Genomic DNA, 57,671 nt, shown 5'->3' with positions numbered 1-57,671 from the left:
GTAGCCCGACACACGTGCTTTGAAATCGCCCAGACGCAAGTTGTACGAAGCATCTACACCAAATACCTTCTCGGCAGAAACACCCGGAGTTGCAGAGTTGCGTGTACGCGGTGATACAAATGCGTATTGGAAAGAAGGAGCGTCTTGCATATAAGTAATATTGGCCTCGAAGAACTGTGCTGCCGACAGCTTGTAGTTGAAGTTGGCCTTCAGTTTATAGGTCAGATAGTCTTGTTTCTCAGAGTCGCCTTTCGAGTTATCGAGGAACAATCCTTTTTGCCACAAACCATGACGCCACAAGCTGGCATAACCGATTTCACCTCCCAAATTGACTTCCAGTTGATTGACCTTCATACCATACTGCAACCATCCGCGTGTATTAAGCACGTTTCCGTAGTAGTTATAGCTGTATTTATCGCCTACCTTAGCAGCGCGAGCGTGTCCGTATTGATTGTAATAACTCATATCGTTCTGATAAGGTATGGGGTTAAGACCACCCATATCGCGTTCGGCAAACTTATCCACATCTACCCAGTAGTCGCCACCCAGCAAGTCTTTCACCTCGCTGTAATAGCTGGTACGGTTGCGACGTAGGTTCACACCTCCTTTGATACTGCTGTTATTGAGGAAAAGATGGGAGAATTGAGCATCCAGGTTCCAGTCCAACTGATCTGAGTGGCGTTCTTCAATCATGTTGATAGAACGACGTCCGGGGCCGTAAGTCGCATTTTCGGGTTGTCGGCGGTTGATATCATATAACTGCCCCCAATCTAAATGGCGAATATTGTCGGTATTGCTGCGCCAAGCCTCATACAACCATGCACCTGTACTGGTTCCTTCATAGAAGCTGGGCAGGTAACGGTAGTAATCGGGACGCGGATCCGGACCGGCATACCAAGACAATGCCGAATAACCATTCTGACCAAAGCGGAAAGAAGAGGCTACGTCCAGTTTCGAGCGATCACTGATATCATAAGTATAGTTCAACATCGTAATAGGTTCGTGGTAAGTACGTACACGCGCATTGCGACGTTTTCCATCTTGCCATCCCCAGTTGGGGTTGTAGTAGTTATTGCCCACCAGGTCGTACGCCTCTTGGGTAGCAGCTTGCTGTGTACCACGCTCTGTAGGTGCTCCCATTACTGTAAGGCTAAGGCGATGCATCGGGTTAAACTGTTTTTCGATGGCAGCAAAGTAGCCGAATGCATTGTAATAAACACCATTTACGTACGAGTTTCCTCCCTGACGAGTCGATACGGATAGTGCGTATGACCAACCGTTGTCTTGCAAACCGGAAGCATAAGTTACCATTCCACGGAAACGATACATCGAGTTGCCGTTTACTACGCTTGCACGGAACCCTTTACGCATTTGCGAGGGACGCGTGTTGATGTTGGTTGTTCCACCGATACCACCAATACCGAAATCGCCCATATTCATGCCCGAGGTAACCTCTTGGTTGCGGGTAGCATCGTTCAATCCGCTCCACAAAGACCACGGAGTGTAGCCTGTCATGGCATCATTGAACTGAATGCCATTGAGGTAAACATCCGAGAACTGCGAGTCGTATCCACGTACATTGAAACGCATTTCACTGAATTTATACGATGCAATGTTGTTGAACACATCCTTCGATGCAGAAAGCGAAGAAGGCAATGACTGTGCATCTTCAATCGTTTCGGTATCGAACTCGGCAAAGATGGCATCATCTACCATCTGAACATTGCTTTCGGGAATCATGATGGCCTTAATCTCACGCATCATTTTGTCGACACGCACTGCCAGCGTAAGAGGTTCGAACTCTACAGCCTCGAAGGTCAACGTATATTCGCCCTTGGCCAGATTCTCAATAGAAAAGTGACCTGTTACATCTGTTTTCGTTATCACATCTCCGGGTGTTAAAGTAACCTTTACACCCTGTATCGCTGCACGCGTTGTGCGAGAAACGACCGTACCTTTCACACCGCCACTTTGCGCAAAGGCCGTAAGCGACATGATCGACAGTATGGTGAATAATAATGTTTTTAGTTTCATAAATAGTAACTTTTTTATTTGCCAATATAGATATATACAGGAAGATGATCGCTAAACCCACCCTGGAAGTTATCGCCTACATAGGTACGCAACGGATATCCTTTGTACTGCCCCTCCTTTTGTATCATATAGGGTTGTTTGAAGATATTTCCGTAATATTTCGATCCGGGTGCTTTTTGTAACTTCAAACTGCCGTTCGATCCTTTGGCAAGATTCTCTGACACGATGATGTTATCGAAGATGTTCCACGCATCACCATAGGCCAATGTTCCGTAACCGGCCTTAAGCATTTCGGCATAAGGGGCAAAGAAATCACCGGCAGAGAGATCGCCCATTTTGGGTTTCGCACCTATGCCTTTGGCAATACTCTTATCGATAGGATCGTCATTAAAATCGCCCATGAGTACTACTTTCGTAGCGGGATTGGCTCTCAACACCGAGTCGGCAATGCTGCGCATTTGTTCGCCTACGGCAATTCGTTTAAACTCCGAAGCCTCTTTTCCTCCCAAACGCGAAGGCCAGTGCGCTACCATAAAGAAGAATGGTTCATGCTCAATCGTTCCCCACATGGTTAAGATATCACGGGTTTTGAAGTCGGGTAGCGAGGGGATGACTGTTCGCACAGCGCGTTCGCCTTCCAGCTTAAACACATCGGGACGATAGAGAAAGGCAACGTCTACACCTCTTGCTTCGGGCGAATCGAAATGAACAATCCGATAATGAGCCGGAGTCAGTTTAGGGGTAGAAACAATGTCTTCGAGTACATTACGGTTCTCTAGCTCGCAGAGTCCGATTACTGCCGGATAGTTTTTATCTATGGCAGCCATATCAAAGAACACACGTTCTATATTACCTAATTTCTTCTGATACTTGGCTTCATTCCACTTCTTGGATCCTTCGGGTGTGAATTCATCATCCAACACTTCGGGATCGTTCGTTGTATCGAAGAAGTTTTCGATATTATAGAAAGCTACCTTATAGGGTTTCTGCGCTACACCTGCCGTAACCAGCAGCAGCAGACACAGAGTCAAAAATAATTGTTTCTTCATAAGTCAGCATATTAATTAATGCCCCATGCAGTGGGGTTATTCTGTTGTTTTACCGCAGCAGGTACTTGTGGAAAGAAGGTGAATCCGGTCTTTGCCTCAATATCGGCCACCGACGTACAAATGCTTCGTGGAGGTTCGATATTGCCATACGACTTTTGTTCTACCCACACACCCATTGAGATTAGTTCGCTTTCATTGCAATCCTTAATCTGCTTGCCCGTTGTACCACTCTTGGTGCGCAACAGCACCTTGAAGTAGTTGGTCGGAATAGGAACCACATTGCCTGCACCGTCTGTTGTAGTCGTTGCACCCGATCCGAAGTAGGCTCCGGTTACCACATACAAGGTATCCGAACATCTGTTGGCACGAACTTTACTCTCTAATTTGGCCCACATATCTTGATTAAGCCGGTCAAGTTGAGGAGTCATGTTCGTCATATAGAATGTTTGCGCATTCATCTCATTGGTTGCCAAACGATCTGCCGAAGGTAATTGATGACCACGGTCATAGTTTCCTTTATAAGATCGTTCTATGCAGTTAGGCTGGTAGATGAAAGGAATAATCGGATCAAAAGCCCATGCGTCGGTGCGTCCCACACCTCCCAAATAAGCATTGTGTATGGGATATGCCACCCACAATGCAGCCTTTTTGGTTTTATCGAAACAGATCGAATAGTTTCTGGCAGTTCGGTTGTTCAAAGGCGTATAATGCGTTGCATATTGATAGTTTTCGTTTACTTTCGAGGCAGGCAGTTCGGGCCATATCTTAAAGTTCGGTAAGTTTTCCTGGTTTTGAGCTAACTGAGTTAGGTCAAAAACCTGTTCAACTTCTCCTGCAAACTGAAAAGCGATCTTGGCTTGCCGTTCTTGATTACCTGCATTGCCTTTGTAATAAACGTACAGTACGTTGAGTCCGTCTTTCACCGTTCCTATTTTAGCAGCGCCATTTGCATAGTCGGTACTGCTGAAAGAGCACCATGTGCTACCTTCGGTAATCTTGGCACTCCACTCAGTACCGGTAGCACCGGTAATAATGATAGCCGATGAGCCTTCTGCAAAACTAACAGTCGAAGAGATTTTCCAGAACGCCTCGTTAGGTTGCGAGGGACCATTGGAATCGTCGTTGCTACATGAGACTGCACACAGCGTCAGCACTGTGAGTAGTAACACCTTTATTGATGTTACATATTTTTCTTGAATTGATTTCATTTAATCAATATAAAATTAGATGATCAAGCTCTTGAGGAAATATTTCCTCAAGAGCCTTTTATTGACTACTGTATGATATTACTTCTTATAAGTAATTGCAATCGAATCAATATATAATGCACCGGCTAAATCATTAATAATGCTGAAATAGCTATAGTTACCATTTGTAAAATCAAATGTTTGAGTATATACCTTATAGTCACCGACGGTTTCGACAGTAGAAACCCTATTAATAGTTGCATCTGACTTCGAAGGATTTACAGAGGTTCCTGCATATACGTTATATGCCGGTTCATACTGATTAGCAACAGCTACGCGCAATACAATTACCATTGATTGAATAGCTGGCAAAGCTGTCGCATTGGCAATTATACCTTGTTTGGCCACATCACTGGCATTACCTTGCACTTGAATTCCGCCGCCATTATTAGCTGGTGCTATACAAACTTTTGTACCGGTAAAATTGATATTATTAGAAGCCCATGTATACCAAGTACTCAGATCGGCAACGGTTTGTGAGCCATAAGTATTAGTACCTAACTCAACCGTTCCTGTTTTTCCATCGATAATATTCTGAGATGTCATTGATAAAGTGGTCGTATTGCCTGTACTTTTGGCCGCTTGTGCTACCGGAACAGTTACCGTATTTCCGTTTTGAAGCGTAATAGAAAGGGTCTGACTAACAGCAGCTCCAGTATTTTCTGCTGCCGTAACCGTAACAACCGAATTATTCACAGAGGCAGATAGTGTACCACTCAGTCCACTTACAGAAAGGGTATTACTGCCTTGATTAGAGATAGTCACTTGAATGGTCTTAGTACCACCTGCTGCATCAAAGCTAAGCGATGTAGGATCGACTGCAGTAATAAGCGGACTAGTTGAATTAAACGCCTTCACATCATTCAGATCTCTCGGCACAAGCTGTCCAATGTTTCTATTTACTGCAGCAAGTCCACTGATCGCTCCTGTTGCGGCATTGAAAGGTGCATCGACAAAAACACCGGCTCCCTTTTTACAGAACACCACGAACGGAGTCGTTTGAACAGTAAAGTTATGAGAAGAAAGGTCTGTATTCGTAGCCCAAACACCCGCTGTTGCAGTGGTTGCATTCTGAATGGTAACAGGCATTCCTTGATAGTCGACTAATTTGTCGACTGTTATCACGATAGGTGTTACGGTAGCAGTACCAATCTTTTCGACCTTGGCCCATGTATCTTCCTTGGCTCCGGTTACTTCGTACATACCATTATAGTTTACGAGTTTGGCCAGACCTTTATACAAGGTTACTTTCACCTTATCGCCTTTGTTCACTTTGATAGCGGTCGGTTCTACCTGGCTACCATAGAGGGTAATACCGTTGCCGGCTGTTGTAGCCCCTACAGTTGTTAGAATAAGGTTGTTGAATGAATAGTTTCCACCCACTGTATCGTTCTGTACGATGGCTTCAAAGAATCTGTCGGCAGTAGCATCAAGTACTGTCTGGGCAGCTGTCATTGCCTGAATCATCTCGGGGATGGTAATCACTTTCTCTTCGCCCGGTTGAGGGGTATTGTCGAATACCACTTCCTGACCACCAGGACCTGTTACCAGTGTTGGGTCGTCCATAGAGAATACAGAAGCCTCGTCTGCTACATATTTAATATAACCTCATCCGCAGCTAATTTATAACTGATTCAAATAGCGATTTAATTCACCTAATAGTTCCTACTCGTAGCTTTTCCCCCTGCTTTTCTCCTTGATTTCAGGTTATAGGGCATAGCTTCCCCTTTCCCCAGTTAGCTGAAGGCATAAGTAATCCCACGAAAAGTTGTTTTTACGGACTCCAAAGCAACTTGTATGGTTTGTCGGAATAAATATTGAGTACCCATTGTCTGCCTGTCTTTACCCATTTCGCAGGAACTGTAATGAATCGAAAGATAAATCGTTTGACTCGGCTTACCGGTTCAATATCTTCAAACACGGCTGCAACCTTCTCAATAAGGTAAGCATAAAAGTTTTTAGCCATGGCTGTAAGTAGCAGGAATACTGTATTCTCTTTGAGGAATGAACAGGGAAGATGACTCCACCCGAAATCGTTATTCATCATGTCGAATGTTCTTTCACAGGCTCCACGAGCATTGTAGAAGAGTACAATGTCTTTTTCAGAACTTTCATGGTCATTGGTTAAGATGCACCGATAGGTGTATTCACCATCAAATAGGTCCAATTGGTTGTCCTTACGCTTTTGCCTTTGAATAACAAGTCGGTAGTTTTCTTCTTGCAAAAAGGAAGTAAAAGGTATGGAGGTCACTTCATAATTCTCGAAGTTGATTTCTTCTTTTTTCCAATCTGTGATTTTCGTCATTTCTTCATACAGAGACTGACATTTGCCGGCTCGTATGTAGAACTTGTTGCAGTAGCCATGTGTCATACGGATAATCTCTTCCGAATAAGAACCACAGTCCATCCGGCAACGGTCTATGAATATTCCCCTATCGGCCAAACGACGAAAAGTCCGTTGGAGCGTATCCGCTTGACGAAAACGGACATTTGCGTTTGCGGCCCGATTTTCCACACCAACAATGTTACCACCAATAGTTGCCGTGCCGGGGAAATAACCACGTTTTTTCTTGTAAGAATACTGAGTGTCATACTTTTCTGTGGGAATAAACTGGTGGTCGAAGTCCAAGTTATAAAGCGTGTTTGGCTTGAGTTGTTCTGTTTGAAGGAGCATATCGAGCATCAAACTATTAAGCTGTTCCGCCTTATTGAAAGCATAGCTTGCTCCTTTTTGGGAAGTATAGTGGATATCCAATTCTGCGAGTTCTTTTATGCCTCTCAATAAAGTATCCGGACTGGGGATTTCAGTATCCGGGCGTAATTCAAGATGTTTGCCAAGGTGTTTGCCGATATCTTCGATGTGGTCACCGCCGCAATAGTAGATCCAAAATAGGCTCGAAATAATTTCGCTATATTGGTAACCGGCGTAGGAAGAACGTAATCCTAAAGATTTATCGATCACGGAATTCAGTCCTAAACGAGAAAATTCATCCATTGCGTAAAATATACCCCCAAAAGGAGTGATATTATCTGATTTTATGGCTATTTTTGTTGTCATATGCACAAGTACCTTTATGGTTTGTTTGGTAGCACTAATTTAGGTGAATCTTGTGACATAACCAAACCTTGAGGATGTTATTCATCCTCAAGTGTTTGGATTCTCTGAAAATAATATGACTGCGGATTTAAGGTATAAAGAGTAGTCGTTGGATTCTTCAAAGTAAAGTGAGAGGTTGCAAGCACCCAATACTCATCAGCTTGCTTGGTTTCGTAGGTCAACGCATTGCTCCATGTAGTACCGTCGGCACTTAAATAGACGTGGAACAGCTCGGGTTTGAATACGTTGTCATAAACACCGTTTGTATTTTTCGAGTAACTTCCGCCGAACGTTAACTTCAGATTGGTCTGGGCTTCTTGCAACGTAATCTTATTGATTACAAAGTTAGCACCTGAACCAAAGAAAAGTTTCGCTCCGCCCGAAGCACCTTCGTATCCGGCACTTAGCTTGCCCGATTGACGAACCGAAGCAGCCACACCTGTATATTCGGTTGTTGAAGAGCCTTCGCCCGACTTATCCCAGCCGGTATAAGCGTCAACAAACGGATAAGGACTCGATGATGGAGCAGCTGTACCAAACGTTTCGCGATAGATTGTAGTAGCAGGCAATACGCTTCCACTCACAATCGTTACGGTTTGAGACATTAAAGCACCTACTTTATTGGATATGGCAATCGTTACCGTTGCCTGATCGTTGATACCTTCAGGAATACTTACCTGAATATCGGCAGAGCCCTCTCCTTCGGTAGCCGAAAGTGTGATCCATGATTTTTCACTTTGAACAGTTGCCGTCCAGTGTCGATTGGTCGATATCTGAAAAAATGCCTGACTTCCTGCAACCGGCACTCCATTGGCATCAAATGATAATGTACTGGGCGATACCTCCAGATAAGGAGCCTCAGTGTCATCATTATCATCGACACAACTTACGTTAAGTGTACAGGCCAATACAGCCATTGTTACAGACACGAACTTAAAAAAATTAAACTTCTTCATAAGGTTTTAATTAAATTAAAATTGAGAATATATAACATTATGTTTATTACTTTATCGACGCGGTCATTAATTAAACAAAGATATTAATTAAAAATTGAGCAAACAAATTTTAAGATGTTAATTCTACGTTACAAATGCTTGCCTCCGGAGAATCAATAAAATCAATTGTTTTAAAAATAACAACCCTCTTTTTTATTAATATAGGTGAGATTTCGCAAAGCCGGAAACAAAGTAAAAAAATCCGGCGGGCTTTTTGAAAAAGACGGTGGGAAAATAAAAAAAGACGGCGAGGTTTTAGAAAAAAGCCGCCACCTTTTTTTAGGCAGAAGCAAGCATCATTCCGCCAACATACAGAGATTAAGCAAGTTCACAACGGTACATTCGACACATGATATGGATCATAATAAAAATAAAAAGGCTAATGTAACAACTGTTACACCTCCCAATTTGTTATTTATAGATATTTGCATCGTAATACTAACCCCTAAAAAACAAAAGCTATGTTCTGTTATCAATGTCAAGAAACCGCTCTGGGAAAGGGCTGTACAGTAAAAGGTGTTTGCGGCAAAACCGCTGATGTAGCCGGTCTACAGGATCTGCTGATTTATCTTCTCAAAGGAATTTCGAAACTAACTGTTGCACTGCGCGCAGAAGGAAAAGAGCTACCCGAGGCCAATAAGTTTATTATTGATGGCTTGTTTATGACCATCACCAATGCCAACTTCGATAAAGAACGTTTTGTGACTAAGATTCGCGAGGCTTACACCATTCGCGAACGTGTGCGTCAATCGCTCGGCAAAGAGTATACCTGCTCATGCGACTGCTTGAGCTTTGCCGGACAAACCCTCGAAGAGATGGAGGCAAAAGCTGCCACAGTAGGCATCTTGAATACACAAAACGAAGACATCCGTTCGCTTCGCGAACTGCTCATTTACGGTGTGAAAGGTATTGCCGCTTATGCCGAACACGCCTATAACTTAGGATTCGAGGATCCATCAATCAGTGCCTTCATACAAGAAGCTTTGGTGGCTACCACCAACGATGCACTCACTGCCGACGAGCTGACAGGCTTGGTGCTAACCTGTGGCGAAAACGGTGTAAAGGTAATGGCACTGCTCGATACAGCCAATACATCGACCTATGGCCACCCCGAAATCACGAAGGTAAACCTCGGCGTACGCAACCGTCCGGCTATCCTGATCAGTGGTCACGACCTGCGCGATATGCAAGACCTGCTCGAACAGACCGAAGGAACAGGTGTCGATGTCTATACGCATAGCGAAATGCTACCGGCTCACTACTACCCTGCTTTCAAAAAGTACAGCCACTTTGTGGGCAACTACGGTAGCTCGTGGTGGAAACAAACGTCTGATTTCGAAAGCTTCAACGGAGTCATCCTCTTCACGACCAACTGTATCGTTCCGCCTCGTCCGAATGCAACCTATGCCGACCGCGTATACACTACCGGATCATCAGGTTTTGGCGCATTCAAGCACATTGCCGACCGCCCCGCAGGTGGTTCAAAGGATTTCTCTGCGCTCATTGAGCACGCCAAACGCTGCGCTCCTCCTACCGAAATAGAAACAGGAGAGATTGTCGGTGGTTTTGCCCACAATCAGGTATTCGCCTTGGCCGATAAGGTGGTAGATGCTGTAAAGAGCGGTGCTATCCGCAAGTTCTTCGTGATGGCAGGTTGCGACGGACGCATGAAAGACCGCAATTACTATACCGAGTTTGCCGAACAACTACCCAAAGATACAGTGATACTAACAGCCGGTTGCGCCAAATACCGCTACAATAAATTGCCATTGGGCGATATCGGCGGCATTCCCCGTGTACTCGATGCCGGACAGTGCAACGATAGCTATTCTTTGGTCGTTATTGCCCTGAAACTGAAAGAGATTTTTGAGCTGAACGACGTAAATGAGCTACCCATTGCCTACAACATTGCATGGTACGAGCAAAAAGCGGTGATTGTATTGCTGGCTCTGCTTTCGTTGGGAGTTAAGAACATTCACTTAGGCCCAACACTCCCGGGATTCTTATCGCCCAATGTAGCCAAGGTGCTTGTCGATAACTTCGGAATAGCCGGCATTGGTACGGTAGATGAAGATATGAAGCTATTTTTGAGCTAAGTAAAAAGAGAGATATAACGCATTTCCTTGTTCCTCCGTCCGGAACAAGGAAATTGGAATCCGAATCAAAGACAGCATTTTTCAAGTGTTTCACTGAAAGATGCTGTTTTTTGGTTCGGATTCTTTATAGGAAACAGCTGTCGGGAGAGATTCCCTGCCAATAACCCGGCTGTTTTTTGGTTCGGATTCTTTATAGGAAACAGCCTTATCAACCATTATTTTTCTTAAGTTTGTAGGCAAAACAATTGATATGAAAAACATTAAAACAATCTTAGCAGTCATTCTGTTGGTAGTATTGGCAGGATGTGGAGGAGAGAAACAATCAAACGATAATCTCATCATTGTCGACGTTTCGAAAAGTTATCCCTTAAATCCGCAGTCATATTATTTTCAGAGAATCCAAACACTTGAGGATGAATAACATCCTCAAGGTTTGGTTATGTCACAAGATTCACCTAAATTAGTGCTACCAAACAAACCATAAAGGTACTTGTGCATATGACAACAAAAATAGCCATAAAATCAGATAATATCACTCCTTTTGGGGGTATATTTTACGCAATGGATGAATTTTCTCGTTTAGGACTGAATTCCGTGATCGATAAATCTTTAGGATTACGTTCTTCCTACGCCGGTTACCAATATAGCGAAATTATTTCGAGCCTATTTTGGATCTACTATTGCGGCGGTGACCACATCGAAGATATCGGCAAACACCTTGGCAAACATCTTGAATTACGCCCGGATACTGAAATCCCCAGTCCGGATACTTTATTGAGAGGCATAAAAGAACTCGCAGAATTGGATATCCACTATACTTCCCAAAAAGGAGCAAGCTATGCTTTCAATAAGGCGGAACAGCTTAATAGTTTGATGCTCGATATGCTCCTTCAAACAGAACAACTCAAGCCAAACACGCTTTATAACTTGGACTTCGACCACCAGTTTATTCCCACAGAAAAGTATGACACTCAGTATTCTTACAAGAAAAAACGTGGTTATTTCCCCGGCACGGCAACTATTGGTGGTAACATTGTTGGTGTGGAAAATCGGGCCGCAAACGCAAATGTCCGTTTTCGTCAAGCGGATACGCTCCAACGGACTTTTCGTCGTTTGGCCGATAGGGGAATATTCATAGACCGTTGCCGGATGGACTGTGGTTCTTATTCGGAAGAGATTATCCGTATGACACATGGCTACTGCAACAAGTTCTACATACGAGCCGGCAAATGTCAGTCTCTGTATGAAGAAATGACGAAAATCACAGATTGGAAAAAAGAAGAAATCAACTTCGAGAATTATGAAGTGACCTCCATACCTTTTACTTCCTTTTTGCAAGAAGAAAACTACCGACTTGTTATTCAAAGGCAAAAGCGTAAGGACAACCAATTGGACCTATTTGATGGTGAATACACCTATCGGTGCATCTTAACCAATGACCATGAAAGTTCTGAAAAAGACATTGTACTCTTCTACAATGCTCGTGGAGCCTGTGAAAGAACATTCGACATGATGAATAACGATTTCGGGTGGAGTCATCTTCCCTGTTCATTCCTCAAAGAGAATACAGTATTCCTGCTACTTACAGCCATGGCTAAAAACTTTTATGCTTACCTTATTGAGAAGGTTGCAGCCGTGTTTGAAGATATTGAACCGGTAAGCCGAGTCAAACGATTTATCTTTCGATTCATTACAGTTCCTGCGAAATGGGTAAAGACAGGCAGACAATGGGTACTCAATATTTATTCCGACAAACCATACAAGTTGCTTTGGAGTCCGTAAAAACAACTTTTCGTGGGATTACTTATGCCTTCAGCTAACTGGGGAAAGGGGAAGCTATGCCCTATAACCTGAAATCAAGGAGAAAAGCAGGGGGAAAAGCTACGAGTAGGAACTATTAGGTGAATTAAATCGCTATTTGAATCAGTTATAAATTAGCTGCGGATTTGAGGATCCTAAAAAAGAACTGATTCTTCAGGATTTTATGGATGTGGAATATATTGCACTCGAAACTACCGACGAGTTTCTTACACAAGGTTCGGTACAGGATGTAGGAAAAGAATACTTATTGGTGAAAAACAGAAACAATGATGGGGATATTTTTATTTTTGACAGACAAACTGGTAAGGGAGTAAGAAAGATAAACCGGCAAGGGCAAGGAGCGGAAGAATATGCAAGGATTAATGGGATGATTCTTGATGAAAATAATGGTGAAGTATTCATAAAGTCGCCGGGAAATAAAATCTTGGTGTACGATCTTTATGGAAGTTTCAAGCGATGTTTGAATATTGATCGCGAAGTTTCGTCTGTTTTTGATTATGATAAGTCTAATTTGATTGGCTATGATATGTCGGATTATCATAGTAAAGGAAAGGATAGAACCAAATCATACCATGTTATTATATCAAAACAGGATGGGAGTATCACCCGTGAAATATTTATCCCTTTTCAAACGATTAACACACCGATTGTGACGGATAGAGATAACTTCGTTACAAATTACGTAGACCAGATACGCTTAAGCCAAGGCAAATACACACTGATGGACACCTCGGCCGATACATTGTACAACTATGCATCGGATGGAACATTAAGCCCCTTCATAGTAAGAATTCCCTCAGCACAGACCATGGAACCGGCAGTATTTCTTTATATGGGTATTTCTACTGACCGTTATTATTTTATGCAAGCCGTTAAGAATGTATTCAACTTTGAGAAGGGCAACGGATTCTATGCCGATGAACTGATGTACGACAAGGAAGAAAAAGCCATATTTCAAGCTACCGTATACAATGGAGACTATACAGAAAAAAGACCTGTAGCCATGACAGCAAAATCAATTAATCGCGAAATCGAAAATATAGCTAGTTTAAATGCATTCGAACTTGTTGAAGTTTACAAGAAAAACCAACTGCAAGATGGTAAGTTGAAAGAAATCGCCTCGAAGTTGGATGAAGAAGACAATCCGGTGGTAATGTTGGTCAAGCAAAAGAAATAGTAGTGAGTGGATAATCATAAAAGAATACGGTTTCTTTCTGTTAATAGCTTTTTCTCTGCACGCGTGTCTTGAATACAAGAGTATATAGTCTTGGTATGAAACAGTACGTACTCTTATGCACCAAAACTAGTATATTAACACACCCTTAAAATACTAGTTTTGCAAACAAAGAAAAGCATCATTCTACGGACTTAAATACGCCAATATAGACCACTACTAATCAATTACTTACCAAACTTCAATCCACGTTCGGCCAAGTAAACTCCTCCGAGAATCAGCACGGAACCAATCAAAGAAACAACAGTAATGGTTTCGTCGATAATTAACGAGGAGGTAAGTACAGTAACCAGCGGAACCACATAGATATAATTGGCCGTGCGCACGGCACCGAGCTGCTTCACCGCCGTATTCCACATGATATAGCACAGCATCGAAGCCACGACTCCCAGAAACAAAAGATTGACTACAACCAAGGGGCGGAAAAGAACGGTGGCATCCAGTTGCAAAGGGTGAAAGGCGAAGAGAGGAAGCACGGTAAGCAGTCCGTAGAAGAACACCTTGCGGGTAATAAACAGCGTATCGTAATGCGGATTCATGCGCCGCAACAGCAAACAATAACAGGCCCACATGAGTGCGGCAAGAAGCGTGAGCAGATCGCCCAGCGGATTGAGGTGCAAAATAAAGCTCCCGTTGAACACGACCAGCACCACACCCAGAAGAGCCAATAACGATCCGCTTATCAAACGAGGGCGCAACCGCTCGCCTTTGTAGATAAGCAGAGAGAGAAAAGCGGTCAGGATGGGAGTGGTACAGATGATCAAAGAGACATTCGAGGCGAACGTAAGCCCGAGTGCGGTGTTCTCTGCAATGAAGTAGAGCGACCCGCCCGAGAGCCCCAGTCCGAGAAACCGCAACTCATCGCGCCACGAACGGGATAAGAGCTTGCACGGAGACACAAACCAAATACAGACATAAGCCAACAGAAAGCGGTAGAAGAAAATATCGGCCGGGGTAAGACCATTATTTATCAATACTTTGGTAGAAACGAAAGTGGTTCCCCAGATAATTACGGTCACAGCCGCCAGCAGATGAAACCATCCCGGAGATTTTGTAGTTGTTGCCATAGGTTACGATGTCGAATAAAAAATCGAGCAAAGATAACCATAATCGCAGACAGTTTTTCGTATATTTGTGCCCCATTTTAAAAAAGAATATGCAAGGAACAAAGAACCTTACTCAGGGCCCCATCAAACAACAGTTATTTAATTTGGCTATGCCCATTATGGCTACCTCATTTATTCAAATGGCATACAGCCTCACGGATATGGCTTGGGTAGGACGCATTGGAAGCGAAGCCGTAGCTGCTGTGGGTGCAGTGGGCATTCTGACGTGGCTCTCGGGGTCGATTGCTTTATTAAACAAAGTGGGTGCCGAGGTAAGTGTGGCGCAGTCAATCGGTGCACAGTCGCCCGAAGATGCACGCCAGTTTTCGTCGCACAACATCACGATCGCACTCATTATCTCGATCTGCTGGGGCGGATTGCTCTTTCTGCTGGCTCACCCGCTCATTGGTGTGTACGAGCTCAAAGCGTCCATCACAGCCAATGCCATTGCGTACCTGCGCATTGTCTCTACCGGCTTGCCTTTCGTATTTCTGTCGGCTGCCTTTACAGGCATTTACAACGCAGCCGGACGAAGCAAAATACCTTTCTACATCAGTGGGGCGGGCTTGTTGCTCAACATCATGCTCGATCCCCTGTTTATCTTCGGCTTTGGACTGGGAACCAATGGTGCAGCCTACGCTACGTGGATATCTCAAGCCATCGTATTCAGTATTTTCGTCTATCAGCTACGCTGCCGCGATGCCTTGCTGGGACGTTTTCCTTTCTTCACCCGCCTAAGACGAAAATATACGTTACGCATCTTAAAGCTGGGATTGCCGGTGGCTGCACTCAACAGCTTGTTTGCGCTGGTTAATATGTTCATGTGTCGCATTGCCTCCGGGCAAGGGGGACATATTGGACTGATGACCTTTACTACGGGCGGACAAATTGAGGGTATCACTTGGAATACATCGCAAGGATTCTCGACCGGCCTGAGTGCTTTTATTGCCCAAAACTATGCCGGAGGACGCAACGACCGGGTTATAAAAGCCTGGCACACCACCCTATGGATGACCGGTATATTCGGGGCACTCTGCACCTTGTTGTTCGTTCTGTTCGGCAATGAGGTATTTGCCTTGTTTGTGCCCGAAGCAGAGGCCTACGAAGCAGGGGGTGTTTTTCTGCGAATCGACGGATATTCGCAATTATTCATGATGCTCGAAATTACCATGCAGGGAGTTTTTTACGGATTGGGGCGTACGGTACCACCTGCCATTATCAGCATTACGCTTAATTATATCCGCATCCCGTTGGCTATCTGTCTCATACAGTTGGGCATGGGAGTCGAAGGTATCTGGTGGGCAGTCTCCATAACGACCATTGCCAAAGGCATTATATTATTAACGTGGTTTCTTATTATTCGCAAAAAAACACTTTCTCTCAACAAAATGAATTCATAGTTGTTTTTTCGAATATAGACAGCTAATTAATAGATGAATATTTTTTATCTTTGCAGCGATATTTTCTTAATTCTATAATTCATTAAAAGAAACTTTATGAGAAAGATTAAATTTATGGCTTTATTTCTCTCTGTAGCAATCGTTTTCGGAGGTTGCAGTACCATGAATAATACAGCCAAAGGCGGTGTTGTAGGTGGTGGAGCAGGTGCTACACTGGGAGCAATTATCGGTGGTATTGCCGGTAAAGGAAAAGGTGCAGCTATTGGTGCAGCGATCGGTGCAGCAGTAGGCGGTGGTGCAGGCGTGCTCATCGGCCACAAAATGGATAAAAAAGCAGCCGAAGCCGCGAAAATAGAAGGTGCACAGGTGCAGGAAGTAACGGATGCTAACGGATTGAAAGCCGTACAGGTTACCTTCAACTCGGGTATTCTTTTTGGTTTCAATTCTTCGACATTGAGCAACACAGCCAAGCAATCGCTTGCCGATTTTGCCAAAATTCTAAAAAGTGACCCAACGATCGATATCGCCATCGTAGGTCATACCGATAAAGTAGGTACCTATGAGGCCAATCAAAAGGTATCAGGCCAACGCGCTTATGCAGTTGAAAACTACCTGCAATCATGTGGTGTATCTCCAGCACAATTTAAATCAGTGCAAGGAGTAGGCTATTCGCAATACAATGAGGCGCAAACTGCCGAGCAGAACAGACGCGTAGATATCTTTATGTACGCCAGCGAACAAATGATTAAGAATGCGGAAGCCGGTTTCTAAAATAATACGTATCATACGCAACCTCGTACTTTTCTTCTTTATATCATCCATATTGGCAGTGTTGATATATCGGTTTCTACCGGTTTATGTTACGCCACTGATGGTTATTCGAAGTGTGCAACAGGTTGTATCAGGAGAAATGCCCACGTGTAAACACACGTGGGTTTCTTTCGATAAAATATCGCCTAATCTGCCCATGGCTGTTATTGCCTCGGAAGATAATCGGTTTGCCGAACACAACGGATTCGACATGATCGAGATAAAAAAGGCAATGAAAGAGAACGAAAAACGCAAACGTAAAAGAGGAGCCAGCACCATCAGCCAGCAAACAGCCAAAAACGTATTCCTTTGGCCACAATCATCGTGGGTGCGCAAAGGATTCGAGGTTTACTTTACTTTTCTCATAGAGCTTTGCTGGTCGAAAGAGCGAATCATGACAGTATACTTAAACTCCATTGAGATGGGGAAAGGTATTTATGGTGCAGAGGCCACAGCAAAATACAAGTTTGGTACCACAGCGGCCAAACTAACAAAGGGAGAGTGCGCATTGATTGCAGCAACCTTGCCAAACCCAATACGCTTCGACTCGGCTCACCCCTCGCAGTATATAAAGAGAAGACAGTCGCAAATACTACGATTGATGCGTCTGGTTCCTAAATTTCCGCCGGTAGATAAAGAGCAACCGACGAAAAAGAAAAAAAGATAACCGATATTACAAAGAACCCCGTGTACAGCTATTGCACACGGGGCTCTTTTTAAATATCGAGTCGGAGCATCAAACAGTCTCTTCTACTCTTTCAATGTAAGCCAATACATCTCCTTTATTAACCAATGCACCTTGTTGTGCACATACTTCGATAATGCGTCCTTTGAAATTGGCAGGTACCTTATCGTAAGTACTCCATGGTGTGGCAATGTAACAGAAGGTATCGTCAGCGTGGTACATATGTCCTACTTCGGGAGCCATTGAAGGCGATTTCACATCGATCTCCCATACCACTTGACCTTTCTCCATAGCGGTGATCGGTTCTGCTTTGGCACGTTTAAACTTCTTAACCTCTTCCAATGAGAAGCCTTTATTGCTTAATTCGGCATCTTTGGCACGTTGCAACTCTTCTTCAAAGCGTTTTTTAGCAACACCCGATTTGTAATCGCGATATTGGCGATCGTGTTGTGCCAACTCGAAGAGCTCTTCTTCATCAGGACCCACGTCCCAACCGTTATCCTGCATCTCTTTGCGGAATTCATCCAATTGATCGGGATAATTCGATTGAGGATCTTCGTCGGTGAACTCAAAGTTGTTCGCTTTGGCCAGTTCAATGATTTCAGGATCGAGTGCACCGGGCAGTCGACCACTCTTACCCAAGATCATACCCCAGGTATTGTTATCGATCATCGTCCAGCGACCTTCGCCTTTAACCAATGACATCACGTTCATTAATGCCACATTCTTCACATATTGACTAAATGGCGTTACCAAAGGAGGATATCCCAGTTTAGGCCATACATATTCAACTTCGTCGAAGAGCATTACAAGCAGATCATCGATACTCAACTCAGGTTCATTTTTGCTGCGAAGTATCATATTGATACCGGCATGCACACCTTTCAAGTCGGCCATCATCGATCCCATCATACCACCGGGCAAACCACATTTAAGCAAAAGCGAAGAGGTGTGTTTGTTGGTAGGGTCCATGAAGTAACCCAGGAAGTCGTCAATAAACTCTTGCGTCATCGCACGGGCTTTCATGTAAGCCTTCATATCTATTTCGGCTACTTGGAAACCAGCATCTTTCAGCATGGCTTGCACGGAGATTACGTCCGGATGCACCTTACCCCACGAGATAGGTTCCATAGCCACATCGATAATATCGGCACCATTCTCGCAGACTTCAAGAATAGAGGCCATCGACAACCCCGGTCCACTATGTCCGTGATACTGAATAATCACTTCGGGGTGTTTGTCTTTGATCGCTTTTGTTAATTTCCCCAACATAGCCGGACGTCCGATACCTGCCATATCTTTCAAACAGATTTCGGGTGCTCCTGCTTCAATCAGCTGATCAGCAATAGCAGCGTAATATTCGACCGTATGCACGGGCGAAAAAGTGATACATAAGGTTGCTTGAGGAATCATGCCTGCCTCGAGCGCGTAGTGAATAGAAGGGATGATATTGCGCACCTCGTTCAATCCGCAGAAGATACGGGTGATATCAACACCTTGTGCATGCTTTACCTTATACATTAACCTTCGCACATCTGCTGGAACGGGATACATACGCAGGCCGTTCAAACCACGGTCGAGCATGTGTGTCTTGATTCCGGCATCATTAAAAGGTTTGGTGAAAGCCCGCACTGCTTTGTTGGGGTTTTCGCCATACAACAGGTTGACCTGTTCAAAAGCACCGCCATTGGTTTCGACCCGGGCAAAACAGCCCATTTCTACAATCAATGGAGCGATACGTACCAACTGATCGATACGAGGTTGATACTTACCGGATGACTGCCACATGTCTCGATAAACGAGACTAAATTTAATTTCCTTTTTCATTGCCGTAAACTATCTAAAAATGATTCCACATTGGGGTTAACTTGTACGATACAAATATAGTGAGTAATTTGACATAAAGACAAAAAACAGGTATAAATATCTTAATAGAAATGAGGTTATATACCATATTGTAAAGTCAACATTCCAAAACGAACAATTGGCAACTAATAATCCGTTCTTTTTCTATTCGAACACTCGATTATTAATTGCCAATTGTCAGTTACACAATTGTTCATAACATCATCAAACAAAATCCTTTAGCTCTTCTTGAAGTCTCTGTCTAGTGAAAAAAATACGACTTTTTACTGTTCCAAGGGGTAAGTCAAGTTTTTCGGCTATCTCGCGATATTTAAATCCCGACACATGCATCGAAAAAGGCACTTTGTACTCTTTAGGCAGTGAGTTAACAACACGATGCATCTCTTTTAGATCATATGCTCCTTCGGTACTTTCGAAACCCGAATCCTGGGGCAGGCTTAGGTGATACAAATTGTCGGTCTGATCTACATAAGTTTGATCACGGATAACTTTGCGATAGTTATTAATAAAGATGTTACGCATAATCGTATACATCCATCCTTTGAAGTTAGTATCGGGAATGTACTTTTCTTCATTATCTAACGCCTTAAGCGACGCTTCCTGAAGTAAATCATTTGCTTCCTCGCGGTTAGCAGTTAATTTGTAAGCAAAACGCAGTAACTCCTCTTGTACTCCGATTAAATCCTTTCTAAAGCTTAAACTTTTCATACCTAATGGTTTTAACGGTTAATATTCGTTTCTTTCTCGATGTTGCAAGTTTAGGCGTTTTTTTAAAGTAAGATAGGGGAAATTTCACTTTTCTTCAGGGTACAAACTATCATATGATAGTTTTAGGGTGGTTTTTGATAATTTAAAGGTGTTTTTTTGAATAAAAGTATAGTATATTTTGTGATTTCTAACTCTTTTTATCTACTAACAAACAAAAAAAGCTTTATTTATTTTTTAATCTATGAAACTACTTAAGTTATTTACTCTTTTAATTATGAGTGCCCTGGCGCTTCCCTCTTTTGGACAAGGCCTTAAAGCATTCAAATTAAAAAACGGTCTTTCAGTATATATATGGGAAGACAACACAAAGTCGGACGTATTCGGCATTGTCGGAGTACGAACCGGAGCAGTAAATGATCCTGCATCGTATACCGGACTAGCTCATTATTTAGAGCATGTTATGTTTAAAGGTACTGATAAGATTGGAGCACTTGATTGGGCTACCGAAGAGCCGTTGTATAAACAGATCATCACCAAATACGATGAAATGGCCGAAGAGACCGATCCAGGGAAGAAAGAGGCCATTGCCAAAGAGATTAATGACCTGACGGTTCAAGCGGGAAAGATAAGTGTTTCGAGCGAATTCTCGAATCTGATGGAGAGCATGGGAGGCAAAGGAGTTAATGCCGGAACAGGTTACGACTTGACCTTTTACCATAATTCATTCCCGCCTTATCAAATTAATAAGTGGCTCGAAATCTCATCACAGCGTTTCATGCATCCTGTATTCAGGACATTTCAAACAGAACTAGAAACCGTATATGAAGAGTTCAATCGATCGAAAGACAACCCCGGACGTATACAGAATGATTTCATTATGGGGAAAGCCTTCGAGGGGCATCCCTACTCCCGTTCTATTATTGGTCTACCCGACCACTTGAAGAATCCGCGTTTAAGTAAACTTATCCAATTTTACGAGGATTGGTACACACCTGAGAATATGGTTTTAATTTTAGTTGGAAACATCAATGCCAACCAAATCAGCGGACGCATAGCAGGTACATTCGGGCGTTTAGCAAACAAGCCCACCCCCGATCGTATTAAATATCCAAATTTGGAGATCAAAGGGCGTACACAGTATACGGCCAAGATAGGAAACTACCCATCAATAAACCTTGTTTATCAAGGTGTACCTGCCGGGCACCCGGATAAGAAGGCATTGGAGATTGCTCTTTCTTTATTAAGTAACAACAACCGAACCGGCGTGCTTGACAAATTGACAATAGATGGTGAGTTGACACAGGGATATGCATACCCGGCCTTTATGCGGGAGCAGGGACGTTGCATCATTAGCTGTATTCCGCTCTACGATGAGAACCAACGTCGGTTCGAGTCAACTAAGACTGCCGAAAAAAAGGCACTGAAAGCCATTGAGCAAATTGCTAACGGAAATATTGAAGACTGGGTGATCAATGCGATCAAAGCAAATATGTGCCGTGACTTCGACCTGATGATGGAATCGAACGAACGAAAAGGAGAAACCTTGTTAGAGGCATTCGTCAATGAACAGGACCTAAACAAAGTTCTCAATTACAAAGATGAGGTAATGGGTGTGACTATCGATGATATAAAACGAGTAGCCAAGCAATACCTGAATAATGATTATCTAGCCATCTTTATCGAAAAAGGGAAGCTAGATAAAAAGGAAAAAATTAAAAAGCCTGGTTATAAACCGGTAGAACCTCCTGTGGGAAAGCAATCGCTCTATTCGCAGCAATTCAAAACAATGCCTATTGGCAAAGTCGATGAAACATTCTTGAATTTTGCTGATGTAAAAAGTAAGAAAATCAATGAACGATCACAGTTCTTCTATACTCCTAACTCGGAGAATAATGTATTTAATCTGACATTAAAATATGGTGTAGGTCAACGTGAGTTTCCCCAATTAAATATTGCTGCCAACCTAATGAACAATGCTGGCGTCATGGGATCGTACGAACCACAGGATCTAAAAAAAGAATTAAGCAAATTGAATGCAACATGTGAAGTGTTTGCCACCGACGACTATCTTTATATTACCATGCGGGGTTATGAAGAAAATCTGCAGGCTGCTTGCCAACTGCTTTCAAGACAAATTTTAATGCCCAAATTAGATGATAAACAATTGGCACGAATCAAGGGTTCGCTACTCGGTGAACGTCAGCAGCGTAAAGAAAACGTCCAAATATTAGCAGACGCTTTGAATCAATATCTCTTCTACCAAGACAAATCAAACTATATTGATGAGCTAACCGATAAGCAGATCATCGAACTTAAGATTTCTGAACTGACAGGAGACATAAACCGTGCTTCAAATTATGAAGCTCAAATATACTATACAGGTACATTGCCAATGGAAAATGTATTTGAGGTTCTCAGTAAGAATCTACCACTAGTAGCCAATGAAAAAGAAAGCAATTCGCCACAAGTTAAACAGATGGCAGCTGTGAAAGAGAATACAATTTACTTCTTGCCTAACTCGGATGTAGAGCAGGCACAACTATTCTTCTACATGCCTACCACTAACTTCGATAAAAAAGATGACGTATTACGCGATGCCTTTTATCAATACTTCTCAGGAAGTTTTAACGGATTGGTTTTGAGCGAACTTCGCGAAAAACGATCAATGGTATATACTGCCTATGGTGTGGTTAGAACACCTGTACTTCCAGGGTTTCCAACATATTTCAGCGGACAAATCGGTACACAAAATGACAAAGCGGTCGAAGCACTGACTGTGTACATGGATTTGCTAAACAATATGCCTAAAAATCCGGATCGTATGGATAACATTAAAAGCTATTTACGCCAAGAAGCTCTAACCACGCAACCCGACTTCAGAGACAAAGCAGCTTATGTTGAAATGTGTAAACGAAGAGGTTATACGCAAGACCCATCAATTGAAAATGTTCCTAAAATCGATGCATTGACCTTCGAAGATATCGTGAAGTATTACGAAGAGAACATCAAAGGAAGACCAATAGCTATCGGAATTATGGGAAATCCGAAAGAGATTAGTTTAGAACAACTTGGAAAATTCGGGAAAGTAGTAAAGTTGACCGAAAAGAAGCTGTTTAACACGAAGGATGCTATGTTTTAAAGAAAACATAATAATTTTTATTAAATAATATGCCAGCTATCTGTACTTTAAGGTAGCTGGCGTGTTATTTTATAATAAACCTATTGGCAATGAAAACAAATAAAAGATTATTTCTATTGCTACTGAGCTTAGTAGTAAGTGTATCCGCTCTTTATGCGCAAAGCAAAAAAGAGAAGAAAGAAGAAAAAGAGAAAGCTGTAAAAGAGGTAGTCGAATCGGGAAATTTTAAGATTGATGTTTCGAGAGCTTATCCGCAAGGCGGGCGATCGGTGCAACTGTCTCCCTCCTACTCTCTTGAGTTGAGAAATGATTCGGTCTTTTCGAATTTGCCTTATTACGGACGTGCATATAGCATCCCGTATGGAGGTGGTGATGGACTAAGATTCAATGCACCGCTTGAAACCTATAAGATGGAAACGAAAAAAAACAAAGCCATAAAGATAACATTCATTACCCGAAGTAAAGAGGATAGATTTGACTTTTTCATTCAAATCTTTCCAAATGGGACGGCTGCGATTGATGTATCGATGCAACAACGACAATCGATCAGCTTCTCAGGGGAGTTAATCCTCCCCCTTTAAGATAGGTAGGCAAATTTGGTACTTAACTGCCAGGGCACGAACCAGAAAGATACTGCATCCACTGATTATTTGTATCAGTGAAGAATCGAGCCCCAAACGATACAGTAACCAATAGATGAGACCACCAATGACACAGGCCATGGCGTAAATCTCTTTGCGAAAGATAAGCGGAATTTCGTTTATAAATACGTCACGGATGACGCCGCCTGCAGCACCTGTCATAGTACCCATAATAATGGCTACCCAGAAAGGATATTCAAGATCGATTGTCTTACTGAGCCCTACTACCGTAAAAAGAGCCAGTCCGATACTATCGAACAGGAAAAAGGTATTGTGCATGTGGATGAGGTGTTTCCGAAAAAGAATAACCCATAACAACGCTAATCCGGAACAAATTAAGTAAATTGGATTGGTCATCCAGAAAGGAGTAACTCCTAATAATAAATCGCGAATGGTACCACCACCGATAGCTACGGCCACACCGGCCACATAGGCGCCGAACCAATCGAACTGTTTAGCGGAAGCTAAACGAATACCACTAATAGCAAAAGCAAATGTACCGATAAACTCCAGAATCTGGATAAATGTTGGAATTTGAAAGAATGTTGGCATTATCTTCGTTTTTTGCCTGCAAAGAAACAAATAATTCCGCAAGAAAGCGTACTTTTGTTTATTGAAAATAGATTTGAAGAGCGAATATGAAAATAACTATTGTTGCTGGGGCACGCCCCAACTTTATGAAAATAGCTCCCATCACGCATGCTATCGATGCCGCACGGGCGCAGGGTAAAAGAATCTCTTACCGTTTGGTATATACAGGTAAACGAGATGACACCAGTTTAGACCCATCGTTATTTGCCGATCTCAATATGAAGAAACCGGATGCATACTTGGGTATTAGTGGTTTAAACCCTACCGAACTGACAGTCGGCATCATGTTGGCATTTGAACATGAGTTAACTGAAAACCCAACGCACTTGGTTCTTGTTGTCGATGACCTCACAGCAACGATGAGTTGTGCCATTGTAGCCAAGAAGCAGGGTATTAAAGTTGCTCATTTGGTGGCGGGTACCCGCTCATTCGATATGAACATGCCTAAAGAGGTGAACCGTATGATCACCGATGGGCTTTCGGACTATCTATTCACGGCCGGCATGGTAGCCAATCGCAACCTAAATCAAACCGGAACGGAAAATGAAACAGTATATTATGTAGGCAACATCCTGATTGATACAATCCGTTATAACCGCAACCGCTTGATTAAACCTCTTTGGTTTCCGGTATTGGGCCTCAAAGAGCAGGAGTATATCCTATTCACAATGAATCGACATGCTCTGTTGCGCAATAAAGAGAATTTGCGAAAACTCTTGGAAACATTGATTCAAAAAGCAGCCGGCACACCTATCGTTGCCCCTTTGCATACGTATGTTCGCGATGCAATTAAAGGATTGGGGATTGAAGCTCCCAACCTCCATATCATGCCACCGCAAAGCTATCTTGCTTTTGGGTATTTGATGAACAAAGCCAAGGCAATTATAACCGACTCGGGCAATGTGGCCGAAGAAGCTACCTTCTTGGGAATACCTTGCATTACACTAAACACGTATGCCGAGCACCCAGAAACCTGGCGTATGGGAACCAATGAATTGGTAGGCGAAGACCCTCTTGCATTAGAGAAAGCGATGGATGTACTGATGCAAGGCAAATGGAAACAAGGACAATTGCCGGAGCGTTGGGACGGAAGAACTGCCGAAAGAATTGTGCAGATTCTGCTATCGTAAACGATCTGTACCCGATATCGCTTCCAGACTTAAAGCAAACAAGCACATTGAGTCAGTGAAAATTAAGGCAGAGAGTGGTAGTGACAGTATTTAGATGGACAAAAGTAATACAAAAAAGGTTATAGTATCTGCGTTTTTAAGAGTTATTTGCTAACTTTGCAGTCACTTGTTTATGAACATTATGAAACGACTATATAGCAAACGCATTATTTTACTTCTTCTCCTGTTCACTGCTCCACAACTCTTTGCACAGATAAGAGGAGTTATTACTGACTCTTTGACGCATGAACCCTTAATGTACATCTCGGTCTTTTACGAAGGAAAGGGTGTCGGTGGTATCTCCAATGCGAAAGGTGAATATCAAATTGAAACCCGTAAGAATTGGAATGAGATCACCTTTTCATCCGTGGGCTATATTACAAAAATCGTAAAAATAGCTCCCGGAACTAAAGAGCTGAATGTACAATTAAGAAGTAGCGATGTACTTCTCGAAGAGGTTGTAGTCAAACCAAAGAAAGAGAAATATTCGCGTAAAAACAATCCGGCCGTTGAGTTTATGCGCAAAGTTATTGCGCATAAGAAAGCTCAAAAGCTCGAAGAGAACGACTATTATCAGTACAATAAGTACCAAAAGATGAAGATGTCGCTCAACGATGTCACTCCCGAAAGTCTTGAGAAAGGAATTTATAAAAAGTTCTCCTTTCTGAAGGATCAGGTGGAGGTTTCGCCCGAAACCAATAAGATGATCTTGCCTATATCGGTACAGGAAACATCTTCGAAAACCATTTTCCGAAAATCACCCGAAAGCAAGAAAACCATTATAGAAGGAATGAACTCAAATGGTATTGAGGAATTCTTTTCGACAGGCGAAATGCTCGGAACAATCTTAAATGATGTGTTCTCTGATATCAATATCTACGATGACGATATCCGTTTATTACAGCGCCGCTTCGTAAGCCCTATCAGCGATGGAGGTATCTCATTCTATAAGTATTATTTAATGGATACACTCACTGTAGACAAGGATACTTGTGTACACCTCACATTCGTACCTCAAAACTCTCAAGACTTTGGATTTACCGGCCATTTGTATGTACTAAAAGATTCTACCTATGCCGTAAAAAAAGCCACCATGAATCTGCCGAAGAAAACCGGAGTAAATTTTGTGGAGAACCTTGATATCGTACAGCAGTACGAGCAATTACCTAATGGCAATTGGGTCTTGATTGATGATGATATGACAGTCGATCTTTCACTCATGAAAGCTATTCAGGGATTACAAGTAAAGCGTACGACTAAATATTCCGACTATACATTCGAGTCTATCGAGCAACGGTTGTTTCGCCTGAAAGGAAACATTGTGAAGGAGGCCGATATGCTGAATAAAAGCGATGAGTATTGGGCGAGTGTGCGGCAAGTACCATTGACCAAGACCGAGAGTACCATGGATGTATTCATGAACAGGATCGAGCAAATACCCGGGTTTAAATATGTCATTTTCGGGGCAAAAGCATTGATCGAGAACCATGTAGAAACGGGAAATAAAGAACATCCGAGTAAATTCGATATTGGCCCTATCAATACAATGATTTCCAGTAATTATGTAGATGGTACACGCTTCCGTCTTAGCGGTATGACAACCGCCAAACTGAATCCGCATTGGTTCTTTAGCGGATATGGTGCGTATGGACTCAAGGATAAGAAGTGGAAATATGAAGCCAATGCAACCTACTCTTTCCGCAAATGTGATTATTTCCCTTGGGAGTTTCCGAAACATTTCATCACGGCAAGTTATCGTTATGATGTAATGTCGCCGATGGATAAGTTTTTGGCAACAGATAAGGATAACGTCTTCGTAGCATGGAAAACAACAACTGTTGACCAAATGTCATATGTACGTGATGCATCACTATCCTATGAAATGGAACTTCCATCGGGATTCTCAGTAGCTGCTTCTGCACGCCATCGCGAGGATACTCCTACCGGAAATCTACAATATATCCGTAACAGTCCCAATAAGTATGCCATCCCTGGTGCCGAAGATATAGTTAAAAGCATCACCACCTCAGAGCTTGGGTTAACGCTACGTTATGCACCGGGAGAAACATTTATCAACACCAAGCAACGTCGCCGACCGGTATCATTGGATGCTCCGATCTTTACGTTGACTCATACAGCCGGATTTAAAGGGGTACTGGGGGGAGAATACAACTTCAACCTGACAGACATAAGTGTATGGAAACGCTTCTGGCTTTCGTCGTGGGGTAAGATCGATGTAACACTAAATGCAGGAGCACAATGGAATACTGTTCCTTTCCCATTATTAATTTTGCCGGCAGCTAACTTATCATACATAACACAGCGAGAAACATTCAACTTGATTAATAACATGGAGTTTCTCAATGACCGTTATGCATCGATGAGTATGACTTACGATATGAACGGAAAACTATTTAACCGCATTCCACTTATTAAGAAACTCAAATGGAGAGAGGTTTTCCGCTTTCGTGCATTATATGGTAACTTGACGGATAAAAACAATCCGTTCAAGAATGATAATCCCGATCTGTTTCTCTTTCCAAAGCGTGATGGTAGTTATACCAGCTACGTAATGGATCCAAAAATCCCTTATATGGAAGCCAGTGTTGGGATCTATAATATATTCAAATTACTCCATATTGAATATGTACACCGCTTAACTTACCTGGATCATCCCGGTATCAACAAGCACGGCGTACGATTCATGATTCAAATGGTGTTTTAATCCGAACCATTATGCAACCATTAGCTGAGCGGCTCAGGCCGAAAACATTAGATGATTATATAGGCCAAAAACACCTGGTTGGGCCGGGTGCTATCTTGCGCAAAATGATCGACGCAGGTCGTATTTCCTCCTTCATCCTCTGGGGACCTCCGGGAGTGGGAAAAACAACCTTGGCTCAGATTATTGCCAACAAACTCGAAACTCCATTTTATACACTGAGTGCTGTAACATCAGGTGTAAAAGATGTTAGAGACGTGATAGACCGTGCCAAAAGCAACCGCTTCTTCGCTTCGGCTAGTCCGATATTGTTTATTGATGAAATTCATCGATTTAGTAAATCTCAACAAGATTCATTGCTCGGCGCAGTAGAACACGGTACGGTAACATTGATCGGTGCAACCACCGAGAATCCATCCTTTGAGGTGATACGTCCACTCTTATCACGCTGTCAGCTCTATGTTCTTAAATCGCTTGAACAAGATGATTTATTGGAGCTACTGCAGCGCGCTATCACCACAGACGTCATACTGAAAGAACGACGCATTGAATTAAAAGAGACGAATGCCATGCTCCGATTCTCGGGAGGTGATGCACGAAAGCTGTTGAACATACTCGAGTTGGTAGTCGATTCGGATACGGAAGAGACCGTGATCATCACAGACGCAATGGTAACCGACCGCTTGCAACAAAACCCATTGGCTTACGACAAAGATGGAGAGATGCATTACGATATCATCTCCGCTTTCATTAAATCGATTAGAGGTAGTGATCCGGATGGTGCTATTTATTGGTTGGCACGTATGGTAGAGGGAGGTGAAGACCCTGCATTTATTGCTCGACGATTGGTTATATCGGCCGCAGAAGACATTGGCTTAGCCAACCCCAATGCGATGCTGATTGCCAACGCTTGTTTCGATACACTGATGAAGATCGGATGGCCCGAAGGGCGAATTCCACTGGCAGAGGCAACCATCTATTTAGCTACGAGCCCTAAAAGTAATTCGGCTTATTGCGCCATCAATGATGCGTTGGCTCTGGTTCGGGAAACCGGAAACTTACCTGTTCCGTTGCACTTACGCAATGCCCCGACCAAGCTAATGAAACAATTAGGCTATGGAGATAATTATAAGTATGCCCACGACTACGAAAATCATTTTGTGAAGCAACAGTTCTTGCCCGATGAAATAAAATCGAAACGAATATGGAAGCCTCAACTGAATGCTGCCGAACAAAAGCATACAGAATGGATGAAACTGTTATGGGGAGAGAAGTATACGAAATAACCATAAAAACTAATAGAAATGAAGATTGTAGTATTAGATGGCTATGCCACCAACCCCGGTGATTTAAGCTGGGATCAATTAACAGCTATGGGCGAATGTATTATATACGATCGCACCAGCCCCGAAGAGTTACTTGAACGTGCATCAGCAGCCGAAGTACTCTTTACAAACAAGGTAAGTATCACTGCAGCCCATATGGCAGCATTACCCGAATTGAAATACATTGGTGTAATGGCTACCGGGTATAATGTGGTCGATATTGAAGCAGCACGAGAGCGAGGCATTGTTGTCACAAACATCCCTGCATACAGCACACCGTCTGTAGGGCAAATGGTGTTTGCACACATTCTCAATATTGCGCAACGCGTGCAACACTACTCGGATGAAGTTCATCAAGGAGCCTGGGTGAACAGTACTGATTTTTGCTTTCGGGATACCCCGCTTATTGAACTATTGGGAAAGAAAATTGGTATTGTAGGATTAGGCCAAACAGGATATAACACTGCACGTATTGCTATCGGCTTTGGTATGAAAATCTGGGCACATACATCTAAATCTCGTTTGCAACTACCGCCGGAAATAAAAAAGATGGAGCTCGATCAGCTTTTCCATGAGTGCGATATCATTAGTTTGCACTGTCCACTCACAGAGCAAACATACGAAATGGTTAATGCACGCCGACTGGCATTAATGAAACCATCGGCTATTTTGATTAATACCGGTCGCGGACAGCTTATTAATGAACAAGACTTAGCCGACGCATTAAATAATGAAAAAATATACGCTGCCGGACTCGATGTGCTTTCGTCCGAACCTCCTCGTGCAGACAATCCGTTGCTCACTGCTCGCAATTGCTACATTACCCCCCACATTGCTTGGGCTACAACAGCAGCTCGCGAACGACTGATGACCATCTTAGTGGAAAACCTACAAGCATTTAAAGCAGGAAAGCCCATCAACAATGTGGCCAAATAAAGCTAAACAAAAGAGATATTACTCAAATTAAAAAAGGCACGGGGATTAATACCTCCGTGCCTTTTTTCTATCGGGTGATGAAATCAATAAGCGTGTCCACCTTCGTTCATCTCTTTAGCATCAATCTTCTTCTTGCTAATACTACGCCATGCATAAAAAATATACGCAATAACAAACGGAACAAGAATGGAGACATAGGCCATTGTTTCGAGCGTAAAGAGGCTCGAACAACTATTCGACAAAGTCAATGAGCTTTGCAAATTAGTAAATGAAGGGTAATAAGCCGTATTATTATAACCGGCTGTAAGCAGTAATGCCAGCACGGTAAATACCGTACCTAAACCTGCAAACCAAATACCTTTGTCAAAGCCTCTCTTCCAGATAGTCTTACCAATACCAAACAGAACAAGAACCACACCCACTAAGAATAATGCCAATACAGCAGGCATCTGAATAAAGTTCAACAGATATTTATAAGGCTCCATATAGACCTCTTGCGTCTGCGGATTTACTGCATAGCCTTCGGTTAATAAGGTGCGAATGACAAAAGCAAGAAAGAAAACAAGAAAGAGAACCGTATTTCGTACAAGTGCGCGTCGGCATCGTGTTATTAATTCGTCGCAGTCAATGCTATTAATATAATACAATACACCCAGTACACGCGACAAAAAGAAAACAGCCAAGCCAAGCACTACGTTCCAAGGGTTGGTCAATGCATCGAGCCCATGCCATCCATTGCCCCAACTACTAATGACAGGCATAATTGTATCGGTCATGTTTCCCTTATTTATATAAAAATCAGATCCGGTAAAGAAGGTAGCAACAGCCCCTCCCAGAAGAACAGGAGCGATTACTCCATTTATCACCAAGAAAGTTTGATAGGTACGCTTTCCTAATAAATTACCGGCTTTACTTTGAAACTCATAGCTAACAGCCTGAAGCACGAAGCTAAATAAAATAATCATCCAAAGCCAATAGGCTCCACCAAAACTGGTACTATAGAAAAGTGGAAACGAAGCAAAAAAAGCACCTCCAAACGTAACTAACGTCGTAAAAGTAAACTCCCATTTGCGACCGGTCGAATTAATCATCATTTTGCGATGCTCTTCCGTCTTACCCAGACAAAACAATAAAGAATTCCCTCCTTGCACAAAAAGTAAAAACACAAGAATGGCACCTAATAAAGATACGACTAGCCACCAATAATGTTGCAATAATATATAATCCATAACAGTTTAGTATTAAAAATGATAAATGATAATTGAGGAGGAGCCTCTTATTCTCCCGGTCCTTTTTTGATTTCTCTAAGCATGATTCTTATTTCAGCAATCAGCATGATAGTGAATAGTATCAAGAAGATGAAGAAAGTGGTTTGAACCGAACCTACATCAAGCTTAGAAATAGAAACCGACGTAGGCAGCATATCACGAATAGCCCAAGGTTGGCGTCCACACTCTGCAACAACCCATCCTGCTTGTCCGGCAATATATCCGAAAGGAATGGTCCATAGAGCAACCCAATGCAACCACCGCATTTGAGTTAAATCTTTTTTAAATACAACAATTGAGATGAATAAGAAGAAAAGAATAAAATACCCTCCCAGCAGCACCATCACTCTGAAGGCATAGAAGTTTAATGGAACGTTCGGCACCAGCTCATTCACATCTTTAATATATCCGTAACCGAAATAAGGCACATTTGCTTGCAGAATAGAGTAGGCCAATTGAGCATCTTCCGAATTACCCGCTTTCTTAGCTTCGCGATAAGCGGCCAAAGCAGCAATAGCAGTCTTGCCACGTTCTATTTTTTCTGCAGCAGAAAGAGCCACAGTACCGTCGTTCTGCATATATCCGCCCTCAATAATATTACGGATACCCGGAACAAAAGCATTGGTCTGACGCTCGGCTAATAAAGAAAGCAACGAAGGTATTTCAACTCGAAAAAGGAAAGGTTCTTTTCCGTCATCATGACTTTCTTTCGCCGGGTCTAATACACCAAAAGCAACCAATCCCGCAGCTTCTTGACCTTCGTATAATCCTTCAACTGCGGCGAGCTTCATCGGCTGTGTTTGGGCAACTTGATAAGCAGATCCGTCGCCCGTCCAAGCAACAAGAAGCGAAGAAACGAGCCCAAAAACAGCACCTATCTTAATGCTTGCAAGGGCAAAACGTGTATTACGCTTTTTCAACAGGAACCAACAACTCACGCCGACCACAAATATGGCACCCAATACCCATCCGCTAAGCACTGTGTGAAAAAACTTATTAACTGCAACGGGAGATAGAGCAACAGCCCAAAAGTCGACCATTTCATTACGTACGGTATCGGGATTAAATTGCATACCTACCGGATGCTGCATCCAAGCATTAGCGACCAAAATCCACCAAGCAGAAATAGTAGCACCCAGACCTGTAAGCCACGTAGAAACTAAATGGAAGCGCTTACTCACCTTATTCCAGCCAAAAAACATTACGGCTATAAAAGTAGCTTCCATAAAGAAAGCGAGAATGCCTTCAATAGCCAATGGAGCACCAAAGATATCTCCAACAAACCAAGAATAGTTGCTCCAATTGGTACCAAACTCAAATTCAAGAATAAGTCCCGTAGCTACACCGATGGCGAAATTAATACCAAAAAGTTTCATCCAAAACTGAGCAGTACGCTTCCAGAACTCATTACCGGTCTTGTAGTATACGGTCTCCATAATGGCCATAACCACAGCCAACCCCAATGTAAGCGGAACAAAAAGCCAATGATACATGGCAGTCATTGCAAACTGGGCCCTTGACCAGTCGATTAACGAAGTGTCAATACTTTCAATCATAATATTATAGTAGTTTAAGAGTTAAACATCATGGTTTTGAATTAGTAGCCGGAGTTGCCCGCTGAATCAGTTCGTTGCTCACGTACTCTCCTTTAGCGGCATCTGTTGGCTGACTACTTAGAAAATTTGGAAAGAAGAAAACACGAAGAATGGCAAACATAATGAATAGTTTAATTAATATGATAAGCCATAATGTACGCCCAAGCGTCATATTGCGAAATCCTTCGAGATAAAAAGTCCAGATGCTAAAGAATGCATTTTTCATAAGCAGAGGAAATATATATAATTATAAATTCAAATATACGTATTATCTTTAAACTAACAAATGAAACTGAAAAAAAGTTGTTTCACCGATTCTCCCTATTTAACCTATTGGTCTATGACAAATGAGTTCCAATCGACAAAAACATAATCTAAGACTATCCTAGAACGGGGACACATCGTCTTTGGCAAGACCAACATCCCCGTTAGTGAGAGCTATAAACTAAACTTTCAGCAATTCCTTGATGAGACAAAGTAACCGAAAGAACGCTAAGCAGCCGAACTTAAGAAATCAATTTGGCAGCCGATCCGTCAAGGAATAGCTCTACATTTGCAGCATGATGAGCAATATACGAAGCGGGACCAGTATCTCCGAAACGATAAATCTCTTCCACTACATTGGCTTTTGCTTTACCGGTAATCAAAAAAATAACTTTGGAGGCAGATAAAATAGGAACTCCTGTCATCGCAATGCGCTTTTGTCCGTTATCAGGATTAAACGTTGCTTCATATACCTGACTCGAAGTAAGCAAGTATTCTTGTCCCGGAAAAATAGAAGAAGTGTGTCCATCCTCTCCCGCACCTAAAAGTACAATATCAAATACAGGCCACTCTTTTGGCATAGGCACCTGACTCTCTACAAGTTTAGAGTATCGTTCTGCTTCTTTCTCCGGCTTTCCCTGACCTCGAATCGGATACACATGACTATAAGAGACAGGTACTACACTTAACAATAACGAACGCATAACACCATAATTACTTTCAGAGTTCTCGGGCGGAACACAACGCTCGTCTACAAAATAGATTCGCATCCGCTCCCAAGGCGTAGCATCTTTATACTCATTAGCCCATAAATCATACATCAGAAACGGTGTATTTCCTCCGCTAAAAGCGATGTTAAAGATTTTATCAGGTGCATTGACCATCTGAGTGATCAGATGGAGAATGAGCGCACGCGCTGTTTCAATAGCCGATGGGTAAATAAAAGTTTTCATAAATCACAATATTGATCTGTATTTATCAGATTCTTGCATGGATTGGTCCATTCGGCGCCATGCTCGTGCATCATAGCTTCACTCTCCAAAGGTCCCCATGTACCTGCCGGATAACCAAACAAGGGTGTATCGGGATGATCTTTCCAATATTGAAGGATCGGATTAAAGAAACGCCACGAAGACTCAACAGCATCGCTACGCGTAAAAAGAGTAGGATCTCCATGAATACAATCCTCTATTAGTCTGGCATACGCATCTCCAGGCGGTAGGCCACCTAGCTGATCATAGCTAAAATCCATCGTCACTTGTTTTACTTCAAAACCGGTACCAGGTACTTTAAGCCCTATCTTAAGCACAATCCCTTCATTAGGTTGCAAACGAAGAATCAACTTATTGGCGCGCGGACAAGTACCTTCGGCGCAATGAAACATTTGGTGAGGTGTTTCGCGGAAGTGCACAACGATCTCGGTAACCTTGGTGGGCATTTGCTTTCCTGTCCGGATATAAAAAGGAACCCCGCTCCAACGCCAATTGCTAATACCTAGCTTCATGGCAATATACGTTTCCGTCCGCGAATCAGGAGCAACACTCTTCTCTTGACGATATCCCCTCTTTATACCATTCTCGGTATATTGTCCACGAACGATATGCTCATTCAAATCTTCCTCAGTTAGTGGAGTAAGCGATTCGTAGACCTTGACCACTTCGTTCCGGAAGCTATCGGCATTAAATACAGTAGGTGGTTCCATGGCGGCAAGAGCAACCAATTGTATGAGGTGGTTTTGCACCATATCCCTCAACGCACCGGTTGTTTCATAAAAGCCACCACGCTCTTCTATGCCAAGATTCTCTACAGCAGTAATTTCTATGTAATCTACATAATTACGATTCCACAGAGGCTCAAAAATACCATTTGCAAAGCGAAAAGCGAGCAGGTTCTGCGCAGTCTCTTTCCCTAAAAAGTGATCAATCCGATAAATCTGATGCTCTTCAAAGACCGAAGCATATATATGGTTCAGTTCTTCGGCTGATTGTAGATCGTAGCCAAAAGGTTTTTCTACAATAATACGAGAACCGGCAACATTCAGTCCCACCGATTTGAGGTGAAGGGGAATGACTCCATAAAGTGATGGAGGAGTAGCCAGGTAAAACAACAAATCATTGAAGTTTCTCTTATCAGAGAGTTCTAATAATCTTTCTTTGAGTGATGCATAGCCACTTTCAAGAGCAGGGTCCATGGATATATAATGAAGATGAGCTACAAATCGGGGCATTAATTCGATGTCTTGCTCTTCTACTTTCATAAACTCTTGGAGCTCTTGGAGGATATAAGCCCTGTATTCATCATCAGAATAACTCGTACGGCTTACTCCCAATATAGCAAACTCATCGTCGAGCCGCTTTTCTTTGTATAAAGAGTACAAAGCAGGCATCAGTTTACGCTTGGTCAAATCGCCAGACGCACCGAAAATCACTATCGAAAATTTATTCATATATTTGTTGTGTTGTTGTATTTGCTATTAGACATTATATGTCCCTGATTTTGTATTACCACCGCGTCCTGTCCAGTTTTCATGATAGAATTGCCCACGCAACTCATCGACTCTCTCGAAGGTGTGTGCTCCAAAATAATCGCGCTGTGCTTGGATCATATTGGCTGGTAGATTGGCTGAAGTCAATGAATAAAAATAGTTGAGTGCCGACGAGAAAGCCGGTACAGGCAACTCCTCACGCATGGCTTCTGCCACCAGATTTTTCCACCCGGGTAATAAGGTACTTATTTCGTTTTTAAAATAAGGAGCCAATAATAGATGCTGCGGCTTTTGCGTTGCTTCAAAAGCTGCGGCTATATCATTTAAAAAGATACTGCGAATAATGCATCCCCCCCGCCACATACGAGCTATCGAAGATAGATCGAGATTCCAGCCAAAAGAGTCGGAGGCACGCTGCAATACGGCAAATCCTTGAGCATAAGAGACCAACTTAGAGGCATACAATGCGGAAAAGATCTGTTGTATCAACTCTTTTTTATTATAAACAGGTTGTGAGTGGGTATGTGGAAATTGCCGCATCGCCTTTTCACGCAACTCTTTCTGTGCAGAAAGGCTACGTTCAAATACCGCCGTGGCAATTAATCCCAATGGCATACCTAGCTCCATGGCATTAATAACCGACCACTTGCCGGTTCCTTTTTGCCCCGCAGCATCGACTATCTTATCAATTAAGTAACCACCCGATTTATCTTTATGCCGCAATATATTGGCAGTAATTTCAATCAGATAGCTACGAAGCTTTCCTTCATTCCAAGAAGCAAAGACATCAGCCATTTCTTCATTTTTCAGGTCAAGTAAGTTTTTCATTACCCAATACGCTTCCGATATAAGTTGCATATCGCCATACTCAATGCCGTTATGTATCATCTTCACGAAATGGCCGGATCCGGCAGGACCTACCCATTGGCAACACGGAGTACCATCTGCTGCCTTGGCAGCTATACTTTGCAGAATAGGCTGTATCTGAGGCCAGGCAGCTATCGAGCCACCGGGCATAATCGACGCACCGGTAAGTGCACCTTCTTCGCCACCCGATACGCCACTCCCTACAAAGAGAAATCCTTTTGATTCGGCCAAGGCTACCCGACGATTCGTATCTTCATAATTTGAGTTTCCTCCATCAATCAATATGTCGCCCGGAGAGAGCAACGGAAACAGTTGATCCATCAATTGATCGACTGCATTGCCTGCACGAACCATCATCATGATTTTGCGAGGGGTTGAAATGGACTGAACAAAAGATACGATATCGGAGAAACCTTGAATATTCTTGCCTTTAGCTCTGCCGTTAATAAAACGATCAACAATTCCTTCTTCAACTCCCGGAACAGTACGATTATAAACAGAAACACTCCATCCCTTACTTTCCATGTTGAGAGCTAAATTTTCTCCCATTACAGCTAAACCAATTAAACCGATATTCGTTTTATTCTGAGTTGTCATAGTTGTACTAATTACAATTTTCGTTTATGAATATAACATTTATGTAATACAATTGTTCGTAGCTTATATAAAAAGAACTACTTTTGCTATATTATAATTATTGCCATGAGAAAAATACATATCGGCCTTTTGCCCCGCATTATTATAGCGATTATCTTAGGAATTGCTATTGGAAATTTGCTTCCTACACCGTTGGTTCGGTTGTTTATCACATTTAATTCTATTTTTAGCGAATTCCTTAATTTCTCTATTCCACTCATCATTGTCGGGTTGGTTACCGTAGCCATAGCCGATATAGGCAAAGGAGCCGGACGCATGTTATTAGTCACCGCCCTCATTGCGTATGGAGCAACTCTTTTTTCGGGATTCCTCTCCTATCTGACGGGGGCAGCCATCTTCCCTTCGCTCATCACGCCGGGTGCTGCACTTAGTGAGGTGAGCGAAGCACAAGGAGTTTTTCCGTTCTTCACGATTGTTATTCCTCCCTTGATGAATGTAATGACAGCCCTTATTCTGGCTTTCACCCTTGGTTTAGGCCTGGCGGCTCTTCACAGCGATGCATTAAAAAACGTAGCACGTGACTTTCAAGACATCATCGTACGTATGATCCGGGTAGTTATCTTGCCACTGCTCCCTATCTACATTTTCGGTATCTTTCTGAATATGACTCACTCCGGACAGGTCTTTCATGTCCTGATGGTTTTCATCAAGATCATTGGTGTTATCTTCCTGCTTCATATTTTCTTGTTGATTTTCCAATATTCTATCGCTGCCCTATTTGTACGTCGCAACCCGTTTCGTTTATTAGTCAGAATGCTGCCTGCTTACTTTACGGCGTTGGGCACACAATCATCGGCTGCTACCATCCCCGTTACACTCGAACAAACGAAGAAAAACGGTGTATCGGCAGATATTGCGGGCTTTGTCATTCCGCTTTGTGCAACTATCCATCTGTCGGGCAGTACCTTAAAGATTGTAGCCTGCGCACTTGCGCTAATGATTATGCAGGGTATGCCCCACAGCTTCGAACTCTTTGCCGGGTTTATCTTCATGTTGGGCATTACGATGATAGCTGCTCCGGGTGTTCCGGGAGGGGCAATCATGGCTTCGTTAGGTATCTTGCAGTCGATGCTTGGATTCGACGAGTCGGCACAAGCGCTTATGATCGCTCTTTACATCGCCATGGATAGTTTCGGAACAGCATGCAATGTAACCGGAGACGGAGCGATCGCTCTGATTGTAGACAAGCTTATGGGAAAAGGGGTGTCCAAATAAAAAAAACAGACGCACTACCTTGCGCTCTAACGATAAAGCACTATTTTTGCAAACTAAATTAATAATAATCGTATGAAAATAGCTCTTATTTCAGGAATCACCGGACAAGACGGTTCATTTCTTGCCGAATTTCTTCTTCAAAAAGGTTACGAAGTACACGGTATTCTACGCCGTTCATCTTCTTTCAATACCGGCCGTATCGAACATCTATATTTTGATGAATGGGTACGCGACATGAAGCAGAAGAGAACGATTAACCTGCATTACGGTGATATGACCGATTCAAGCTCGCTCATCCGTATCATTCAGCAAGTACAACCCGACGAAATATATAATCTGGCTGCACAGAGCCATGTAAAGGTAAGTTTCGACGTACCCGAATATACTGCCGAAGCCGATGCCGTAGGAACATTGCGTATGCTCGAAGCCGTACGTATTTTAGGTTTAGAGAAGAAAACCCGTATTTATCAAGCCTCTACTTCGGAGCTTTACGGTAAGGTACAAGAAGTGCCCCAAAGCGAAACAACTCCCTTCTACCCTCGTTCGCCCTATGGTGTTGCCAAACAGTATGGCTTTTGGATTACTAAAAACTATCGCGAAAGCTACAATATGTTTGCCGTAAACGGAATCTTGTTCAACCACGAGAGCGAACGCCGAGGCGAAACATTTGTTACGCGTAAAATCACATTGGCAGCCGCACGCATTCGTCAGGCAGAGCAGGACAAACTTTACTTAGGAAACCTGGATGCCCGCCGTGACTGGGGCTATGCCAAAGATTATGTAGAATGTATGTGGCTGATGCTGCAACACCATACGCCCGAAGACTTTGTGATTGCAACCGGCGAGATGCATACCGTACGCGAGTTCTGTACACTGGCTTTTGCCGAGACAGGTATTACCTTGCGTTGGGAAGGCGAGGGAGTAAACGAAAAAGGAATCGATGTGGCTACCGGAAAGGTTCTTGTCGAGATTGATCCCAAATACTTCCGCCCTGCCGAAGTTGAGCAATTACTGGGCAACCCCACCAAAGCTAAAACAATACTTGGTTGGAATCCATGCGCAACTCCATTCGAAGAACTCGTACGCATCATGGTACGCCATGACATGGAAAAGGTAAAACGAATGATGTCAGACAAACAAGAATAATCATGGAAAAACAAGCAAAAATATACATTGCAGGACACAACGGATTGGTAGGATCTGCTATCTGGAAGAATTTGCAGGCCAAAGGATACACAAACCTGATCGGACGCTCGCACCGCGAACTCGATCTATTAGACGGTGTTGCTGTGCGTCAATTCTTCGATGAAGAGCAACCCGAATACGTATTTCTTGCAGCCGCTTTCGTTGGCGGTATTATGGCGAACAGCATTTACCGTGCCGACTTCATTTATAAGAATCTTCAGATACAGCAAAACGTCATTGGCGAAAGCTTCAAGCACAACGTGAAAAAGCTATTATTCCTTGGCAGTACCTGTATTTATCCACGAGATGCCGAACAGCCGATGAACGAAGAGGTGCTTCTTACCTCTGCGCTCGAATATACCAATGAGCCCTACGCCATTGCCAAGATTGCCGGATTAAAGATGTGCGAAAGCTTCAACCTGCAATATGGCACCAACTATATCGCAGTAATGCCCACCAACCTATATGGTCCAAACGATAACTTCGATTTGGAGCGAAGCCATGTACTGCCTGCCATGATACGCAAAGTACATCTGGCCCATTGTCTGAAAGAGAACAATTGGGAAGCCTTACGCGCGGATATGAACCGCCGCCCGGTAGAAGGAGTCGACGGCAATGCTTCTGATGAAGCAATACTTGCTACCTTAAAAAAATACGGGATCAGTGCAACCGGAGTGACTCTTTGGGGCACCGGAACCCCACTACGCGAGTTCCTTTGGAGCGAAGAGATGGCAGACGCCAGCGTATTTGTGATGGAGCATGTTGACTTCAAAGACACCTACCGGCCTGGCGCAAAAGATATACGCAACTGCCACATCAACATCGGAACCGGCAAGGAGATCAGTATTCAAGCATTGGCCAATCTGATTATACGCACCGTAGGATACCAAGGTACGCTCACCTTCGACAGCACAAAACCCGATGGAACCATGCGCAAGCTGACCGATCCTTCGAAACTACACAGTTTAGGCTGGCATCATCAGATAGAAATTGAAGAAGGTGTGCAACGTATGTACGACTGGTATTTGAGTTAACTCAACGCTCTTTATAAAAAGCGGTAAACACTCGGCACACAGTGAAACGAGCAAGAGCAATAACCTATTGTTATATACCTACTCGTTCTTCGAAAAAAGCTGGCGGCTTTTCATAGAAAGCTCGCCAGCTTTTTTTAATTTCCCGCGGGCTTTTTCAAAAAGGTCGCCAAGTTTTTCTACTTCATTCCCAGACTTACCCAATCACGCTAAAACGGCTTAAAATCTTCTCCAAATATAACTGAAATCTTCTTGAAATAAAGTTACCATATCAGGCGATGTATGACTTTCAACTCTAAAAACTTTGCGTAATCATTGGAAAGCACTATATTTGCACAATTTAATATCAAATGTGCATAAACAATGGAACAAAGTTTTATCGCTTACATTGAAAATAGTATCAAGAACAATTGGGATCTAGACGCTCTTACCGATTACAAAGGAGCTACCCTACAGTATAAAGACGTGGCTCGTAAGATAGAGAAGATCCACATTATTTTCGAAGAAAGTGGCATTCAGAAAGGAGATAAAATCGCCGTTTGCGGACGTAACAGTTCTCACTGGGGAGTTACCTTTCTCGCTACACTTACTTATGGAGCGGTAATCGTTCCCATTCTGCACGAATTTAAGGCAGATAACGTTCATAACATCGTCAACCACTCCGAAGCAAAGTTGCTGTTCGTAGGCGACATGGTTTGGGAAAACTTGAACGAAGCAGCTATGCCACTGCTCGAAGGTATCTTGATGATGACCGATTTTTCGCTGCTGGTATCGCGAAGTGAAAGGTTAACTCATGCACGCGAGCACCTGAATGAGATGTTCGGCAAAAAGTTTCCGAAGAATTTCCGTCAGGAGCACATCGCTTACCATCAAGACAAACCCGAGGAACTGGCGGTTATCAACTACACTTCCGGAACAACCAGTTATTCAAAAGGCGTCATGCTACCCTATCGCAGTTTGTGGTCAAATACCCGTTTTGCCTTCGAAGTACTCGACTTAAAACCGGGCAATCGCATTGTGTCCATGCTACCCATGGCACATATGTATGGACTTGCCTTCGAATTCCTTTATGAATTTGCTGTGGGTTGCCAGATTTTCTTCTTAACCCGTATGCCCAGTCCGAAGATCATCTTCCAGGCATTCGATGAAGTTAAACCCAACCTGGTAGTAGCCGTACCGCTGATTATCGAGAAGATTATCAAAAAGAATATTTTGCCGAAGCTGGAAACCCCTGCCATGAAGTTGCTGTTGAAGGTACCCATCATCAATGATAAAATACGTGCCAGTGTTCGCGAGAAGATGGTTCAGGCCTTTGGTGGAAACTTCGAAACAGTCATTATTGGCGGTGCAGGTTTCAATCAAGAGGTAGAACAATTTCTACGCATGATCGAATTCCCTTATACCGTAGGTTATGGTATGACCGAATGCGGTCCGATTATCTGCTACGAAGACTGGAAAACCTTTAAGGGAGGTTCGTGCGGAAAACCTGCTCCACGCATGGAGGTGAAGATACTTTCGCCCGACCCCGAAAATCAAGTAGGAGAAATTGTATGCCGTGGCGATAATGTCATGCTAGGATATTATAAGAACGAAGAAGCTTCGCGGGAAGTGATCGATAAAGACGGATGGTTGCACACAGGCGATTTGGCTTTGATGGATGCCGAAGGCAATGTCACAATCAAAGGCCGTAGCAAAAATATGTTGCTCAGTGCAAGCGGACAGAACATCTATCCCGAAGAGATTGAGGATAAGTTGAACAACCTTCCTTATGTGGCCGAAAGCATTATCGTACAACAGAACGACAAACTCGTCGGACTGGTGTATCCCGACTTCGACGAAGCCTTTGCCCAAGGGCTTAAGCACGAAGATATGGAAGGAGTCATGGAAGAGAATCGCATAACGCTCAATGCCATGCTGCCGGCTTATTGCCAGATTTCAAAAATGAAGATCTATCCCGAAGAGTTCGAAAAGACTCCGAAGAAGAGTATCAAGCGTTTCTTATATCAAGAAGCAAAAGGATAATGAAAAAATTATGGATAACGGCAGCCCTCATTGTGGCTGCCGTTGGCTTATCAGCCCAGAACAAGAGTGCAGGCATCAACCTCTCTCTTTGGAAGAAAATAGCGACACAACCGATCGACAGCCTGCAAACCACGTATTTCAATATCGGTTTTCAGTCTACCATGAATCGGTTGAATGGCGTAAGCATCAACTTACTGCCCGGAGTGGTACATCAAGATATGAATGGTGTGCAACTATCTGCCATCAGCAACTTGGTAGGTAGAAGCATGCGGGGAGTACAGATTTCGGGTATCAGCAACATCAACGGCAATAATATGGCAGGGCTTTCGGCTACGGGCTTGGTCAATATTGCCGGGCATCAAGCACAAGGCGTACTAGTATCGGGGCTGACCAACATTGCAGGCGATCATCTATGTGGGGTAATGGCCAGCGGACTCGTAAATATATCCGGCAATCAGGGCATAGGGGTGCAGATAGCCGGATTAGCAAACATTGCCGGCTCGTCGTTTACGGGAGTTACCACATCGGGCTTACTCAATGTAGTGGGCGGCAGCATGAAGGGACTTCAGCTTTCGGGCTTAGGCAATATCACTGCCGATCGGCTAACTGGTGCGCAAGTAGGACTCTTAAACTATACAACCTCCGCAAAGGGGTTGCAAATTGGATTGGTCAATTATTATAAAGACGACATGAAAGGTCTTCAATTAGGTCTTGTCAATGCCAATCCGGATACGAAAGTGCAAATGATGCTCTTTGGCGGCAATGCAACGAAGCTCAACGTAGCGGCACGCTTCAAGAACAAACTCTTTTACACCCTTGTGGGTGGAGGCACACACTACCTGGACTTTAACGATAAGTTTTCGGCAGCCGTGTTTTATCGGGGCGGACTCTGGCTACCGTTATACAAAACACTGAGCATTAGCGGCGACTTGGGCTATCAGCACATGGAGACGTTCGGCAATAAGCACAACGGCATTCCGGCCCGCTTGTATGCCCTACAAGGACGCATCAACCTCGAAATGCAGCTGACTCAAAAGCTGGGTATCTTTGCCACAGGCGGATACGGTATCGATAAGCAATATGGAAAAAGCCGGACATACGACAAGGGATTGATTGTCGAAGCCGGCATTATACTCTTTTAAGATCGATTACGAGTAAGGAGATGGATTACGGATAAGGAGAAGTACTACACCTTCTCCTTAATCAAACCGGTGCGATAGGCTACCAGCAATTTCTTTAAGTCGTGAATCTGAGTCACCAGTTCCTGTCCTTTATCCGTATCTTTCACCATCATGCGCTGCGAATTAAATTCGATAACAAAGGTGGTCGACTTAATATCCTGTCCCTCCTCTATCGCCTCCTGAGCGGACTGAAAAGGTTCGTGTTGCACCAACTGCATTCCGTGCGAATGATACACCAACGTGTATCCGGCAATGCCTGTTTCGGGTTGGTAAGCCTTCGAGAAGCCACCATCGATTACCAACAGTTTGCCACCCGCTTTCATCGGTTGCTCTCCTTTGATGGTTTTGACCGGCACGTGTCCGTTGATAATATGGGTATGAAGCCCACTTACCTCAAACTCTTTCAGAATCCGGTCGCAAACCTCTTCTTCATCGCGTAGCGTATAGTAATAGCCTTTCGTCTCTTTATGCAACGACTTGTCGGCAATAAAGTAACGCTCGAACGTTGCCATCTTATCTTTATCGAACGAAGGAGCGTCGGGGCCGCACCACATATACCAGATGTAGTCCATGGCAAATTGCTGTTCCTCTTCTCCCCCCTCATCGAAATAGGCGGTACGTATGAGTTGATCGATCTTATCCAACAGTTTCTTGCCCCAATATTCTTTGCCCCGAATGGTTACATGCTTGAAGCTGCCATCGGCATTCAACGGCATCGACGCGTGATACAGCAGGTTCGAGTTGCAAACCAGATACATTCCGCCATAGGTAAACAGACAGCGCATGTGCTTCTTCAGCTTCTCACTGTTCATAAACGAATACTGAATCTTATCGACTAGCTCGCGCTCCTCTTCTGTGAGCCGATACGGGTCGGCAGGATCAATCGTTGGGAAGTAAGTATCGCGCATCTCGTACTCCTTGCCTTCGTACACAAAAACACCTCGCTCAAAATCAATCTTCTCGAGCAGCTTACGGTTGCCCATATTAAATTCCGGCCGACGGTTGATGATATCTGCCTCCAGCTTGAACTGAATCACCGTAATGGCTTTGTGCATCTGCATGATTAAACGGAGTGTTTTCTCATTGTACGTTGCATCGGCAAAGTTCATCTTCGGCGCAAAGATCGTACAGGGATCATCGGCATACGTATCCATGGCGAAAGTAGCCAACGGCAACAGGTTGATACCGTAGCCATCTTCGAGAGTGGCCAGATTGCCGTAACGCATCGACATACGGATGACATTGGCCATACAGCTCGTATTGCCCGATGCTGCGCCCATCCAAAGAATATCATGATTGCCCCACTGAATATCAAAGTTATGATAGTTGCAGAGTGTATCCATTATAATATGTGCACCCGGCCCACGGTCGAAGATATCGCCTACAATGTGCAGCGAGTCGATGGTGAGGCGCTGAATGAGGTTACACATGGCAATGATGAAATCGTCGGCACGCTTGGTCGAGATAATGGTACTGATAACCACGTTGATGTAAGCATGTTTATTCGGTTCTACAGTCGACTCGTGCAATAATTCCTGAATGATGTACGAGAACTCGGCCGGTAACGATTTGCGCACTTTAGAGCGAGTGTATTTGGAAGAGACATTCTGGCACACTTTTACCAACTGGTTCAGGGTAATGAGGTACCAATCATCAAGGTCTTTCTCGCGCGCCTTGACCAATTGTAGCTTCTCTTCGGGATAATAAATCAGTGTGCATATTTCTTTCTTTTCGGATTCGCGCAACGTATTGCCGAAAATTTCGTTCACTTTGCGCTTTACTGCGCCCGAAGCATTCTTCAGCACATGCTGAAAAGCCTCGTACTCCCCATGAATATCGGTAAGAAAGTGCTCTGTACCTTTGGGCAGGTTCAAGATGGCTTCGAGGTTAATTATTTCGGTACTGGCATCGGCAATCGTAGGAAAGCTACGGGATAATAACTGCAAGTATCGCAGGTCGCCGGCAATGGCTTCAAGAGATATAGGATTCATTATATATTTAGGTTTATCAATAAAGAACTCAAAAACGTGTCTCTTTGTTCTTCGGTCATAATAAAAACATTAAAAGGAGCTGCGCAATAATAACGCGTAGAAACATACTAAGAGGATAAACCGTAGCATAAGCTACGGAAGGATTATCTCCGGGTATAGTGTCGTTGGCATAGTTGAGTGCCATCGGATTGGCCATGCTTCCGCACAACATACCCGATACCGTACCAAAATCGATCTTCATCAGTTTGAATGCAATAAAACCGATAATCAGAGTGGGTATCAAGGTCAGTCCCGCTCCCAAAGCAATCCAGAGGAGCCCTTCGGGACGAAAGACCGTTGCAAAGAAATGCGTACCTGCATCAAGTCCCAAACACGCCAGATACATGGAGAGCCCAAGCGCACGAAGCATCAGGTTGGCACTGCGGGTGGTATAAGTTACCATATGCAGACGAGGGCCGAAGGTACCGATCAAAATACCGACTACAATAGGGCCGCCAGCCAAACCTAATTTCACAGGCGTACTGATACCGGGAATTGTAAGCGGTATCGCACCCAATGCCAAGCCGAGAACAATACCCACAAAGACAGCTACCAGGTTAGGTTCTTTCAAACTCTTAACGGCATTGCCCAAAACCTTCTCTACATTTTGGAGGGCAGCGGCCTCTCCTACTACAGTTAAGCGATCGCCCAACTGCAAACGTAGTTCGGAGGTTGCCAGCAACTGCACGCCCGAACGATACACTCTACTGATGTTAATGCCGTAATGATTTCGCAAACGCAACGCACCCAACTTTTTACCATTCAGCTCGGGACGAGTAATTACGATACGCTGCGAAACAAGCTGACTATCAATCGCATTCCAGTCGATATCTTCTTTATTCCAGTCCGTATTCTCCTGTTCGCCAAACAAGATGGTTAGTACCACTGCATCCTTCTCGGCAGTAACAACCAGCAAGCGATCATTTTCCTTGATTACTTTTTCGGAAGTAGGAATACTCACATTGCCCTCTCTCCATAAACGGGAGATGACAAATTTAGAACGGCTCATATGAGCAATTTCCTTAACACTTTTATTAAACACAGCGGGATTATGCACCTGAAAGGCACCAATATAGGTCTGGTTCGTTTCATCTTTCTCGGGTAGTTCGAGGTTTACCTTTCGAGCCAATGTTTTACGAATAATCAATACAGCCAGAATCACTCCGATCACTCCCAACGGATAGGCCACAGCACAACCCAATGCGGGTGTGTTGCTCTCAAGTCCCATCTGTTTCAGCGTTTGTTGAGCAGCACCCAGTGCCGGTGTATTGGTTGTGGCCCCACAAAGAATACCCACCATATCGGGTAGTGAAACATTGGTGCATATACTGGCTATGACCGTAAACAGTGTGCCCAGCATAACCACACCAATGGCAAGCATATTGAGCGTAAACCCTCCTGTGCGAAAGGAACTAAAAAAGCCGGGACCAACTTGCAGTCCCAATGCATATACAAAGATAATAAGCCCGAAACTCTCGGCATAGTTCAACATCTGTGGATCGATAGAGAGTCCGAAGTGCCCTGCCAGAATACCGGCAAAAAAGACAAAAGTAACACCCAGCGATATACCGCAAATATGAATCTTCCCCAACCCTAATCCGATAGCTGAAATAAGCGAAAGGATAATGACAGCCTGCAAGGCCGAATGTTCTATGAACAAACTAGATAACCACTCCATTTAAAATATTGTGCCAATATGAGGCTGCAAAGATAGAAACTATTTACCCTCGGACAAAACTTTTACGTATCCATTTCATCCCGTACCAGCGACGTACGAAGATAAAACCGCGTATATTTTCGTCAAGCAGGAAGGCAACCCACATGCCGCAAATGCCCCATCCCCAATGAATACCAAACAGATAGCCACCGCCAACTGCCACGCTCCACATCACAATAAGTCCTACATAAAAAGGATAATTTACATCACCCGCCGCCCTTAGTGCATTGGTAGCAAAAATATTGATCGGACGACCTATTTCGAGCACCACATCAATCATCAGTATAATCATACCCATGTGAATGATTTCGGGGTTCTGGGTTAATGCCCCCAATATGGTACGCCCGAAGACAGCCAGCAAACAAGATAGAAGAACGGTTATCATGACCGACTTTTTCATCACATATTTACCCAATAAGAAAGCGGCATGCGGTTTGTTCTCTCCAATCAGATGGCCGATACAAATAGCTCCACCTTGTGCCATAGCAATACTGAAGAGGTAAACAAACATAATAATATTAACACAATACGTACGCGTAGCCAATGCCTCGACACCCAACATATTGATGAAGAACGTAAGAACCACCTGCGATGAACTATACGAAAGTTGCTCACCCGCCGATGGCAACCCTATCCGCATCAGATTCTTAAGCTCACCCCAGGGAAAAGGACGGAAATAGGCTAACGGGAAACGAGGAATATATTTGCGAAACAAAATAATAAAAAGAAGCACCATAGCTACACCACGACTGACTGCCGTAGAAATAGCAGCTCCCTCTACTCCCAGCTCGGGAAAACCGAATTTACCAAAAATCAACGAATAGTTACCAATGATATTAATCACGTTTACCACCACCGTTACCAACATCGGGTAAATGGCTTTGTTGGCACTGCGCAAAGCTGCCGAAAGCGTAAGCGAAATTGCTTGGAAGAAGGCAAAGCTACCGACAATACGCATATAGTCTGCTCCGTCGGTCATCAATTCGGGACCCAGCCCCATCCAACCAAGAATAGTCGTGTTTAATAAATAAAGAAGCAAACTGATCAGCCCTCCTATCAACATATTCACCAATAAGGAAACGCCCACTACCTGTACTACTTTCTCTTGCATGCGTGCACCCAGATACAGTGAGCAGAGCACCGAAGTGCCTAAATTGATTACTTCAAAAACCAAAAAGGTAAGCATGATGATTTGGTTGACAACCCCTACGGCTGCCACACTATTGTCCGAATGGCGACTTAACATCAATGTGTCTACCGCCCCCAACATCATAATCAATAATGTTTCAATAAAAATAGGTGCCGCCAACTTAGCAAGCCTCCTTTTAACACTTTCTTGTTTTATTCTTTGTGCCACGCTGACTCCTCTTCTTTTATCGGTGCGCAAAGGTATTTAAAATCAACGATAAAGGTAATTGATCTAGATCAAGAAACGCAACAAAACAGTTAACAGAATAACCATTTTTATTAAAGAATGCTATAAACGATGCTTTTATTTTTTCAGTGTTTGCAAATAACTCAAAAGATCGTATCTTTGCACTGTGTTTTTCATAGTATTAGATTTAAGGTTAACAAAAAAGATTGGCTGTCTGGGATAGATAGCCTTTTTTTATGCCCGTATATTCCCTCTCTTTTTCTGAACAAAATCCCATTTGAAGTGTATATAGGTAATCATTTATTATAAATCAATTTTAATATGAATACCTTTTTATCAAAAACAAATGTAGGGATGATTATCTTGTCTTCCCTACTGTGCTTTTCGGGATGTACCAAAAGTATTATCAATATTGACCTAGGCGATACCCCCAATAACGGCACATCCGACAACAATAATGGTAGCGGCAACAACAAAACATCGTTAGTAACTTTTCATGCCACTGTTGAGAGCCGCAATTTGACTCGCTCACTTTCGCCCATGCAGAAAGGAATAGCAAGCCTAATCTTTGCCTATAAATCGCCGATCGGTTCAATGAATGACATAGCAGAGCATGGACTATACGTAACCTCCAGCGCAGGCGTATTAACTGGTGCCAACGACTATAGAATGTATCTTCCAACCGGTGTGTATTCATTTTATGCTGTTTCAAATAATTCATATAGCACGCCTCCCCAATTTACCAATGGTATATCGCATACCTTAGTCAATGGTGTGGACTACCTTTGGGCTAATAATAAATTGCAAGATATCAATACAGAGCAGGTTAGTCAACCAATCATTTTCTTACATTCTGCTACACAAGTTGTGTTTGAGATTTCCACCGATCCTAGTTTAAAATTAAACCAACTGGTTTCAGCAACAATTACCCCTTCTGCTCCTGGTGCAACAATGAATTTGAGTAATGGAACTATCACGCCGGCCAATAGCTATGCAGCACCGGTTCAAATGGGTATTAACGGAACTTTAGCACAATACATTATGCTTCCCTTAAGCACTACCACTCCGATGAAACTTGTACTCAACGTATTGGTCAATAACGAAACAGTTGCTCGTACTTATAGTGTAGACGTTCCCATTCCCAATGGGGAACTTAAGTCCGGAGACTCCTATCGATTCAGTGCTGTGATCGGCACAAGTTCCGTTTCTTTCTCTGATGTGAATGTAATGTCATGGACCGATGTTGACGAAACAGGCAACCCTCTTTACCCTAAGCAACAACAGTAAAAAAAACTTTTACCGTTTATTATTTGGAACATAGATGGTTAAGCATTATACGAGAAAATAGTTCAAAAAAATCTTGCGGAAAGATTTGCATAGTTCAAAAGTTCACCCTATATTTGCATCGCATTTGAGAGATAATGCAGGTCGCAAGGAAGTTTGGGTGAGTGGCTGAAACCACCAGTTTGCTAAACTGACGTACTCGCAAGGGTACCGGGGGTTCGAATCCCCCAGCTTCCGCTGATTTCTCATAAAAAAGAGCTAAGTGAAATGCTTAGCTCTTTTTAAATCTAACTTCGGTGGGTTCGTCTAACGGTTAGGACACGTGCCTCTCACGCACGTAATACGAGTTCGATTCTCGTACCCACTACAGATTAATAATCAAGCAGTTACAATCAAATGTAGCTGCTTTTTTTATGTGACTTAATATTTTTAATACCGCTTTAGATGGTTTGTGGTGGTTATTGATTATCTTTGTAATGCAAATCAAATGCAAATTTTCACCTGTATTTGCATTAAACACTAAAGCTATGGCAACAGTTAATTTCTACCTAGACACTAGGCGACCCAAAAAAGATGGTAAGTTCCCCATCAAACTAAACATTAGACACAATGGTCAGATTCTAATCGGAACTGAATATTCTGCAACCCCTAATACATGGACCGGCAGCGAATACAATAAACTTGAGCAAAACTATAAAACCAAAAATGTAGCTGTTAGATCTTTGATAAACAAAGTTGAAAAATGCATCCTTGGTTTGGATGAATCCGGGAAACTTAAAGGAATAGGTGATAAAGCCCTGAAAGAGCAAATTGAAAGGCTACTAAAGAACAACTCTAATAACGAAAGGAACTTCATTAGTTACATAGACGAGTTTATCGCCACTAAGAGCAAAAAGAACACTATTGAATCCTATACCGGCACAAAAAACAAGATAATGGCATTTGATGCGAGTTGTGCGTTTGATACAATGACAAAAAAATGGTTGGAATCGTTTGAAAAATGGATGGGTGATTCTGGGATGAAGGTCAATACCAGATCTATCCATTTACGAAATATTCGGGCTGTATTCAACTATGCAATAGATAACGAAGAAACAGAGCTATATCCGTTTCGCAAATTCTCTATAAAAAAAGAGGAAACACGAAAGCGTTCACTCAAGCCGGATCAACTCGTTTTGCTTCGTGACTTTTCAGGAGAAGAATATCAAAAAGAATATCAAGACATATTTATGCTTATGTTCTATTTGATAGGTATTAACGGTATAGACTTATTTAACGTAAAAAAAATCAGAGACGGGCGTATAGAGTATAAACGAGAAAAAACAGGAAGGCTGTATTCTATAAAAGTAGAGCCTGAAGCCGAAGAAATAATAAACAGGTATAAAGGGGATGATTACCTATTAAAAGTAATGGAGCAAACCAACGGTAATTATAGAAATTATATGGTTGCTTTAAGTAGAGGCCTTCAAAAGCTGGGCGATTTCGAAAGAAAAGGATTAGGGGGTAAAAAAATAAGAGAGCCACTTTTCCCTGAAATAACATCCTATTGGGCACGCCACACTTGGGCAACAATAGCTGCCTTGCTCGATGTTCCCAAAGAAACGATATCAGCCGCTCTTGGCCATGAAATAGGGAGTCAGGTCACCTCTATATACATCGACTTCAATATCGCTAAAATAGATGAAGCAAACAGAAAGGTTATCGATTATATCAACCAATACAAACTGTAATACAAAAGAAGGCTACTGCACTATACAGTAGCCTTCATATTTTCCATTAAGCAAGCAATCCATTAACCCTGCTCTATCGATTAGTCAATTTTTGGATGCAAAACAGGGTTTTTATCTATCTAAAGTAGTGGAATAGTCAGTTATTTGCTATGGATACAAAAATTAACACGATATACCACATCATTTCACATCGGCATATTGGAACAAAACGGATGTGTTACCACAGGGGAATTACTCCAGGGAGCCGGTATTTTGGCGACACTGCTTAGAGGGGGTACAAGATGGGCTATGTGATGGGATTTGCGTCCGGGATGGCGACTAAAACATTAAACGAGTCCGTTACGGGAATTCCCGTTTCGGAAGAAATCAAAGGGGATTCACCTGCATTTTCGACGATGAAAGAATAAAGGCCCCACTCCCCAAGGAGCAGAGCCCGTTTGCATTAAACAAACTTCTACAATGAGAAGGTACTATTTATTCTGAATTGGGCAAAACGCTTTAAGCTATTATAATCTACATTTAGTTCGGATATTCCTTTTCTGAGTTATTTCATTGAATAAATCCAAAGCCCACTTTCCCTTTCACTTTAGACTTCTCAACTACTTGATTATCAATTTTAGGGGAATTTTTCCCTAAACCATTTTCACGTTCTTCAGAAAAGAAAAAAGCCCCACTCTCGAAAGGAGCAGGACAGAAGAAAGCCCCGTTGGTAGACGGGGCGAAAGATATGAGAAACTTAATGTGAGAAATACACCTCAAATACATCCTTATGATAAATATTCACTTCTCCATAGTTTGCATCAAAGATCTTCTTAACTTGGTATCCCAGTTCGCTAGAGATAGCTTTCATTTTTCTCCAATTTATACTCCTCCAGTTTAACCTGTGATCTTTTGCCCATCTTTTTATAGAGAACCATTCTTTCGATTCATCAAGCTGCTTTGATTTTTCTTCGAGAAGAAGGTTTGCTTTTGTTCTCCTTTCATATTCGTCTGCCCATGCTCGGGCAGCTTCTGCCGGATTAGAAAAGTCGGGGACAGCCAAAGCACCTTTCCTTGCTATCTCTTCCATCTTAATAAAGTACTTCCGAGCTTGTTTGCCCTTGTCATTGCCCTCGACCATTGAGAGTTCCTTGGCGGTATCAACGGTCAATGCGTATTCAGTTAGTGGTCTACCACCTTTTGGGTTTTCCATAAAATTGTGGAAAACTTCAAAGTCCACTTTTTCAATCAATCCATATTTTTCAATACGGTTTTTCATCCATGTTGAAAAGTCTTGTTTGCTTTCAAGGAAAAAATGAAGCTCCCTTGCACTTACAGCTTTCTGTCCATCTCTCTCAGTAATTTTGATAAGTTCGTTCATATCCTATAATTTTAATGTTATGCTATCAACCACAGAGTTGTCCGACAACTTTATAAAAGCGTCTCCTTATTACCAGAAAAGCTACGTATATGGGTGGCACTTATACTATCAACCATAGACTTACTTTTTGCAAAAGTGATATTTTTAGACTATATAATCTATTTATGTTTACTTTTGTGGTCAAATATATAACGAAGCATGCTATATCATTTTCTACATATTAATTTCGATAGAAATTATTTATTTCTCCACCTATACACCAGCCATCAAATAACAATATTTATCTTTGCACATTAACAAGAATTGAATATGATACACAATATAGAGAAATACATAGTGATAATGGGCTCCCAAAAAGAAGTTGGTCATTTCACAATACACGGGACAGGGTTCTTAATTTCGATAAAAGGCAAAGCATACGTTGTTACTTGTAGGCACGTTGTAATGAATATGCGCAAGCACGATGTGAAGTTCGTAATACCCAACCCTAAGAGAACACTTACCATTCCAACTGCACTCTTATTGTCGGAACCAGTATATTACAACTTGAATGAGCCATATATTGATATGTGTTTAATGAATCTGCCTGAGTATTCTTCATCAGTGCTATGTACTAATGGAATTAACACGATAGATTTAGATTCACTGGAAGAAACCACGAATGCATCTACAGGAGACAAGCTAATATCTTACGGATACCCAGGTTGTGTTACTTCAAAATACTTATCGGAGAACAATCCCATTATGCCAGTTCCAGTAACAGTTATTCATAGTACAGCAACTAATTGGATTATGGGAGAAGAATCATTTTCGCCTCAAAACACCGAAGGTATCATTTCGTATGATAGCAAATCAATTCAGCTAACATATACGGAAAGCGATCTATCTAATATCGAGGGAATAAGTGGAGGCCCTGTTCTGCAAAAAGAAACAGGGCTCTTGTGTGGTATTGCAACAAGTGGTAGAATTGACCAGCAGTTACCAAATAATAAGATTGGAAGCATCTTTAACATCACACCTATATCATTTCTTATTGACATGATTCGGTTGCTCTAATTTTGCGAACGTTACAGTACCTTCAAGCTCAATTTTGCAAGGGAATAGAATTATTCCTTCGCATGAAACGCCAAACTTTTGGGGAATCAGTTTCTTTATTCTTCGCTTCTTATTCATTTTTGTATATTTTTATAAACTCACTGTATTTGATTTCAGACCTCGGATTAAAGTTGACTATCTCCACCTTATACCCTTTCGTTCCCCACGTCCACCAAAGGAAGCGTTTCTTCGGTATTCTGTGAACAGCTAAAGCCAAGCTATCACGAGTAGCATACATTACAGTAGAGTCCTTGAAACAGGCTGTAACCGTTGCCCATTGGTCAGAGTATTCCAAGCAGTCGGTTAGCTCTTTCGACGGCTTCCAAGCCTCTTTGGGTATGGTGTCTTTGGTTTCAGTAGATACCTTGGTAATTGACTCCAGATACTTGTTTTTGATTCCTAACTCCTTGATGAGCTTCGCATCATCGGCCCGATACCTCTTGAATTCATCAATAGTGAGGTTCAATGCAGATACAGAGGCAGCGTTTACCATCAATAGGCTATCTCCATGCTTGATGGCTACCTTGTAGTGCTTTACGCTATCCATGAGTGTTTCGATATTCCCAGACTTCCGTTCGTCTTCTGCTTGTAGCTTTCGGTTCTGACTGAGCAGGGAACTAATCCACCCCAACAATGCGATGAATGCTATCGCAATAATCAAATACTTCTTCATAGTTTCAGCGTCTGTTTCCTGTTACCACTCTTCTTATAACTCACGTGTACCCAGCTAAAGTCTTTCTCGTCAATTACCTGGTCAAAAGGCAGCTCCTTACGTATAATATCAAATAACGCCTTGTTACCTTCCTTTGTTCCGGTATAGATATCGGCTGCCTCTCCTTTCATGTGTTGGGAGGTAGCGACACCACCGACAGCGCGGTTTAAGTCTTTTGAACGGAAACCGGAGCTAACCAAGATCGGTTTTCCGAACTTCTCCCGAAGTGGGTCAAGAACATTCTCGATCAAGTCAACTAATGCCGATTGCTGACCGGCATCCGGCTTATTCTCAATTCTCCTTGTCTGAGCAACACTGCTGCGTGTAAGCTCTTCAATAGTAAAGTACTTCATTTTGTCTCCTCCTCTTCTACTTCAATGATATCGCTCTTCTTAGCGAAGAACTTGAATATATTTACCTTGATCTTTTTCCCCTTCGCTTCAAAGTAATTAGCGAAGCAAGAGTTGATCTCTATGCCGTATACAACGAGCATCACCAGTGCCGGCAATGTGGTGATGCCAAAAGAGACACCGAACGTTGCCCCCAATGCTCCGGCCGTGAAAATCCAACACAGATAATCAATAATCTTGTTTATAGTTCTTCTGATAGCCCGTGACGTGCGGACCTGCTCCTTGCGAATCTTGGCCGCACTAATCCCGAACCGTAGGTCGGCAAGGATGAGAATTAACCCCAATAAGAAGAACCACCGAAGCGGCTCCAAGAACTCAATACAACCGCTTAATGCAGCGGTAGTAATACCTCCAATCACATTCCTTTCATCCATTTACTCTTTATTTACGATTATACCTTGTTATAATTACCCAAACTTAAACTATACCTACATAAAGCGATTGTGTACAGATAATCAATGCCCTATCTTTGCAAAGAATTAATTAGTCATAAATTCATTACGTAGCTATATTTAAGTTAGTGGAAACTCCGCCCGGTCTGTGATAGGTCGGGCGGTTTTTCGTTTACTTGCTCAGATACTCAACCCACGAAAAGAAGCTACGTCTTTCTAAGTAACCCGCATCCTTCTCATTGTCATAAGCTTCTCTCTCGAATGAGATATTCCGATACGCATTACCTTCCATGAATAGCCGTACAATCCATTCTAATACGTACCACAAGTAGAAGAAGATATAAAGCATCTCTCTCATTTGTTTCGTATGAATACTCTCATGGGTAATTGTCTTTTCGTCAATCTTAGCGTTCCCTCTGACGAATAGAACTCCGAAAAGGTTGATAGCCTTATATCCAGGGAAAGGGATTACTCTGTTTCTAATGATTTTCATGGATTTTAGTTTTTGCCACACCCGTTAAGATGTGGCGGTTATTACTTCGTTGTTTTAGCTGGCACAGGATTCAACAACGTTGATACCTCGGAAAGTACCTGCTCAAACACTACGACGTGCGGAGCGATCTCTTCGCCCTCTTGCAAGCTGATCTGCTTGTTACCCGATTCTTTGAACATGATACCGACATACTGCTGACTTTCAACGGTCTGCTTTCCTTCCGGTGTCTCGACCTCTTCCGATACCTTCTTATTCACATTACAGTGAATCCGTGTAAGCTCCTTGCCATTCAATGAATAAGTTACCTCGTAGCGATAGCCATCTGTGATTACTTCTCCTCTTACCTCTGTGGTTCTTGATGTTTCTACTAACATGATGTTATTTTTTAGAGTTAATAATATTGTCTAGCATGGGGCAAACCGCTTCTGTGATAAATGCCTTAAAATCCTTTCGGATGTACTTGTTTAGTATCACAGCCTTTGCCGCGTCTACTTCAATCTCCCCTTGATTGTACAGATTACGAGCAAGTTCCAACTCTCCAACGTCTTGCGTGTTGTTGTAAATGTCATTGGCTAACTCTTGTGATAGATCGAACTCGTTAGTAGTGCGATCAATTGCCGTTACTTTGATTT

The 57,671-nt window shown here is 42.8% G+C and carries 46 protein-coding genes, 2 tRNA genes and 2 pseudogenes (1 of these 50 running past the window's edge); 23 read left to right on the top strand and 27 right to left on the bottom strand.

Features of this window, described 5'->3' with window-relative positions; all coding sequences use genetic code 11:
* From TY03_RS15280 to TY03_RS15255, 6 genes are all read right to left on the bottom strand, one after another.
* A protein-coding gene (locus tag TY03_RS15280; RefSeq protein WP_042371541.1) for a TonB-dependent receptor crosses the window boundary here: on the bottom strand, positions 1 to 2,034 show its 5' portion. Its footprint begins 708 nt before the window's first position; 2,034 of the gene's 2,742 nt are visible here — the first part of the coding sequence; it begins with the start codon at positions 2,032 to 2,034; its stop codon lies beyond the left edge, outside the window.
* A gap of 14 nt (positions 2,035 to 2,048) precedes the next feature.
* Positions 2,049 to 3,083, bottom strand: coding sequence for an endonuclease/exonuclease/phosphatase family protein (locus TY03_RS15275; RefSeq protein WP_042371539.1), 1,035 nt, complete (start codon positions 3,081 to 3,083; stop codon positions 2,049 to 2,051).
* Positions 3,084 to 3,094: 11 nt separating this feature from the next.
* A complete protein-coding gene (locus TY03_RS15270) occupies positions 3,095 to 4,291 on the bottom strand; it encodes a DNA/RNA non-specific endonuclease (protein WP_042371537.1) in 1,197 nt (398 codons plus the stop codon).
* 78 nt (positions 4,292 to 4,369) lie between these two features.
* On the bottom strand, positions 4,370 to 5,896 hold the full coding sequence (locus tag TY03_RS15265) for a DUF5689 domain-containing protein (RefSeq protein WP_052332510.1): 1,527 nt from the start codon (positions 5,894 to 5,896) through the stop codon (positions 4,370 to 4,372).
* Positions 5,897 to 6,104: 208 nt separating this feature from the next.
* On the bottom strand, positions 6,105 to 7,388 hold the full coding sequence (locus TY03_RS15260; RefSeq protein ID WP_042366226.1) for an IS1380 family transposase: 1,284 nt from the start codon (positions 7,386 to 7,388) through the stop codon (positions 6,105 to 6,107).
* Between the two features lie 77 nt (positions 7,389 to 7,465).
* Positions 7,466 to 8,383: a BACON domain-containing protein gene (locus tag TY03_RS15255; RefSeq protein WP_148335682.1), complete on the bottom strand. Its 918-nt coding sequence runs from the start codon at positions 8,381 to 8,383 to the stop codon at positions 7,466 to 7,468.
* Between the two features lie 500 nt (positions 8,384 to 8,883).
* On the opposite strand from TY03_RS15255, the gene hcp reads away from it, so the two are divergent.
* A complete protein-coding gene (hcp, locus tag TY03_RS15250) occupies positions 8,884 to 10,518 on the top strand; it encodes a hydroxylamine reductase (RefSeq protein ID WP_042371535.1) in 1,635 nt (544 codons plus the stop codon).
* Positions 10,519 to 10,608: 90 nt separating this feature from the next.
* On the opposite strand, the gene TY03_RS22690 is transcribed toward hcp, so the two are convergent.
* A complete protein-coding gene (locus TY03_RS22690; RefSeq protein WP_187374003.1) occupies positions 10,609 to 10,800 on the bottom strand; it encodes a hypothetical protein in 192 nt (63 codons plus the stop codon).
* Between TY03_RS22690 and TY03_RS22915 the strand changes: the two are divergent.
* The 3 genes and pseudogenes from TY03_RS22915 to TY03_RS15240 all read left to right on the top strand — a co-directional run.
* Positions 10,769 to 10,885 (top strand): annotated as a pseudogene (locus TY03_RS22915) (6-bladed beta-propeller); the annotation flags it as partial. The gene TY03_RS22690 and the pseudogene TY03_RS22915 sit on opposite strands and share 32 nt — an antisense overlap.
* A gap of 131 nt (positions 10,886 to 11,016) precedes the next feature.
* Positions 11,017 to 12,300, top strand: coding sequence for an IS1380 family transposase (locus tag TY03_RS15245; protein ID WP_042366226.1), 1,284 nt, complete (start codon positions 11,017 to 11,019; stop codon positions 12,298 to 12,300).
* 172 nt (positions 12,301 to 12,472) lie between these two features.
* Positions 12,473 to 13,516, top strand: a pseudogene (locus tag TY03_RS15240) (6-bladed beta-propeller); the annotation flags it as partial.
* 224 nt (positions 13,517 to 13,740) lie between these two features.
* On the opposite strand, the gene TY03_RS15235 reads toward TY03_RS15240, so the two are convergent.
* Positions 13,741 to 14,640, bottom strand: a complete 900-nt coding sequence (locus TY03_RS15235) for a DMT family transporter (RefSeq protein WP_042371533.1) — start codon at positions 14,638 to 14,640, stop codon at positions 13,741 to 13,743.
* Between the two features lie 89 nt (positions 14,641 to 14,729).
* Here TY03_RS15235 and TY03_RS15230 point away from each other — a divergent pair, with 89 nt between their 5' ends.
* The 3 genes from TY03_RS15230 (at position 14,730) to mtgA (ending at position 17,556) form a co-directional block, all read left to right on the top strand.
* Positions 14,730 to 16,079 carry an MATE family efflux transporter gene (locus TY03_RS15230; RefSeq protein ID WP_042371807.1) on the top strand — a complete coding sequence of 450 codons (1,350 nt, stop codon included), beginning with the start codon at positions 14,730 to 14,732 and terminating at the stop codon, positions 16,077 to 16,079.
* A 96-nt stretch (positions 16,080 to 16,175) separates the two neighbouring features.
* Positions 16,176 to 16,850, top strand: a complete 675-nt coding sequence (locus tag TY03_RS15225) for an OmpA family protein (RefSeq protein ID WP_042371531.1) — start codon at positions 16,176 to 16,178, stop codon at positions 16,848 to 16,850.
* Positions 16,831 to 17,556, top strand: a complete 726-nt coding sequence (mtgA, locus tag TY03_RS15220; protein ID WP_042371529.1) for a monofunctional biosynthetic peptidoglycan transglycosylase — start codon at positions 16,831 to 16,833, stop codon at positions 17,554 to 17,556. The genes TY03_RS15225 and mtgA overlap by 20 nt, the downstream gene beginning before the upstream one ends.
* Positions 17,557 to 17,625: 69 nt before the next feature.
* On the opposite strand, the gene TY03_RS15215 is transcribed toward mtgA, so the two are convergent.
* Together TY03_RS15215 and TY03_RS15210 are read right to left on the bottom strand one after the other, a co-directional pair.
* Positions 17,626 to 19,401, bottom strand: coding sequence for an oxaloacetate decarboxylase (locus TY03_RS15215; RefSeq protein ID WP_042371526.1), 1,776 nt, complete (start codon positions 19,399 to 19,401; stop codon positions 17,626 to 17,628).
* Positions 19,402 to 19,644: 243 nt separating this feature from the next.
* Complete coding sequence (locus tag TY03_RS15210) at positions 19,645 to 20,148, bottom strand: RNA polymerase sigma factor (RefSeq protein WP_042371524.1); 504 nt, start codon at positions 20,146 to 20,148, stop codon at positions 19,645 to 19,647.
* 241 nt (positions 20,149 to 20,389) lie between these two features.
* On the opposite strand from TY03_RS15210, the gene TY03_RS15205 reads away from it, so the two are divergent.
* Positions 20,390 to 23,287 (top strand): M16 family metallopeptidase, encoded by a 2,898-nt coding sequence (locus TY03_RS15205; RefSeq protein ID WP_042371521.1) that lies wholly within the window; start codon positions 20,390 to 20,392, stop codon positions 23,285 to 23,287.
* Between the two features lie 89 nt (positions 23,288 to 23,376).
* A complete protein-coding gene (locus TY03_RS15200; RefSeq protein WP_042371519.1) occupies positions 23,377 to 23,868 on the top strand; it encodes a DUF4251 domain-containing protein in 492 nt (163 codons plus the stop codon).
* Here the strand turns inward: TY03_RS15200 and TY03_RS15195 are convergent.
* Positions 23,851 to 24,480: a trimeric intracellular cation channel family protein gene (locus TY03_RS15195; RefSeq protein WP_081713114.1), complete on the bottom strand. Its 630-nt coding sequence runs from the start codon at positions 24,478 to 24,480 to the stop codon at positions 23,851 to 23,853. The two genes, TY03_RS15200 and TY03_RS15195, sit on opposite strands and share 18 nt — an antisense overlap.
* Before the next feature lie 86 nt (positions 24,481 to 24,566).
* Here TY03_RS15195 and TY03_RS15190 point away from each other — a divergent pair, with 86 nt between their 5' ends.
* From TY03_RS15190 to TY03_RS15175, 4 genes are all read left to right on the top strand, one after another.
* Positions 24,567 to 25,649, top strand: a complete 1,083-nt coding sequence (locus tag TY03_RS15190) for a UDP-N-acetyl glucosamine 2-epimerase (RefSeq protein ID WP_042371518.1) — start codon at positions 24,567 to 24,569, stop codon at positions 25,647 to 25,649.
* A gap of 181 nt (positions 25,650 to 25,830) precedes the next feature.
* On the top strand, positions 25,831 to 28,413 hold the full coding sequence (locus TY03_RS15185) for a DUF5686 and carboxypeptidase-like regulatory domain-containing protein (RefSeq protein WP_042371803.1): 2,583 nt from the start codon (positions 25,831 to 25,833) through the stop codon (positions 28,411 to 28,413).
* A gap of 11 nt (positions 28,414 to 28,424) precedes the next feature.
* Entirely contained in the window at positions 28,425 to 29,696 is a 1,272-nt protein-coding gene (locus tag TY03_RS15180) for a replication-associated recombination protein A (protein ID WP_042371516.1), read from the top strand.
* An 18-nt stretch (positions 29,697 to 29,714) separates the two neighbouring features.
* Complete coding sequence (locus TY03_RS15175) at positions 29,715 to 30,671, top strand: D-2-hydroxyacid dehydrogenase (protein WP_042371513.1); 957 nt, start codon at positions 29,715 to 29,717, stop codon at positions 30,669 to 30,671.
* Positions 30,672 to 30,754: 83 nt separating this feature from the next.
* Here the strand turns inward: TY03_RS15175 and TY03_RS15170 are convergent, their stop codons facing one another.
* The 6 genes from TY03_RS15170 to gnd all read right to left on the bottom strand — a co-directional run bounded on the left by TY03_RS15170 (position 30,755) and on the right by gnd (position 37,747).
* On the bottom strand, positions 30,755 to 31,900 hold the full coding sequence (locus tag TY03_RS15170; RefSeq protein ID WP_042371511.1) for a cytochrome d ubiquinol oxidase subunit II: 1,146 nt from the start codon (positions 31,898 to 31,900) through the stop codon (positions 30,755 to 30,757).
* Between the two features lie 47 nt (positions 31,901 to 31,947).
* Entirely contained in the window at positions 31,948 to 33,495 is a 1,548-nt protein-coding gene (locus TY03_RS15165) for a cytochrome ubiquinol oxidase subunit I (protein ID WP_042371509.1), read from the bottom strand.
* 28 nt (positions 33,496 to 33,523) lie between these two features.
* The gene (locus TY03_RS15160) at positions 33,524 to 33,760 is read right to left on the bottom strand and encodes a DUF4492 domain-containing protein (protein WP_042371506.1); all 237 of its coding nucleotides are present in this window, start codon (positions 33,758 to 33,760) and stop codon (positions 33,524 to 33,526) included.
* 280 nt (positions 33,761 to 34,040) lie between these two features.
* Positions 34,041 to 34,751: a 6-phosphogluconolactonase gene (gene pgl / locus TY03_RS15155; protein ID WP_042371504.1), complete on the bottom strand. Its 711-nt coding sequence runs from the start codon at positions 34,749 to 34,751 to the stop codon at positions 34,041 to 34,043.
* Complete coding sequence (gene zwf / locus TY03_RS15150; RefSeq protein ID WP_042371502.1) at positions 34,748 to 36,244, bottom strand: glucose-6-phosphate dehydrogenase; 1,497 nt, start codon at positions 36,242 to 36,244, stop codon at positions 34,748 to 34,750. Before zwf ends, pgl begins: the two co-directional genes overlap by 4 nt.
* 27 nt (positions 36,245 to 36,271) lie before the next feature.
* Complete coding sequence (gene gnd, locus TY03_RS15145) at positions 36,272 to 37,747, bottom strand: decarboxylating NADP(+)-dependent phosphogluconate dehydrogenase (RefSeq protein WP_042371500.1); 1,476 nt, start codon at positions 37,745 to 37,747, stop codon at positions 36,272 to 36,274.
* Between the two features lie 105 nt (positions 37,748 to 37,852).
* On the opposite strand from gnd, the gene TY03_RS15140 reads away from it, so the two are divergent.
* The 5 genes from TY03_RS15140 (at position 37,853) to TY03_RS15120 (ending at position 44,402) form a co-directional block, all read left to right on the top strand.
* Positions 37,853 to 39,022, top strand: a complete 1,170-nt coding sequence (locus tag TY03_RS15140) for a dicarboxylate/amino acid:cation symporter (RefSeq protein ID WP_042371498.1) — start codon at positions 37,853 to 37,855, stop codon at positions 39,020 to 39,022.
* A gap of 72 nt (positions 39,023 to 39,094) precedes the next feature.
* Positions 39,095 to 40,168, top strand: coding sequence for a GDP-mannose 4,6-dehydratase (gene gmd / locus TY03_RS15135; RefSeq protein ID WP_042371496.1), 1,074 nt, complete (start codon positions 39,095 to 39,097; stop codon positions 40,166 to 40,168).
* A 2-nt stretch (positions 40,169 to 40,170) separates the two neighbouring features.
* Positions 40,171 to 41,241: a GDP-L-fucose synthase family protein gene (locus tag TY03_RS15130; RefSeq protein WP_042371494.1), complete on the top strand. Its 1,071-nt coding sequence runs from the start codon at positions 40,171 to 40,173 to the stop codon at positions 41,239 to 41,241.
* 360 nt (positions 41,242 to 41,601) lie between these two features.
* On the top strand, positions 41,602 to 43,260 hold the full coding sequence (locus TY03_RS15125) for an AMP-binding protein (protein ID WP_042371492.1): 1,659 nt from the start codon (positions 41,602 to 41,604) through the stop codon (positions 43,258 to 43,260).
* Positions 43,260 to 44,402: an LA_2272 family surface repeat-containing protein gene (locus tag TY03_RS15120; RefSeq protein ID WP_042371490.1), complete on the top strand. Its 1,143-nt coding sequence runs from the start codon at positions 43,260 to 43,262 to the stop codon at positions 44,400 to 44,402. Before TY03_RS15125 ends, TY03_RS15120 begins: the two co-directional genes overlap by 1 nt.
* 44 nt (positions 44,403 to 44,446) lie before the next feature.
* Here TY03_RS15120 and TY03_RS15115 read toward each other — a convergent pair whose 3' ends face one another.
* From TY03_RS15115 to TY03_RS15105, 3 genes are read right to left on the bottom strand one after another with little or no spacing between them, the layout of a single operon-like run.
* Positions 44,447 to 46,432, bottom strand: a complete 1,986-nt coding sequence (locus tag TY03_RS15115; protein ID WP_042371488.1) for a fructose-bisphosphatase class III — start codon at positions 46,430 to 46,432, stop codon at positions 44,447 to 44,449.
* Positions 46,433 to 46,487: 55 nt separating this feature from the next.
* Positions 46,488 to 48,149: a putative transporter gene (locus TY03_RS15110; RefSeq protein WP_042371485.1), complete on the bottom strand. Its 1,662-nt coding sequence runs from the start codon at positions 48,147 to 48,149 to the stop codon at positions 46,488 to 46,490.
* 43 nt (positions 48,150 to 48,192) lie between these two features.
* Entirely contained in the window at positions 48,193 to 49,545 is a 1,353-nt protein-coding gene (locus TY03_RS15105) for an MATE family efflux transporter (RefSeq protein WP_042371484.1), read from the bottom strand.
* 339 nt (positions 49,546 to 49,884) lie between these two features.
* Between TY03_RS15105 and TY03_RS15100 the strand changes: the two genes are divergently transcribed.
* From TY03_RS15100 to TY03_RS15085, 4 genes are all read left to right on the top strand, one after another.
* Positions 49,885 to 50,850 carry a fimbrillin family protein gene (locus TY03_RS15100; RefSeq protein WP_042371483.1) on the top strand — a complete coding sequence of 322 codons (966 nt, stop codon included), beginning with the start codon at positions 49,885 to 49,887 and terminating at the stop codon, positions 50,848 to 50,850.
* Positions 50,851 to 50,997: 147 nt separating this feature from the next.
* Positions 50,998 to 51,084: transfer RNA gene (locus tag TY03_RS15095), tRNA-Ser, on the top strand.
* Between the two features lie 58 nt (positions 51,085 to 51,142).
* Positions 51,143 to 51,214 (top strand) — tRNA-Glu (locus TY03_RS15090).
* A gap of 160 nt (positions 51,215 to 51,374) precedes the next feature.
* Complete coding sequence (locus TY03_RS15085) at positions 51,375 to 52,577, top strand: site-specific integrase (protein ID WP_042371800.1); 1,203 nt, start codon at positions 51,375 to 51,377, stop codon at positions 52,575 to 52,577.
* A gap of 736 nt (positions 52,578 to 53,313) precedes the next feature.
* On the opposite strand, the gene TY03_RS22910 is transcribed toward TY03_RS15085, so the two are convergent.
* Positions 53,314 to 53,937 (bottom strand): antA/AntB antirepressor family protein, encoded by a 624-nt coding sequence (locus tag TY03_RS22910; protein WP_042371481.1) that lies wholly within the window; start codon positions 53,935 to 53,937, stop codon positions 53,314 to 53,316.
* Between the two features lie 309 nt (positions 53,938 to 54,246).
* Between TY03_RS22910 and TY03_RS15070 the strand changes: the two genes are divergently transcribed.
* Entirely contained in the window at positions 54,247 to 54,993 is a 747-nt protein-coding gene (locus TY03_RS15070; RefSeq protein WP_042371478.1) for a trypsin-like peptidase domain-containing protein, read from the top strand.
* A 109-nt stretch (positions 54,994 to 55,102) separates the two neighbouring features.
* Here TY03_RS15070 and TY03_RS15065 read toward each other — a convergent pair whose 3' ends face one another.
* The 6 genes from TY03_RS15065 to TY03_RS22685 all read right to left on the bottom strand — a co-directional run.
* On the bottom strand, positions 55,103 to 55,705 hold the full coding sequence (locus TY03_RS15065; protein WP_042371476.1) for a DUF6549 family protein: 603 nt from the start codon (positions 55,703 to 55,705) through the stop codon (positions 55,103 to 55,105).
* Entirely contained in the window at positions 55,702 to 56,097 is a 396-nt protein-coding gene (locus TY03_RS15060) for a D-Ala-D-Ala carboxypeptidase family metallohydrolase (protein ID WP_042371474.1), read from the bottom strand. Before TY03_RS15060 ends, TY03_RS15065 begins: the two co-directional genes overlap by 4 nt.
* Positions 56,094 to 56,528, bottom strand: a complete 435-nt coding sequence (locus TY03_RS15055) for a hypothetical protein (RefSeq protein WP_042371471.1) — start codon at positions 56,526 to 56,528, stop codon at positions 56,094 to 56,096. Before TY03_RS15055 ends, TY03_RS15060 begins: the two co-directional genes overlap by 4 nt.
* Positions 56,529 to 56,718: 190 nt before the next feature.
* Positions 56,719 to 57,039 carry a hypothetical protein gene (locus TY03_RS15050; protein ID WP_042371469.1) on the bottom strand — a complete coding sequence of 107 codons (321 nt, stop codon included), beginning with the start codon at positions 57,037 to 57,039 and terminating at the stop codon, positions 56,719 to 56,721.
* Between the two features lie 41 nt (positions 57,040 to 57,080).
* Complete coding sequence (locus tag TY03_RS15045) at positions 57,081 to 57,413, bottom strand: hypothetical protein (protein WP_042371467.1); 333 nt, start codon at positions 57,411 to 57,413, stop codon at positions 57,081 to 57,083.
* A 4-nt stretch (positions 57,414 to 57,417) separates the two neighbouring features.
* Positions 57,418 to 57,671: hypothetical protein (locus TY03_RS22685; RefSeq protein WP_052332508.1), on the bottom strand; the 254-nt coding region annotated here is incomplete at its 5' end.

This window comes from Bacteroides neonati, assembly GCF_000499785.1.
Classification (GTDB): Bacteria; Bacteroidota; Bacteroidia; order Bacteroidales; family Bacteroidaceae; genus Bacteroides; species Bacteroides neonati.
This window is presented reverse-complemented; position numbering and strand designations above follow the sequence as displayed.

Excerpts from the sequence above, each read along its gene's own strand:
- TY03_RS15210 (WP_042371524.1), bottom strand. The coding sequence starts at position 20,148 with ATGAAAAGTTTAAGCTTTAGAAAGGATTTAATCGGAGTACAAGAGGAG.
- TY03_RS15190 (WP_042371518.1), top strand. The coding sequence starts at position 24,567 with ATGAAAATAACTATTGTTGCTGGGGCACGCCCCAACTTTATGAAAATA.
- gmd (WP_042371496.1), top strand. The coding sequence starts at position 39,095 with ATGAAAATAGCTCTTATTTCAGGAATCACCGGACAAGACGGTTCATTT.
- TY03_RS15060 (WP_042371474.1), bottom strand. The coding sequence starts at position 56,097 with ATGAAGTACTTTACTATTGAAGAGCTTACACGCAGCAGTGTTGCTCAG.
- TY03_RS15215 (WP_042371526.1), bottom strand. The coding sequence starts at position 19,401 with ATGAAAAAGGAAATTAAATTTAGTCTCGTTTATCGAGACATGTGGCAG.
- TY03_RS15170 (WP_042371511.1), bottom strand. The coding sequence starts at position 31,900 with ATGGATTATATATTATTGCAACATTATTGGTGGCTAGTCGTATCTTTA.
- TY03_RS15195 (WP_081713114.1), bottom strand. The coding sequence starts at position 24,480 with ATGCCAACATTCTTTCAAATTCCAACATTTATCCAGATTCTGGAGTTT.
- TY03_RS15205 (WP_042371521.1), top strand. The coding sequence starts at position 20,390 with ATGAAACTACTTAAGTTATTTACTCTTTTAATTATGAGTGCCCTGGCG.
- TY03_RS15265 (WP_052332510.1), bottom strand. The coding sequence starts at position 5,896 with ATGGACGACCCAACACTGGTAACAGGTCCTGGTGGTCAGGAAGTGGTA.
- TY03_RS15235 (WP_042371533.1), bottom strand. The coding sequence starts at position 14,640 with ATGGCAACAACTACAAAATCTCCGGGATGGTTTCATCTGCTGGCGGCT.
- TY03_RS15045 (WP_042371467.1), bottom strand. The coding sequence starts at position 57,413 with ATGTTAGTAGAAACATCAAGAACCACAGAGGTAAGAGGAGAAGTAATC.
- zwf (WP_042371502.1), bottom strand. The coding sequence starts at position 36,244 with ATGAATAAATTTTCGATAGTGATTTTCGGTGCGTCTGGCGATTTGACC.
- TY03_RS15255 (WP_148335682.1), bottom strand. The coding sequence starts at position 8,383 with ATGAAGAAGTTTAATTTTTTTAAGTTCGTGTCTGTAACAATGGCTGTA.
- TY03_RS15065 (WP_042371476.1), bottom strand. The coding sequence starts at position 55,705 with ATGAAGAAGTATTTGATTATTGCGATAGCATTCATCGCATTGTTGGGG.
- TY03_RS15230 (WP_042371807.1), top strand. The coding sequence starts at position 14,730 with ATGCAAGGAACAAAGAACCTTACTCAGGGCCCCATCAAACAACAGTTA.
- TY03_RS22690 (WP_187374003.1), bottom strand. The coding sequence starts at position 10,800 with ATGACTGCTAAGATTGTTTTAATGTTTTTCATATCAATTGTTTTGCCT.
- hcp (WP_042371535.1), top strand. The coding sequence starts at position 8,884 with ATGTTCTGTTATCAATGTCAAGAAACCGCTCTGGGAAAGGGCTGTACA.
- TY03_RS15225 (WP_042371531.1), top strand. The coding sequence starts at position 16,176 with ATGAGAAAGATTAAATTTATGGCTTTATTTCTCTCTGTAGCAATCGTT.
- TY03_RS15110 (WP_042371485.1), bottom strand. The coding sequence starts at position 48,149 with ATGGAGTGGTTATCTAGTTTGTTCATAGAACATTCGGCCTTGCAGGCT.
- TY03_RS22910 (WP_042371481.1), bottom strand. The coding sequence starts at position 53,937 with ATGAACGAACTTATCAAAATTACTGAGAGAGATGGACAGAAAGCTGTA.
- TY03_RS15185 (WP_042371803.1), top strand. The coding sequence starts at position 25,831 with ATGAAACGACTATATAGCAAACGCATTATTTTACTTCTTCTCCTGTTC.
- TY03_RS15175 (WP_042371513.1), top strand. The coding sequence starts at position 29,715 with ATGAAGATTGTAGTATTAGATGGCTATGCCACCAACCCCGGTGATTTA.
- TY03_RS15275 (WP_042371539.1), bottom strand. The coding sequence starts at position 3,083 with ATGAAGAAACAATTATTTTTGACTCTGTGTCTGCTGCTGCTGGTTACG.
- TY03_RS15270 (WP_042371537.1), bottom strand. The coding sequence starts at position 4,291 with ATGAAATCAATTCAAGAAAAATATGTAACATCAATAAAGGTGTTACTA.
- TY03_RS15260 (WP_042366226.1), bottom strand. The coding sequence starts at position 7,388 with ATGACAACAAAAATAGCCATAAAATCAGATAATATCACTCCTTTTGGG.
- TY03_RS15125 (WP_042371492.1), top strand. The coding sequence starts at position 41,602 with ATGGAACAAAGTTTTATCGCTTACATTGAAAATAGTATCAAGAACAAT.
- gnd (WP_042371500.1), bottom strand. The coding sequence starts at position 37,747 with ATGACAACTCAGAATAAAACGAATATCGGTTTAATTGGTTTAGCTGTA.
- TY03_RS15100 (WP_042371483.1), top strand. The coding sequence starts at position 49,885 with ATGAATACCTTTTTATCAAAAACAAATGTAGGGATGATTATCTTGTCT.
- TY03_RS15055 (WP_042371471.1), bottom strand. The coding sequence starts at position 56,528 with ATGGATGAAAGGAATGTGATTGGAGGTATTACTACCGCTGCATTAAGC.
- TY03_RS15120 (WP_042371490.1), top strand. The coding sequence starts at position 43,260 with ATGAAAAAATTATGGATAACGGCAGCCCTCATTGTGGCTGCCGTTGGC.
- TY03_RS15130 (WP_042371494.1), top strand. The coding sequence starts at position 40,171 with ATGGAAAAACAAGCAAAAATATACATTGCAGGACACAACGGATTGGTA.
- mtgA (WP_042371529.1), top strand. The coding sequence starts at position 16,831 with ATGCGGAAGCCGGTTTCTAAAATAATACGTATCATACGCAACCTCGTA.
- pgl (WP_042371504.1), bottom strand. The coding sequence starts at position 34,751 with ATGAAAACTTTTATTTACCCATCGGCTATTGAAACAGCGCGTGCGCTC.
- TY03_RS15070 (WP_042371478.1), top strand. The coding sequence starts at position 54,247 with ATGATACACAATATAGAGAAATACATAGTGATAATGGGCTCCCAAAAA.
- TY03_RS15160 (WP_042371506.1), bottom strand. The coding sequence starts at position 33,760 with ATGAAAAATGCATTCTTTAGCATCTGGACTTTTTATCTCGAAGGATTT.
- TY03_RS15245 (WP_042366226.1), top strand. The coding sequence starts at position 11,017 with ATGACAACAAAAATAGCCATAAAATCAGATAATATCACTCCTTTTGGG.
- TY03_RS15180 (WP_042371516.1), top strand. The coding sequence starts at position 28,425 with ATGCAACCATTAGCTGAGCGGCTCAGGCCGAAAACATTAGATGATTAT.
- TY03_RS15200 (WP_042371519.1), top strand. The coding sequence starts at position 23,377 with ATGAAAACAAATAAAAGATTATTTCTATTGCTACTGAGCTTAGTAGTA.
- TY03_RS15050 (WP_042371469.1), bottom strand. The coding sequence starts at position 57,039 with ATGAAAATCATTAGAAACAGAGTAATCCCTTTCCCTGGATATAAGGCT.
- TY03_RS15115 (WP_042371488.1), bottom strand. The coding sequence starts at position 46,432 with ATGAATCCTATATCTCTTGAAGCCATTGCCGGCGACCTGCGATACTTG.
- TY03_RS15085 (WP_042371800.1), top strand. The coding sequence starts at position 51,375 with ATGGCAACAGTTAATTTCTACCTAGACACTAGGCGACCCAAAAAAGAT.
- TY03_RS15165 (WP_042371509.1), bottom strand. The coding sequence starts at position 33,495 with ATGATTGAAAGTATTGACACTTCGTTAATCGACTGGTCAAGGGCCCAG.
- TY03_RS15140 (WP_042371498.1), top strand. The coding sequence starts at position 37,853 with ATGAGAAAAATACATATCGGCCTTTTGCCCCGCATTATTATAGCGATT.